Origin of the sequence: Lysinibacillus sp. NPDC056220, assembly GCF_049315265.1 — a bacterium.
In the GTDB taxonomy this organism is placed as follows: Bacteria; Bacillota; Bacilli; order Bacillales_A; family Planococcaceae; genus Lysinibacillus; species Lysinibacillus pinottii.
Genome location: NZ_JBMOXD010000012.1, coordinates 1 through 57,110 on the forward strand (window position 1 = coordinate 1; position 57,110 = coordinate 57,110).

Consider the following 57,110-nt stretch of genomic DNA (forward strand, 5'->3'; position numbering starts at 1 on the left):
CCGTAGTGGAAATCAACGGCTTTACTTTATTTCATTGTAAAAGAAAAAAGACTGTAGGCAAACTCTCAAATTTTTTGAGTTTGTCTACAGTCTGACTTGATGTGATGATACATCAAGTTTTTTCTTTGTTTTTATTAGCTTTTGTATAATTGGGGAATAATAAAGCTCAAAACAGCTGATTAAAGGTGAGATACAAATGAAAAGAGCCGTCTTTTTAGACCGTGATGGTGTGATCAATGAAGTATTAACAAAACGTGTGAAATTTGTTAATAAACCTAGGGATTTATACTTTTTACCCCAAGTTCCAGAAGCCATTCGAAAATTAAATAAACATTTTGACTATATTTTTGTTGTGACAAATCAGGGTGGCGTGGGTTTAGGTTTTATGAGCGAGAGTGGTTTGCAAAAAATACATGAACATATGGTGAAGGAGCTAAAGAAAAAAGGCGCCATTATTCATGAAGTTGTTTATTGTCCCCATAAGCCTAAGTCGGGCTGTGCCTGTAGAAAACCTAATAGTAAGCTCATTATTGATTTAGGAAAGAAATATAACATTGATTTATCGAAATCCTATATGGTTGGCGATACGGATACAGATATTATAGCGGGAAAACAAGCGGGTACAAAGGGCGTATTTTTAGGCGAGGATGACCCATTAGCAGATGCAATTTTTCCTGATTTGATGAGAGCTGCGCGATGGATCATAAAAGATGCAACAGCTTAAGCAATGAAGGTACAAGAAGTATAAAACTTTGAAAAAGGGATAATTTATGAGTGGAGGTGATGATGTTGACGAAGGATAAGCGCAATAAAAAGCACCTAGATCGTGAAGAATACGGATATGGTTTTGATATTAGTGTAGATGATTTAGGCGTTATTGGTCAAAATAATGAAGCGAAAAAGCAAAATGACAATGAAAATAAAGACAAGCCACATAATAAGGATAATCCATCCACGCTCAATAAATAATCGACCTTAAAAGATTTCGCAAAAGCCGACTGGTGAGCGGAATTTTTTTATCTTGATTTAAAAATCCTCAGAAAAATATCTAGTGCAATGTAATGATGTCATACAAAAAACACCCTGTAAAAAGGGTGTTAATTCAATAGTTCACGTAAATATTCTCGAAGTTCTTCGGTTTCGTCTTCTGTCCGATTGTAAACATGTTCTAAATAGCCAGGCTCTTCTACATCATCAGGGCCAATAATAGCAAAGCGACCAAATTGAATATCCATGACAAGTACTTTCCCAAAGAAGCGGCCAGATTGTAATATCGCTAAATCATAGCGTAGTTTTTTTCCTGCAAAGCTAACAAAGCGTGTTTTTGTATCTTCTACATCATCATATAAAAAAAAACGTTCCATCTTTTAATCTCCTTCCAGTCCTATAGTTATGGTACTATAGAAGAGAAAAGACTATCAACTTTTAAAGATTTGAATGGGGGCTTTCCTTGTGTATTTTGTAGATCGTAATAAAATCACAAAAAATTTACAGTACTTAGATGGGCTATTAGCCATTTTGGAGACAGAGAATAACTGGTCTCAAAATGATATAAAGAAATTAGCTATCGAGCGAATTGGACACAACATTATGGAGTCAATGATGGACGTAGGAAATTTAATGATTGACGGTTTCATAATGCGCGATCCAGGAAGCTACGAGGATATTATTGATATATTAATCGATGAAAAAGTCGTAGTTGCTGAAATGGAGGCACCATATAAAGCAGTTGTTGGCTTGCGTAAAATGCTTGTACGTGAGTTTATAGAAGTAGATATTGATGAAGTTATACACGTACTTACAGCCAATTTATCGGCATTAAAGCAATTTTCACCTGCAGTCCATCATTATTTAACAAATGAGCTAGGCCCAGTTTCTGCATTTTTACCAGAGGATCATCAATGAGAGCGTATAAGGCCTATTGCTTTGATTTAGACGGCACTGTTTACCGTGGAAAGGAAGGAATTCCTTCTGCGATTGCATTTATTCATCGCTTACAGCAAGCAGGAATTGAGCCTTTTTATGTCACGAATAACTCTTCTAAAACGCGAGAACAACTGCAAGATGCTTTACTGTCTATAGGGATTCGTGCACCATTAGAGCATATTTATTCAAGTGCGTCCGTCACAGCGAAGTATGTAGCACTCCATTATGCAGGAAAAAAAGTAGCTATGATGGGTTCAGATGGTATTCGTCAGGCATTACTTAGTGAAAATATTGTGCCTGTTGAAGACGAGGCAGATGTATTTGTCATGGGGATTGATCGAACGCTTGATTATATGGCACTTGCTAGAGCGGCAATTTTTGTCCAAAAAGGAGCAATTTTTATTGCCACTAATCAGGATATTAAGTTCCCAACAGAATATGGCTTCTTACCAGGGAATGGTTCTTTTGCTCGTTTAGTAGGAGAGGTTGCGGGCGTTGATCCTATTTATATAGGAAAGCCATCACCTGCTATCCTAGAAGTGATTGCGACAGAACACAATTTTTCTAAAGAAGACATGGTTATGATTGGTGATAATTATGATACGGACATTATGTGCGGTATTAATTTTGGCTGTGATACAATCCATGTGAATACAGGCGTTACGCCCACAAAGGTTGTACAAGAGAAAGAACTTCAACCTACATATGTAGTGGATGCGTTACAATAAATAAAGGATGTTATGCAGATTTATTAGCATAACATCCATTTTTTTTGTTCAAATTTATTTATATAGGTGCGTTTTAGGAACCTACCATAAAGGGTTTTCTTCAATAAACTGATAAATGGCTTTCGTTAACGCTTCTGGAGAATCAGCTTCTACTAATTCACCATTGACAATAGCATAAAAAGATTCTGAGCACTTTGTACAATAACTGAGGCAGCCATATTCCAAAACGTCAATATTCGGATCGCGTTCGAGTACTTCATAAGTTGCTTGAGAGCCATTTGCTAAATTACTAATACAAAATTCAACCATTGGATTCATCCATGTCACCTCACCAAAGTAATGCTACTCGGTTTTACGAATTTCGTCAATTATTTAAGTTGAAAGTATTAAAGTGTTTTTATATAAAAAATAAAGGGAAAACCGTTATTAATTGCTTAAAAGTCTATCGAAATGAACATCTTTTCATTTATTTTGTGAAATCTTTCACAAAATTTCATTCTGATATTGTGAAACTTCTCACAATCGGTTATACTCGTTTGTGGATACTTTGTGAACAATTATTAAAAGAGATATAAAAGGAGAATATTATGGGTAAATTAGTACTTTTAGGTGGCGGCTATGGCAATATGCGTGTCATGCTTCGTCTATTAAATAATCTGCCATTAGACAGAGAGGTAGTCATAGTAGATAGAGCCCCTTTCCATAGTTTAAAAACGGAGTTTTATGCGCTAGCAGCAGGAACTGCTACCGATAAAGAAATTCGTGTAAGCTTCCCTGAGCATGAACGTTTAACACCTGTATATGGAGAAATAACTGAAATTAATCGTGCGGAAAAAGTAGTCGTTTTAGAAGATGGACAACGTATTGAATATGATGATTTAGTCGTTGGTCTTGGTTGCGAAGATAAATATCATGGTGTACCGGGTGCAGAGGAGTACACTTATAGCATTCAAACGATGGGGCAATCACGTGCCACACTTCAAGCGCTATGTGGTTTACCTGCTGGTTCTACAGTTGGGATTGTAGGGGCTGGCTTAAGTGGTATTGAACTTGCAAGTGAGCTCCGTGAAAGTCGATCTGATTTAAAAATTAAGCTATTTGACCGAGGGCCACGTATTTTAAAGGATTTCCCAGAAAAATTAAGTAAATATGTAAAAGATTGGTTTGTTAAGCATAACGTTGATGTTATTGCCAATTCCAATATTACTAAAGTGGAACAAGGTAAAATTTTCAATCATGAGGAAGAAATTTTACTCGACAAGGTGGTATGGACTGCTGGCGTACAGCCTGTCAAAATCGTACGTGATATGGATGTTGAGAAGGATAAACATGGTCGTCCACTAGTAACACAGTATTTTAATGTACTTGACGATGAACATGTATATATTGTTGGGGATTGTGCTTCCTCAGATTTACCTCCAACGGCACAGTTAGCAGAGGAACAAGCAGAGCTAATTGTAAAAGTACTTCGTATGCGTTGGAAGGGCGAACAATTACCTGAAAAAATGCCAGAAATTAAATTAAAAGGTTTCATGGGTGCGCTTGGTAAAAAACAAGGCTTTGTCTATTTGGCAGATACAACAGTTACAGGCCGTATTGCTCGTTTAATGAAATCCGGACTATTATGGTATTATAAACGTCAAAATGATTAGTTAGTAAAAGGGATTGTTTCCATTTGAAACAATCCCTTAGCTTTGGTTATACTGTTTCATCTGGGACAAAACCTAAACCTTCAAGTACAGTAAATACCGGTTTCAGCTGTACATAACCTTCGCCTACAACTTCATTATTTATGAGGACAAGCGGATAGAAAAACTCATCCTCCTGGATACGAGTCGCATAGTCTTGATCACGTTCATTCTCAATTGGTCCTTCAATATCGATATAGCGAATATCGTATTGTTGATCTGGATATTTTCGATCGATAGCTGCTTGTAGCCACTCATATGTATCTTTGGAAGATGGAGCATTGACACAGCTAGCGCAAATTACAGCTGTTCCATAAATTTCAATCATAGGTTTAGTTGGTTGCATCGTATTTTCTCTCCTTGTGATTCAATATTGGATTTTTTCTGTTGCTAACATTATAATCATTATAAGGAAAGGAGTCGAGATAAAATGGCAGAAGCAACAATTAACGACCAAGTTCAAGAGGTATTAGATAAATTACGTCCATTCTTACTACGTGACGGTGGAGACTGTGAATTAGTAGATGTTGAGGATGGCGTTGTAAAATTACGTTTATTAGGTGCTTGTGGCAGTTGCCCAAGTTCTACTATTACATTGAAAGCTGGTATTGAACGTGCATTATTGGAGGAAGTACCAGGTATTGTGGAAGTAGAGCAAGTATTCTAAGACATTAAAAAGTTCTAGCTGAATCTCAGACTAGAACTTTTTTTAAATTATATGTGGCGCGCATGCTCTTTTTCTTCACGGATGATAGCCCATTGCTCTTTTGCCATATCTACAATTTTAGCCTCGCCACCGCTACTTTGTTTTTCAATCACTCTCGAAAAGAAACGTGTCGCATTTTCAATGTCTCCGATTCTTCTTGATAATTCCGCAATCATATACATGATGCGTACAGCAGACATTTGTGTAGAACTGTAATCTTCTGTGGAGTACGATTCCATATAATGATCACGTGCTAGTTTCATAAAGCGTTCCTCTTGCCCACTATTTTTGAGCGAACGGTAAAGCCAAGCAAGACGTAAAGCTAAACCAGCAATAGCGACATGTTTTTCTTTTTTTATTGTGCCACAGAGGAAAGCTAATTTATAAGCTTGTATGGCCTGAAAAACAGTACGCTCTCCCTTAAAATCATGATGCACCCACTTTTTTGTAATTTGTGTGTGTATTTCATCTTGAATACCTGGTGCAAAATATTTTGTAAAGTCCTCTGTAAACGAAAAGCCACAATGCTCGCAAACGAAGACATTGTAATAAAGCGCATTCACATCATCTGTGTAAATAGGGTGGAAATCGGTTTCTGTATGTTCTACTTTAATAAATTTAGAACGTACTTTTAACGTCGGAAAATCCTTTTTACAATTCAAACATTGAATTTGTTTTTCATAATACGGTGAAATATCCATATATATTACCCCCTACATAGAAGTCATTGTAACTATTATACCAATGGAGCTGTTAGAAGCATGAACAAAAAATCCTAAACATGTGAAAAATATAAGAACTATCACTAAAATTTACCTTGAAGCTGAATGTTTGTCATACATTGGTCAAAATTGATATGATAATACGTAAGAAGGAAGGTGATGGGGATGACAAGTACAAAGCAAGTTATTGAAATTACACAGGCTGCCGGCTTTCATATTAATGAAATGATGGAGCATAACGAAGAGCAAGGTTCTTTTTTACGTGTAGTAGTAAACGGTGGCGGCTGTAGTGGACTATCCTATGGCATGCATTTTGATCAAGAGAAAAAAGAGGATGACTTTGTAGATGTACAACATGGTTTAACAATTCTTGTTTCCCGTGAAGATGCGCCGATTTTGATGGGAACAAAAATTGACTATAAACAATCGCTAATGGGCGGTGGCTTCACAATTGATAATCCAAATGCCATTGCATCGTGTGGCTGCGGTACATCTTTCAAAACAGCAAAGCGTGAAGGTACACCTGAGATTTGTGAGTAATTAAACGTCATATAAATGTAGAAGAAGGATTGTAAATAACGGTTAGAATTGATGTGTACACAATCCAGATTATATGTAAACACAACCCTAAAATAGCGTATTTAGGGCTGTGAATACCAAGCCTTTTTGATTTGTTTGTTTTGATAACAACAAATTGAAGAGGCTTTTACTATGGCTTGAAAACATCAAAACCTAAAACAAAAGCCCTGTTTACATAATTAAACAACGCATTCGGATTATTTAAAATCTATAATACCAAAAAATTGCTATTTCATTTGCTGTTGGAAAGTTTGAATAAAGCATGGTATCCACTGCACCTATTACAAATTGATTTTTGGCATAAAAATGACAGGCTGAAACATTGATATCCTGTGTTTCAAGCATGAGACCACAGTAATTCCTTTCTTTTGCCCACTCAATGGCTTTATTTATTAAAGCTGTACCAATGCCATCTTTTCTGTAATCTTTTGCAACAGCAATGTCTTCAATAAGTGCATATCCATTCCAGTTAGAGCACAACTTAATCTGCCCTACACAATTGGATTCAATATAGTAAAAAAATACGGCTTTCTCCATATCGTTTATGTAGCTAAGGTCAATTTCATCATCTTCATATTTTTTAAAAAAAGGCTCAGTGCCTATTTCCTCTGTAAATGTCCAAACTTTATTTTTGTATGTCGGTATAATTTTTCCTGAGACTATAAAACCGTGGTTTGATTTATTATAATCCTTCATATTAGAAGAAGTCATTTTTATAATCATTTTACTCTCCCTTTCTGTATTCATCCATGAGGTAGGACGTGAGGACGTGAAGGGCTTTTATTTTATGAAAATCTATATCCTCTCTCTCAGCTCCTGCTGGATATTGAAATATAAGAAAAGTGGTCTTTTCCTGAAGATCAATAAAGCCTTTTCGCATTGAGTTAATCCAATTTTTTTTCGCGTTCCGTAAACTTTACCCCATTTAAAACAGCTAGCTTATAAATGGCCCTCTTTTCGTCGAGACCAAATTGTCCGTTCTCCACAATCATAAATTGTTCATTGTTTGTTGTTAGAAAAAAATAGGTTCCCACTGTACCTATTTCGTATTCATAGGTAACCTCCTTTATATCTTGCCATTTATAAATAGTTTGGTGGTGATACTGTTGAAAAACGATTTCCTCCTTTTTTATAGCGCTATAGCTTAATAAAGAATAATAACCTAAGACGATACTACCTAAGATGATTACACATGCGAGGATGTAGATTTTTGTATTCCTTTTTAAACCGAGTACTAGTAAAACTAAGAAAATCAATCCTAAGGCGATTAAAAGCATAATAAAGTTGCTAGGTGGTGTCATCAGGACGACATCCTCTCTATGAGCATAGAATGTCTGCGATATGGTTAGAGGCATAAAAAAGGCTAAAAAAGGCGTGAGTATCGCGAATATAAGGGCTACTATAAAGTACTTTGCTCGTACTGATAGTGCATGTAACATACAATCTCCTTTCGTACCTAAAATGATGAGTTTCATTAAGTGTAACATATTGACAAATGAGGATTGTAAATGTATTTTTTCACTTTATAAGGATTGGTCTTAAAATTCTGAATAAAAGCTTTTTTCCATTGAAAGCAAGCAGGTATAATAGATATATAGAGGTGAAGGTTATGAGAAAAGATCGAGGGAAAATATGGTTGGGTGTATCAGGTGTTACAGTTAATGAGCTTGGACAATGGTTAGTGGTGAAAAAGGCTTATAGTGGATTGAAAGGACGTTGGTCATTACCAGCAGGATTTGTTAACGCAGGAGAAACAGTGGATGAGGCAGTCATTCGTGAAATAAAAGAAGAAACAGGGATAGATTGCAGCGTATCAGGGTTAATTGGATTTCGTACAGGCGTCATCCGTGACGATATCAGCGATAATATGGCAATTTTTTATTGTCGTATGCTGGATGAACAGCAGCAAGTATGCATTCAGGAGAAAGAAATACTAGAAGCCAAATGGTTGTATCCTCAGGAGCTCGCACAAGATGAAGCAACCTCCGTTATGTTAAAAGAAATGGCAACTAATCAATTTCAAAAGCATCAATTAGAAGCGATAGAGGGGATTAATCCTGGGGATATTTTTGGTTATACCTCTTATCGACTGTTCTTTAAAAAATAATATGACTTCGAGAGGGGACCTATGATGGAGCTATTTTTATTTATGTTAGAGCGAGTTGGGCTGATCATTGTGTTTGCCTTTTTAATGTCGAGATGGAGACTGTTTCGAGAGAAGCTATTTCAGGAGCAAGGGACGAAGGAGAAAATATGGCTCATCATTACCTTTAGTAGCTTATGTATTATTAGTAGTTATACAGGGATTAAAATTGAAAGCGGTACGATACATCCTTTAAATCAGATGATACATAGTACGATTAACGCTGAGGAGGCTATTGCCAATACGAGATTGATCGGTGTAGCCATTGCAGGTATTTTTGGTGGGCCTCTTGTTGGTGTATGCGTGGGGATTATTGCAGGTATTCACCGCATGACACTTGGGGGCTTTACAGCAATAGCCTGTGGCATTTCGACGATTTTAGCGGGCTTTATGACTGGTGGTTTAAGCAAACGTTTCAAAATACGTCAAACTTTTTCCTACAAGAAAGCTGTCATCATTGGAATTTGTGCGGAAACGATTCAAATGATTGTGATTTTAGCTGTTGCGAAACCATTTGAGCAAGCTTTGCAGCTAGTCACGTTAATTGCCATGCCAATGATTTTGATGAATGCTTTTGGAATCTTTTTATTTTTTATGATTATAAAAACATTTATTGATGAAGAAGAACGAACAAAGGCATTGCAAACACATCAAGCTTTTTCAATTGCCCAACAAACGATTGAGCATTTCAGAAAAGGATTGAATGAGGAATCCTGTCAAACGGTGGCTGAAATTATTAAAAGAGAAATTAAAGTAGAGGCGGTCGCTATTACCGATAAAAACGGTGTATTAGCACATGTTGGTGTTGGAGAGGACCATCATTTAATTCATCGGGAAATTATGACGGCTTTGACGAAGCGAGTATTAGAGGAAGGCAAAATTTTAATGGCTACCTCGGCAACGGAAATTCAATGTCCACATGAGGATTGTCCTTTAAGCGCTGCCATTGTTTTACCTTTAATGGTACAGCATCGTACTGTTGGAAGCCTCAAGCTGTATTTCACGAAAGCAGATTCATTAACAGGGGTGCAGAAGGAGCTTGCGGAGGGCTTAAGTAGACTATTCTCTTCACAGCTTGAATATGCTGAAATTGAACAACAGCGGAAATTATTAAAGGACGCTGAAATTAAAGCGTTACAGGCACAAGTGCATCCGCATTTCTTCTTTAATAGCCTTAATACCATATCAAGCTTGATCCGTACAGATGCAGATGAGGCAAGAGCATTATTAATCAAACTTAGTACTTTTTTTAGAAGCAATTTGCAAGGCGCACGGCAAATGCTCATTCCATTGAAAAATGAAATTGATCATGTTGAGGCATATTTATCTATTGAGCAAACAAGGTTTCCTAATCGTTACGAAGTTGAGTTTTTTATGGATGAATCACTTTTCGATGTACAGATTCCGCCATTTACATTACAGCCTCTTGTTGAAAATGCTATTTATCATGCATTTAAAAATCGTAAGGAAGGAAAGATTTTTGTCCAAGTACAACGAGTAAACGATAAGCTAGTCCTGTTAACAGAAGATAACGGCTGTGGCATGAGAAAAGAGCAGGTAAAGCAGCTTGGTAAACGGATTATGCAATCGGAGCAAGGGACTGGAACGGCTTTATGGAATATTTATCAGCGTATTCATGAAATTTATGGCACAGAGGCTGATTTTCATATAACGAGTACATTGGATGTAGGAACAAAAATAATGATTCAGCTGCCGTTAAAGGCGACTAGATGGGAGTAGAATAGAGTGAATGTATATATTGTGGATGATGAACCGTTGGCACGTGCTGAATTGCGCTATTTATTAGAGCAAACAGCGTTAGTAAATATTTGTGGTGAATCTGAAAGTCTAGATGAATTCTACCATACGACACAGTATGAACAAGTAGATTGTTTATTTTTGGATATTGAGTTAGGCATGAATAATGGGCTCGATTTGGCTAAGCAATTACTGTTGCATGAACAAAAACCAGAAATTATTTTTGCTACTGCCTTTGATGAATACGCATTACAGGCATTCGAGGTCAATGCTTTTGATTATATTTTGAAACCTTTCGAAGCACAGAGAGTACAAGCTGCAGTAGAAAAGTTAGTAGCTAAAAGAAGAGCCGCACAGGTGAAAACAATAGAAGAAATAAAAGTTTCACAGCTGGACAAGCTTGATAAATTAACGGTTTATGTCAACGATCGAATTTTATTAATGAAAATACAGGATATTTTATATTGTACATCGGAGGACAGTAAAACGGTGGTTGTGACAGAGCAAGGGAGGTTTTTTGCTTCGGAGTCATTGGCAGCATTAGAAAAGAAGTTGACATTAAAAGGATTTGTGCGTGTCCATCGTGCGTTTATCGTGAATTTAGAGCATATTGTGGAACTAGAGCCTTGGAGTAGCTCTAAATATAATTTAATATTGTACAACAGACATTCCATTCCAGTCAGTAGGCTCTATATGAAGGATGTACGAAAAATTTTTGACCTATCGAGATAATTGCATTTCAACAGAAGAATACTACGTTTCAACTTTTAATTCTGACATTTCAGTTAATTTTGTGAATATAGTGGACATTCCTTTGCTATGATGTGGAAAAAGTATAAGGGGTGTTGATATGAATGCGATTACAATTGTGATAGGTTCTATTTGTGTTTTGGTGATTAGCTATCGTTTGTATGGCATATTTTTTACAAAAAAGGTACTCAAAATAAAAGATGATACGCCCACGCCCGCCCACGCTTTGGAAGATGGTAAAGACTATGTTCCGACGAATAAATGGGTAACCTTTGGTCATCACTTTGCAGCAATCGCTGCTGCGGGCCCATTGGTAGGGCCGATTTTAGCTGCTCAATTTGGTTACTTACCTGGCCTTCTATGGTTATTGATAGGGGCGGTCATTGGGGGAGCTGTACATGATGCAGTGGTATTATTTGCTTCTATGCGCCATGGTGGGAAGTCTTTATCAGAAGTGATGAAGGAAGAGCTCGGCCCGATAGCTGGCTTCTGTACAGGCCTTGCGATGCTGTTTATTATTACAATTACAATGGCAGGTCTATCTATGGTGGTTTTAGGAGCTTTAGAACGAAATCCATGGGGGACGTTTGCCGTAGGGATCACCATTCCAATTGCTATGCTTGTAGGTATTGCTTATCGTAAAACAGGCAATTTACTTGCCACGTCAGCAGTTGGGTTTATTTTATTAATGATAGGTGTATTTATTGGACCGCTTATTCAAGGAACTGCATTTGGTGATTTTTTAACATTTGATCGTGATACATTAGCAATTATTTTACCTATCTATGCATTTTTTGCGGCGGCATTGCCTGTGTGGCTATTATTGGCTCCACGTGATTATTTAAGTAGTTTTATGAAAATAGGGGTGTTCATCGCTTTAATTATTGGCGTATTTTTCGTTAACCCAGCTATTCAGTTCCCACCATTTACAGAGTTTATTCATGGTGGAGGTCCGGTAATTGCTGGTCCTGTGTGGCCATTTGTATCCATTACGATTGCCTGTGGAGCTATTTCTGGCTTCCATGCCTTTGTAGGCTCAGGAACGACACCTAAAATGATTGACCGTTGGGAAGATATTCGAATTGTTGGCTTTGGAGCAATGTTAGTTGAGTCGTTAGTAGGTGTGATGGCATTGATTGCAGCTACGGCTCTTCATCCGGCAGACTATTTTGCTATTAACTCAGCGCCAGCAGTTTTTGCTACATTAGGAATGGAGCCTGTTCATTTACAAGCATTATCTCAAAGTATTGGAATGGACTTAGAGGGACGAACAGGAGGAGCCGTGACATTAGCTGTCGGAATGACGGATATTTTTACAGGTATTCCTTGGTTTGCGGAGTTATCCTCCTATTTCTATCAATTTGTCATTATGTTTGAGGCTGTGTTTATTCTAACAGCGATAGATGCAGGAACACGAGTGGCACGCTATTTAATTCAAGACTTTGGGGGCAATGTTTATAAGCCATTGAAGCGAACTAATTGGATACCGGGCACAATTTTTGCTAGTGCACTGGCTTGCTTTATGTGGGGTTACTTATTGTATTCAGGGGATATTAGCTCCATTTGGGTATTATTCGGTGTTTCTAATCAGCTCATGGCAGCAATTGGTTTAGTATGTGGAGTGACGATGGTACTGAAGGTGGCAGATAAACGAATCTATGCACTAACTTGTTTTATCCCATTAACTTATTTATATATCACTGTGAATGTTGCAGGCTATTGGATGATTAAAAATGTTTATTGGAATCCAGCAGCAGCCGGCTTCAATATGTTAAACGGCATCTTATCCGTTATTATGCTGATGCTTGGGCTACTCATCGTTATTTCAGCCTTTAAGAAATGGGCACAGCTGTGGAAATCTCAAAAGTTTGTATTAACTCAATCAACTTCATAATGTAAGAGAAGAAACTATTGTAGATAAGAAATTGTCTTCAATAGTTTTTGTGGTATTTGCTAGGATAAAATATCCCTGATTAATCACAATCGATGAAAATGATTTCCTAAATATGTCGAACAAGCGAAAACAAGGATATGTTCATTGAAAGCGTTGTCGTAATCATGTAAACTAATGAGAGGAAAACGGAGGTTATACATACATGGATGGTCCAGTTTCATTAGTACAGTTAATCATTTCTATTTTGTTATTTTTCGTCATGTTCTTTGGTATCGGATTCTTATTAAACATGCTGTTACGTATGACGTGGTTAATGGCGATTGTATATCCAATTGTTGTGATCTTTATCGTGGATGAAGTAAGCTTCTTAGATTATATTTTCAAGCCAGGTTCTGCATTTCCAGCGTTAATCGATAAATTACAAGCTCTTCAGTTTGTAGATATTGCTATTTTATCAGGCGGCTTGGCAGGCTCAATCGTTGCAGGTATTGTGATGATTTATTTACGAAAAAGTGGATATCGCATGTTCTAATTTGCTCAGTATTCTTCTTTCTATTGAATGAAAGAAGAGTACTTTTTTTATTCGATAAAAACACATCCTTCATTATTAAAAGGATGTGCTTAGCTATCATATGAAAAATTCGTAGGTTATGATGGCGATAAAAATACCTGTGAGAGCCCCAAAAAATACTTCGCTTCGTTTGTGTCCTAATAACGTTTTTAATTCCTCCATTTTCTCTTGCCCATCCATCTGAGGCCATTTTTTTAAATCATGAAGTAGTGTTTGGAAATCCTTACGCAATTGATTTAAAATCGCAGCATGTTGCCCAGCTTGGTAACGTACACCGCTGGCATCGTACATAACAATGATGGAAAACATAGCGGCTACCGCAAAAATTGGGGATGCTAAACCTGTCTCATAGGCAATAGAGGTTGCCAGTCCAGTAACAGAAGCGGAGTGAGAGCTAGGCATTCCACCTGTAGAAGTAAAGAGGCTCCATTTCACCTGTCTGGTCATTAGAAAATGAATGGGAATCTTGACAAACTGAGCAAAGATAACTGAAAAGAGGGCAATCAGTAATGGGGTGTTTTGGAGTAAACTCATATTCATCACAACCTTCGCAAATAATTGCTTTTATTATAACATTCATTATTTTCTAAAAGAAGATATAGGCAAATATTACGCGCTTTTCAGAAACTTCGTTATAATAGGAGATGGAATGGAGGAATTTACATGAATATTTTAAAAGAAGCAAAGACATTTGAAACGATTTCGACTGAATTATTAGTGGTGGGTGTCACAAAACACCGTGAACAAATGCAGAATTGGACAAGCTTTTCATCTTTTTATGGTGAATCTCTTGATATGTGGGTTAGCGCGGGAGATGTGTCAACTGATCTTAAGAAGTTAACGAAGTTACCATTTGTGAAGGAGCATGCCAATCTAAAACGTATTTTATTTGTAGGGCTGGATGAGCGTAAAAACTTAACAGAAGGGGGTGTTCGAGCAGCCTTTGGTTTAGTTGGGAAAGAGTTAAGGGCTTTAAAAGTGAAAGAGTATTCGATCTGGCTTGAGTCATTTACAACGGAAACAATCTCAGTGACAGATGTAGCTTTCTTAGCAGGTGAGGGAATTGGTCTAGGCTATTATTCTATTCCTCATTACAAAACAACTTCAAACGAAGTGGATAAACGTATTGAAGCTGTTCATCTTGTGACAACAGCAGGGGATTTAGATGAAGTTGTAGCAGGCTTCGAGGTCGGCGTCATTTATGCGGATGCAGTAAATGAGGCACGTAGTCTCATTAATTTACCACCGAATTTACTAACAGCAACTGATTTAGCAAACTATGCGGAATCTCTGGCAAGCGAATATAACTTTGAAGTAGAGATTTTAGGTAAAGCGCAATTAGAAGAACTTGGAATGGGCGGTATTTTAAGTGTCAACCAAGGCTCTTATGAGGAACCTCGATTAATCACATTAAAATATAAAGCGACTGATGATTTTGAAAATCCAATTGGTCTCGTTGGTAAAGGTGTAACATATGATACAGGTGGCTATTCCTTAAAACCAAAGGACTCAATGGTTGGGATGAAAGGCGATATGGGCGGTGCAGCAGCAGTGCTCGGTGCTATGAAAATTATCGGTGAATTACGTCCAAATAAAAATGTAGTAGCCGTTATCGGATCTACTGATAATATGGTATCTGACACAGCATTTAAACCAGATGACGTAATTACAACGTATAGTGGAAAAACAGTTGAAGTATTAAATACAGATGCAGAAGGACGTTTAGTTCTGGCAGATGCAACTACATATGCAAAGCAGCAGGGGGCTGCATCACTTATTGATGTAGCTACTTTAACAGGAGGCGTTATTACTGCGCTAGGTATGGATAAAACAGGTGCTCTTTCTAATGATGATGAATTTTTTGCAGCATTTATGGAAGCAGCAGGGGAAACGGATGAATTTGTTTGGCGCATGCCTTTAACAGAGAGTGATAAAAAGAGAATTCGTAAATCTGATGTGGCAGATTTAAACAATTCACCTGGCCGTGATGGTCATATGATTTTTGGTGGGGGCTTTGTCGGCGAGTTTGTTGGTGAAACACCTTGGATTCACCTTGATATTGCTGGAACATCGGATGCAGTAGCTGCACACGATCTAGGTCCTAAAGGTGGGACAGGTGTAATGGTACGTACACTCGCTAATTTTGTGCAACGTTTAGGAGAAGAAAAATAAGAGAGCATTTGAAACAGCGGGGTTGTCTTCCCGCTGTTTCTTTGCATTTTAAGTACTTATCCCGATACAATAGGCATTATACATATGATAGATGTATCTTCCTTCATACGATAGAGTAAAAAGGGAGGTAGCATATGCGTAATTTCGGAGGTTACCCAGGAGGAGGATTTGGAGGTTTTATTTGGCCATTCGGTGCACCGTTTTTTGGTGGCTTTTTAGGAAGTTTCCTTGGCTCTCAATTTAATCAATATCCTTACAATCCATATTATCCAAACTATCGGCCGTATCCACCTGGTCCATTTTACCGACCAGGACCACGGTATCGTAGACCTTGGTAAGAACATAAAATGAAAAAACCAGTTGCCTATTCAAAAATCGGCAACTGGTTTTTTTGTTATGTGGAGGAAGTATCAAATTTTGTGTTGACAGAATATACTAAATTATTTATTATTCTTATTATATTACTAAGAATTAAATAAGTAGCTGACTAGCAAACTAGAGGCTTTTATTGTCCATAGGCATTTTTGTGCCTAGGGATAATATTGGCCTTTTTTCTTTATCTTGTTTATAGAAAATTTTTCCTCTATAGGAAGAATCAAAAGCTTTGTTCAAATGTCCACCCAATGGGGACATCGCCTCTTGCAGATGTCAAGGGGTGTGGTGATAACTACTCGTTAACTAAAAAACTGGACCCTATGACGCGGGCACAACGAATAGAAGGAGTGAAATGGAATGGGGAAAGTATATATCGTTGGTGCTGGTCCTGGAGATGTTGATCTCATTACGGTCAAGGGATTACGTTGTATTGAATGTGCAGATGTCATTTTATACGACAGACTCATTAATAAAGAGCTATTAAACTATGCTAAACAAGATGCTCAATTGATATTTTGCGGAAAACTGCCACAACAACATGCCATGATTCAGGAACATATTAACCAAACACTTGTCAGTTATGCACAGCAAGGATTAATCGTTACCAGATTAAAGGGAGGTGACCCATTTGTCTTCGGAAGAGGGGCAGAGGAGGCTGAAGTGCTAGTCAAGCATCATATCCCATTTGAAATTGTACCAGGGATTACTTCAGGTATAGCAGCCCCTGCTTATGCAGGAATTCCTGTGACACATCGGGACCTAGGCTCAAGTTTTGCCATGGTTACTGGACATATGCAGGAAGGAAAAGATGATGCAATACGTTGGGAAAGTCTTGCGAAAGGGATCGATACGATTGCTATTTATATGGGGGTAGGTAATCTGCCGTACATCCGACAGCAACTTCTCCAATATGGGCGTGGAGAAGAAACGCCTGTAGCTGTTATTCATTGGGGAACTTTTACTGCTAAGCAAAAAACGGTTACGGGTACTTTAGCGACAATTGAAGAAATCGTTCAAACAGAAAATATTCAGAACCCGAGTATCATTTTAGTTGGGGAGGTTGTGAGATTAAGAGAAACTATTCAATGGTTCGAGCATAACGGTCCACAACCAATTCAAGTTACGGGATAAGGATGTGACTTTATGCAGGCTATTTTATATATTGCCCATGGTAGTCGTGTTAAGGCAGGCGTAGATCAAGCTGTAGCTTTTTTACAAGGGGTTCAACAAGAGGTTCAGGTTTCTATTCAGGAAATATGCTTTTTGGAGCTTGCAACACCCACCATTGGAGAGGGGATTGCAAACTGTGTTAGACAAGGGGCAACTAGGATTGCTATTGTACCCATTCTACTGCTAGCTGCACAGCATGCAAAGGAGGATATTCCAATAGAAATTGCAAAAGCTCAAAAGCTCTTTCCACATATCCTATTTTCCTATGGTGAGCCATTAGGCATTCATGAACGAATCATCGACTCGTTACAGGCTAGAATTCTTGAAAAGCAGCAGCCTAAGCATGAAGCCAGTGTTTTACTAATAGGACGTGGCAGTAGTGATCCGGCCGTAAAGAGAGATTTAGCTGAAATTGCAGCAAGGTTGCGAATGAAATACAACTATCAAACAGTAGATACTTGCTTCTTATATGGAATGGGTCCGAGTTTTGATGACTGGCTCCAGCAAGAAAAAGAGAGGCAGCATCAAGTTTTTATTGTGCCGTATCTCTTATTTACAGGTATTTTACGGCAAAGCATTGCAAAACGATTACAAGGGTTATCAAACAACAACATGGTGTTATGTGAAAGCTTGGGTTATGACGTCAATGTAAAAAAAGTGTTAGTGGAACGTATTAATGAATTACTACATTTCAAAGAGGAAGGTGTTTCGTAATGGTAGATAAAAGGCTTGAAAATGTAAATCTAGCATTAGATAATGTCCGCCAAATGCTAAATACTGTGAACCATGGTTCGATTACATTGATTGTTCAAAACTCTTATGTGGTTCAAATCGAAAAAAAAGAAAAAATAAGACTCCGATAATTTTTTTAGAGGATGAAATGATGACGATTCGCGAGGTGGCAAAGATTGAAACTGCAAGTTATAAACAGTCCATTTAATGAAGAGCAGGTAAAATTATTAAACGAACTTTTACCTCAATTAACACTGGAGCAAAAAATTTGGTTAAACGGTTATTTAAGTGCAGCACAAGCTACTCAGGAGCCCATAGTTGTAACTGCTCCAGCTACAACTCAATCGATTACGAAAACGATGACGATTTTATATGGGTCGCAAACTGGTAATAGTCAAGGGCTAGCTGAAAAATATGCATCTCTATTAGAGGCTCAAAACGTAGACGTTACTGTCTCATCATTAGGGAAATTTAAAGCAAGTAACTTAAAGAAAATCACAAATCTATTACTTATTGTGAGTACACATGGTGAGGGTGATCCGCCAGATCAGGCGATTCAATTCTATGAATTTTTGCATAGTAAACGAGCACCAAAATTAGAGCATCTTCAATATTCGGTACTGGCATTAGGGGATAGTTCCTATGAATTTTTCTGCAAAACAGGTAAAGACTTTGATGAGCAATTTGCTAAACTAGGTGCAACAAGAATGGTTCCTCGTACAGATTGTGATGTGGATTATGATGACGCGGCTGCACAATGGTTCTCAGCGGTTCAACAAGAATTTCTCAAACAAGCTACTGCAATATCGGTAACTTCAACAGAGAGCGATGAAATCCTAGGAGCTACTACATATTCAAGAAAAAATCCATTTTACGCTGAAGTGTTAGAAAATATTAATCTAAATGGTCGTGGATCCAACAAAGAAACACGACATTTAGAATTATCCATTGAAGGTGCTAATTTTCAATTTGAGCCGGGGGACAGCATTGGTATTCAACCAGAGAATAGTGAATCATTAGTCGATGCATTACTGGTAGCTCTGCAATTTGATCCAGCTACTGAGGTGACTGTTTTTGATGAAATCTTGTCCTTAAAAAATGCTTTACAAAAAAGATTGGAAATTACAGTGTTATCTAAGCCTGTTCTTGAAAAAATTAAGGCTTACACAGAACATAATGAGTTTTCAAGGTTATTGGAAGAACCTAATGCGTGGAAGGATTATGCCAAAGGAAGGGATTTACTTGATGTTGTAGAAGATTTTGCTCCTTTCACATGGAGTGCGCAGCAATTCGTGGACATTTTGCGAAAAATTCCATCACGACTGTATTCTATTGCAAGTAGCCAATTGGCGAATAATGATGAGGTACATTTAACGATTAGCAAGGTAAGCTATGAGACGAACGGTCGACAACGTCTGGGAGTTTGTTCAGGTAGTGTGGCGGACCTTCAAATTGGCGATACATTACCAATCTATGTTCATAAAAATCCAAATTTCAGATTACCAGAGCAGAAGGAAACACCAATAATTATGATTGGTGCTGGCACAGGTATAGCCCCATATCGAGCTTTTCTAGAGGAACGAGAAGAGTTAGGGGTTGTGGGTAAAGCTTGGCTCATTTTTGGGGATCAGCATTTTGTTACAGACTTCCTCTATCAAACAGATTGGCAACGCTGGCTAGCTTCTGGTACTTTAAGCCAAATGCATATAGCCTTCTCACGTGATACCGATAAAAAAATCTATGTTCAACACAAAATAGAAGAGAATGCGGCAAATTTTTATGAATGGCTTGAACAAGGTGCTGTCATTTATGTATGTGGCGATGAGAAATCAATGGCAGCTGATGTGGATGCAACTATTCACCGTATTATAGAACAGCAGGGGCAAAAATCGTCTGAGCAAGCAAAAACCTTTGTACAAGAACTAAAGCAACAAAAACGATACCAGCGGGATGTTTATTAACTGTATTCAGGAAAAAAACTTCCTTGTAGGAAGATGACTATTTGCTAGCAAGCGGAGCCTCTGGAGAGGTTAAAGGAGCGATAAAGAATGACAGAGAAAATTGTTTTGCCTCCACAATCAGGGAAACCAAGTGATGTAGAGCGCATTAAGACTGAAAGTAACTATCTTCGTGGGACACTTGAACGGACTATGAATGATCCATTAAGTTCTGGTATTCCTGAGGATGACAATCGTTTAATGAAATTCCATGGTAGTTACCTACAGGATGACCGAGACCTTCGCAATGAACGACAACGACAAAAACTAGAGCCTGCCTATCAATTCATGGTACGTGTACGAACACCTGGAGGAGCGGCTACTCCAGCTCAATGGCTGGTCATGGATGAAATGGCTAGAAAGTATGGCAATGGCTCCTTAAAACTAACGACACGTCAAGCGTTTCAGGTACACGGCATTTTAAAATGGAATGTCAAAAAATATATGCAAGAAATTAATGAAGTGTTATTGGATTCTCTTGCTGCCTGCGGGGATGTAAACCGTAATGTCATGTGTAATGTAAATCCAAATCAGTCAGCATTACATGAAGAAGTTTATAACTGGTCTGCTAAACTAAGTGAGCATTTACTACCTCGTACACGTGCATACCATGAATTATGGTTAGACGGAGAAAAGGTCATAGACAGTCAGGATGATGAAATTGAACCGATTTATGGAGCACAATATTTGCCACGTAAATTTAAAATTGCCATTGCGATTCCGCCAAGTAATGATGTCGATGTGTTTTCACAAGATATCGGGCTTATCGCGATCGTAGAAGATGAAAAGCTTATTGGCTTTAATGTAGCTGTTGGTGGAGGAATGGGGATGACGCATGGAGATCATGCTACCTATCCACAGCTTGCGCGAGAAATTGGCTTTATTACACCTGATAAACTATTGGAAACAGCAGAAAAGATTATAACAATTCAGCGGGATTATGGGAATCGCTCTGTCCGTAAAAATGCACGTTTCAAATATACGATTGATGCGAGAGGACTAGAATGGTTTAACGAAGAACTAACTAGACGTTTGGGTTGGAGCATTCAAGAGGCACGTCCTTATACGTTTGAGCGTACAGGAGATGAGTTCGGTTGGATTAAAGGGGCTGAGGGTAAATGGCATTATACGCTATTTATTCAAAATGGTCGCATTAAAGATTTCCAAGATTATAAGCTGTTAACAGGGTTACGTGAAATAGCTAAGGTGCATACAGGTGATTTTCGTTTAACACCTAACCAGAATTTAATGATTAGTAATGTAACACCACAGAAAAAGAAAAAGATTGCTGCTATTATCGAGCAATATAAGCTGACAGATGGTGCACATTATTCCGCACTGCGTCGTAATTCTATTGCCTGTGTCTCCTTACCAACCTGTGGTTTAGCCATGGCAGAGGCGGAGCGTTATTTGCCATCTCTTATTACTAAAATAGAAACAATCATTGATGAAACAGGGTTAAATGATACAGAAATTGTTATCCGGATGTCAGGCTGTCCAAATGGTTGCTCCCGCGCAGCGATGGCTGAAATAGGCTTTATCGGTAAAGGTCCTGGAAAATATAATTTGTATCTTGGGGCAAGTTTTACTGGTAATCGATTGAATAAAATCTATCGTGAAAATATAGGGGAGGAAGAGATACTAGCGGAGCTCCGACCAATTCTTGTACATTATGCGAAGGAACGTTTAGTCGGTGAGCATTTTGGTGATTTTGTCATTCGTGCTGGGTATGTGACGGCTGTTTATGATGGTAGAGAATTTCACGTCTAATATAAATGCCATGTAGCAAAGAAATTTGCTACATGGTTTTTTAAATGGAGTAATCTTCGGGGATAAAGACCTTTAATTGCTTCGGCCTAACAAATATATGATCACCCACTTCAAGCTGAAGGTGAAGGAACTGTTCTTTTGATAATTCTGCCTCTAAAAATTCATCTAAATCCTCACGGCGTAGCTCAATTTGGACAATAGGTCCCAACAGATGGATATGATTGATTTTGACGGGTACCGTACCTGGAATATTTACCTTTTCTATTTGTATATCATGGGGGCGAACATAGCCAATCACATTATCCTTGCTATGTGATTGTACATCAGGCACATCCAGTGCGACTTCTCCGTGCATCAGCTTACCGTTATGTAAGCGTCCTTTAAAAAGATTGACGTTCCCTAAAAAATCATAGACAAATGGACTTTTAGGATGCGTATATACTTCATCTGGACTTCCGATTTGCTCAATTTTGCCATTGTTCATGACAACTATGCGATCTGCTACATCCAATGCTTCCTCTTGATCATGCGTAACAAAAATACTTGTAATATGAAATTCATCGTGTAACTTTCGTAGCCAGCGACGCAACTCCTTGCGAACCTTTGCATCGAGTGCTCCAAATGGCTCATCGAGTAGAAGAACTTTTGGCTCTACTGCAAGTGCTCTCGCTAGTGCCACACGCTGTCTCTGACCACCTGAAAGCTGTGTGGGATAGCGGTCAGAGAAATTTTCAAGTTTAACTAATTGTAGCAATTCCATCACTTTGTCTCGTATTTCTTGCTTAGTAGGTCTAGTTTTTCGAGGGCGAACCTTTAGGCCATAAGCGACATTTTCAAAGACGGTCATATGACGAAATAGAGCATAATGCTGAAACACAAAGCCTACATTACGTTCCTTTGGATGTCGATCCGTCATGGAATGTCCATCAAAAAAAATATCACCCGTATCGGTGGTTTCCAGCCCTGCAATAACACGTAATAGAGAGGTTTTTCCTGATCCAGAGGGGCCGAGCAATGCAACAAGCTCCCCTGACTGAATATGAATAGAAATATCCTCTAATGCTTGAAAAGATCCGTATATTTTCGAGACATTTTGAATTTGAATACTCATGTTAATTATCTCCTTTTAACTAGATTTGGACTTCCATGCAATGATGTCTTTTAAAATTAATGTAAAGATAGCTATGACACTCATTAAGGATGCAACAGCAAAGGCGGCTGAAAATTGATATTCATTATAGAGAATTTCAATATGAAGGGGCATTGTATTCGTCATGCCTCGTATATGGCCAGATACAACTGAAACTGCACCAAATTCTCCTATAGCTCGTGCATTACACAATATGAGACCATAAAATAAACCCCATTTAATATTGGGTAAGGTGACGTACCAAAAGGTCTTAAAGCCACTCGCACCAAGAGAAATCGACGCCTCCTCCTCAGACGTTCCCTGTGCTTGCATTAGAGGTATTAGCTCACGGGCAACAAAGGGCAGTGTGACAAATATCGTCGCAAGGACAATGCCTGGTAGGGCAAAAACAATTTTAATATCTTTGGCGAATAACCAATCACCAAATAATCCCTGCGATCCAAATAGTAAAATAAATACCAAACCTGCGATAACAGGGGAGACCGCAAAAGGTAAATCAACAATGGTTAGTAAAAGATTTTTCCCCTTAAAATTAAATTTTGTAAGGGTCCATGCAGCCATTACGCCAAAGATTGCATTTAGGGGTACAGCAATCGCTACAACTGTTAAAGTGAGCTTAATAGCAGCTAATGCATCTGGATGTGTGATAGCTGCCAAGTAAACATCCACACCTTTTTGAAAGGCTGTAATAAAAATTGAAGCTAATGGCAGGACGATAAAAAAAGCTAAAAAGACTAGTGCAATACATGTAAGTGTATAGCGAATAACACGAGGCTCCTGTAGGGCGACAGACTTAGGTACCTTATTTTTTTCTGGACTAGCCTGTTGAATAAATGCTGATTGTTCCATAAAGCTCCTCCTAATGTACAAACCGACGATTGGCTAGCCATTGTATGACGTTAATGGTTAATAATAAAATAAATGAAGTAACAAGCATGACTACCGCAATTGCAGTGGCACCAGCATAATCGTATTGCTCAAGTTTAGTCATAATAATTAAAGGGGTAATTTCGGTTTTCATAGGCATATTTCCCGCAATGAAAACAACTGAGCCATACTCACCAAGAGCACGAGCAAAGGCTAATGAAAAGCCCGTTAATATGGCTGGTAATAACTCTGGCAAAATGACTTTACGAAAGGTTTGTAAACGATTTGCTCCAAGGCTGGCAGAAGCCTCCTCAACTTCAGCACTAATATTTTGCAATACTGGCTGTACTGTTCGTACAACGAAAGGAAGCCCAATAAAAGTTAAGGCAATAATAATACCAAGGGGCGTAAAGGCAATTTTAAAATCAAAAAACTGGCCAATCCAACCATTGGGGGCGTAGAGAGATGTTAAAGCAATCCCTGCTACAGCAGTAGGTAAAGCAAAAGGCAAATCTACTAATCCATCCATCATTCTTTTAAAAGGGAACTGGTAGCGAACCAGAACCCATGCGATAATTGTGCCGAAAAGTACATTTAATAGACCTGCAATGAGGGCTGTGCTAAAGCTAACTTTATAGGAAGCAACAGCACGAGGATCAGTGATAATATCAAGAAACACTGTCCAGCTTAAGGACATTGTATGGAAAAAGATCATAGAAAGTGGTAATAACACTAGTAAACTAACATATAACATCGTATATCCAAGAGATAGGTGAAATCCTGGAATAATGCGACGTGATTTCTTCGTCAGGGTTAAACTACTCATCAGAACACTCCTTATTGTGGCAAGTAAATTTCATCAAAGGTACCGCCGTCTTTAAAGTGAGTTGCTTGTGCTTTGGTCCAGCCACCAAAATCATCGATTGAAACAAGTTCAAGCTGTGGGAATTGGTCTTTATATTTAGCTAGAACAGCCTCGTTGCGAGGGCGGTAATAATTTTTGGCAGCAATTTCTTGACCCGTATCGCTATATAAATGCTGTAAGTAAGCCTCCGCTACTTCCCGTGTTCCTTTTTTATCGACGATTTTGTCAACAATCGCCACTGGTGGCTCCGCTAAAATACTTAATGATGGAGTAATTATTTCGAATTCGTCCTTCCCTAATTCATGAAGTGATAAGTAAGCTTCATTTTCCCATGCAATTAAGACATCCCCAATTTTGTGTTCCACAAAAGTTGTGGTAGCACCTCGGGCACCAGAATCCAGTACTTCAACATTGCTGTATAGTGATTTCATAAATTCTTTGATTTTTGTTTCATCATTGTTATATAACTTTCCAGCATAGCCCCAAGCAGCTAGGTAGTTCCACCTTGCACCACCAGATGTTTTTGGGTTAGGGGTAATGACGGATACATCTTTTTTGATGAGATCATCCCAATCTTGTATATCTTTCGGGTTGCCCTTGCGTACTAAAAAGACAATAGTGGATGTATAGGGAGTAGAGTTATGGTCAAATTCGGTTTGCCAATCTTTATTCAGCAGCTCACGAGTTTGGGCAATTTCATCAATATCATAGGCGAGAGCAAGGGTGACAACGTCTGCTTCAAGACCATCAATCACTGCTCTACCTTGTTTTCCTGAGCCTCCATGAGATTGTTTAATCGTGACATCTTGCCCTGTTTCATCCTTCCACTTTTTTATAAAATCTTGATTGAACTCATCGTAAAGCTCGCGTGTTGGGTCATAGGATACATTTAATAGCTCAACGGACTTATTACCTTCCTGGCCACTTGTATCTTCATTTGAGTTAGCACTACTACATCCTGTTACAGATAAAGTTAATACAGCAAGCAGTGCCAAAGATTGAAAGACATTCTTTCTTTTCTTCATTCTATGTCGCTCCCTTTCTGGCTGAAGAATGCAAAAAGCCATCCCCCATAACGATAATTCGTCATAGGTAGATGGCCTTCAGATCCTCTGATCAGCATTTTAGTAGTTGTGTCAAAGCTTTAGATAATACATTAAACACATATTTCCTATTAGTCAACAAGGAATTATAAAATGTTGAAAATCATGGTGATTACCTAGCTGTCATTTATCTTATGCAACTAAGAGTGTCAAAAATGGGTTTATTGCATAAGATATTTGAAAAAACCTAGTTGACTGCTTGGTGTACTTTAGTATATATTTGGTAATAAGAAAAACGATTAAAGAACGAGGTAGCAATTACTAGTGAAAAATCGTTGAATAATGAGCTGGCTAGTCAAACTAGAGGCGTTTTAACAAAGGCATGTTTTTTGGGTGTCTTTAGTTAGAACGCCTTTTTTTGCTATGAGGGGGATTCTATGTTAACACATGCAAATTGGCAAGAACCAAACATTAATTTTCAAGTTGATGAAATGTATAGGGGAGCATTAGAGGTTTTACGATGGAGCTATCAAGAGTATGGGAATGAAATAGTTTATGCCTGTAGCTTTGGGATTGAGGGCATAGTCTTAATTGATCTCATTTCGAAGGTAAAGCCAAATGCAACCATTGTCTTTTTAGATACAGATGTCCATTTTAAAGAGACCTATGAAACGATCCGGCGAGTAAAAGAAAAATATCCACAATTAAACATTGTGATGAAAAAGTCTGCACTCACACTTGAACAACAAGCAGCTCAATATGGTGAAGAACTTTGGAAGTCAGATCCAAATCAATGCTGTGCTATACGCAAGATTAAGCCGCTACATGAAGCCCTTTCAGGCACAAAGGCTTGGATATCTGGTTTACGACGTGAACAATCGCCAACACGTCAACAAACAAATTTTCTTAATCGTGATGATAAATTTAAGTCGATTAAAGTTTGCCCACTTATCCATTGGACTTGGAAGGATGTTTGGCGCTATGTCTCGAAAAACAATCTGCCATACAATCCGTTGCATGATCAAGGCTATCCAAGTATCGGTTGTGAGCATTGTACAAAGCCGGCATTTACGATGGATGATTTACGTTCAGGTAGATGGCAAGGCTCTGGGAAGACAGAATGTGGGTTACATGAATAAAGGAGTTATGCCATGCTTGAATATTTTGCCATAGCTATTAGTTTATTTTTTGCCATGAATATAGGTGCAAGTGGGGCAGCAGCTTCAATGGGAGTTGCTTATGGGGCAGGTGCTATTAAAAAGGCTTGGCAAGCATTATTATTATGCGCCATAGGCGTTTATAGCGGAGCGGTGTTGGGCGGAGGAGAAGTAGTCAAAACGATTAGCTCAGGTATTATGCCTCAGGAGTACATTACGGTTAAAATTGTTATCATTATTTTAATTTCTGCAACAAGCAGTTTATTTTTTGCCAACCTTTTAGGCATCCCATTATCTACCAGTGAGGTTACCGTCGGCGCAGTTGTTGGTGTGGGAATAGCTTATAAAGTGTTATTCGTCCAATCTTTGCTGGTCATTATGTCCTTTTGGGTTATTGTCCCACTTATAGCTTTTGTAATGGCCCTTATATTGGGGAAGTTGTTATATAAATTACAACTTAGGGGGCTATTAAAAGATCATCCGATTTTAACGATTCTACTTGTATTAGCAGGATTTTTTGAAGCCTTTTCGGCAGGTATGAATAACGTGGCGAATGCAGTTGGGCCGCTGGTAGGTGCTGGCATGCTGGATGTTACTATCGGCATTATGCTTGGGGGTGCATTTGTAGCTGCAGGAGCTATCCTACTTGGTAAACGAGTTCTTGAAACAAACGGTAAAAAAATTATGCGTTTTCAAAAGGCAGAGGGTATTTTAATTTCAAGTACTGGGGCGCTACTCGTAGGCATAAGCTCTATTTTTGGACTTCCAGTACCACTAACGCAAGTAACATCTTCCTCTATTATCGGCATGGGAATGGCGAAAAACGGAAAACAAATTTTTCATAAGCATATTGTGAAAAAGATTATTCGTATATGGGTTGTATCCCCCATCTTTTCATTAGCCATTTCTTATTTTTTAGTACAGTTGTTTTTAGAAAAAGATCTATATGCTGTTATTATAAATGGCAGCATTATCGTTGGAACGCTTGGAGTTATTAGTTTAATGCGTACCATTCGAGAAGAAGAGCAATCCATATATGATGCAGGTGAGGGAATTTAATTTTACTAGTGTTACTACATCATTGATGTTGATCTTACTATTAAACTTAGTATTTAACTAGAATTAGGAGGAGATAATATGAGTTTACAACCACATGGAGGGTTTCTTGTGCAAGCTTTTCATCCCGATAAGGAAATAACATCTATTCATAAGGAGATTGAGCTGGATGCCATTTCTTTGAGTGATTTAGAGTTAATTGCCATAGGAGGCTACAGTCCCATCCAAGGGTTTTTAACACAAGCAGATTATGAATCTGTGGTGGAAAAAAGTCGATTAGTATCAGGTATAGTATGGAGTATTCCAATTACCCTCCCAGTGACGGAAGAGAAAGCAGCAACCTTACAACCTGGTGAAGAGGTAAAACTAGTCTATCAAGGTGAAACTTTTGGTGTTATTCAGGTGGCTGATATTTTTGAGCCGAATAAGCGAAAAGAGGCTTTACTTGTTTATGGCACTGAGGATTTAGCACATCCTGGAGTTCACAAGCTACATGAACGTCCTGCCATATATGTTGGTGGAAAAATTACGTTAATTAAACGTCTAGCACAAAAGTTTCCTACGTATTCATTTGATCCAGTGGAAACCCGACAACTATTTGCTTCAAAGGGTTGGCAAACCATTGTGGGCTTTCAAACGCGTAACCCAGTGCATCGGGCCCATGAATATATCCAAAAGGCAGCACTTGAAACGATAGATGGTTTATTTTTAAACCCTCTTGTTGGTGAAACAAAATCGGATGATGTATCTGCGGCTATCCGTATGGAGAGCTATGAGATTTTATTGAAAAATTACTATCCTGAAAATCGTGTGCAATTAGGTGTATTTCCAGCTGCTATGCGTTACGCAGGACCAAGGGAGGCCATTTTCCATGCGCTTGTAAGGAAAAATTATGGCTGTACACATTTTATCGTGGGTAGAGATCATGCAGGTGTTGGGGATTACTATGGCACGTACGATGCCCAAAAAATCTTTGAACAGTTTACGGAAGATGAATTAGGGATTATTCCATTGAAGTTTGAGCATAGTTTTTATTGTCAGCAGTGTGAAGGGATGGCTACTACAAAAACTTGTCCCCATGATAGCTCTGCCCATATTATTTTATCAGGTACAAAAGTACGAGAGATGCTTCGCAATGGAGAAGTACCACCAAGTACATTTAGCCGTAAAGAGGTAGTAGACGTACTAATAAAAGGCATGCAGAAGGAGGTAGTCAAATGAGTTCAAATATTGTTTGGCATGAAGCCTCTGTTACAAAAGATGAGCGTCGCTCTCAAAATAAACATCAAAGCTTTATTTTATGGTTTACGGGTTTGTCTGCTTCAGGAAAATCATCTATAGCCAATGCATTTGCCCGTCAATTATATGAAAGGGGTAATCAAGCTTTTGTGTTGGATGGCGATAATGTCCGTCATGGCTTAAATAAGGATTTAGGTTTTGATGAGTCAGGGCGTAAAGAAAACATCCGTCGTATAGGGGAAGTTTCGAAGCTTTTTATAGAAAGCGGTCAAATTGTGCTAACGGCATTTATTTCACCTTATCGAGAAGATCGTCAAGTAGTTCGTGAGCTTGTTGAAGATGGTGAATTTATAGAAGTCTTTGTAAAGTGTTCAGTAGAAACATGTGAAAAAAGGGATCCAAAGGGACTATATAAAAAAGCTAGAAAAGCAGAGATTGCAAATTTTACTGGTATTAGCGCTCCTTATGAGGAACCCGAAAACCCAGAAATTATTTTAGATTCAGAACATCATACTGTAGAAGAATGTGTGGAACAGTTGACTAGTATTTTAACTGCCAAAGGCTATATTTAACTAACCAATAAAAAAATCTGCTCGTTCATAATGATTGAGCAGATTTTTTATATGTTTTATCGAACATCTTGTTCTTTTTTCATTCTGTCAATTTCAGGGCCTAATTCATCACGTACTGTACCTTTCCAAGGCTTTACACCAGCAATATAAGAGGATCGAGTCATAATATGTCCTCCAACAGGGCCAGTGATGAAGAGGAATAGTATACCTAATAATATACGTGGATTAAAATGATCTTCAATTAGCCAAAAGTGAAAGAATACACCAATTAGTACGCACATAACACCAAGTGTAGCACTTTTTGAGGCAGCATGTGCTCGCGTATATAAATCAGGTAGGCGGATAAGCCCAATGGCTGTGACGACAATAAAAAGTACTCCAACAGAAATGAAAAAAATAACTAAACTATTAGCGAGAATTGTCACGTTTAATGATATCTCCTTTCTCTATGAATTTAGAGAAAGCAACTGTCCCAATAAATGATAAAATAGCTAGTAATAAAATAATCTCAAGGAAGAAGCTTGTTTCCACTAGTATTGAAAATAATCCAATCAAGGAAATAAGAGAGACACCCAGTGAATCCAAAGCGACAACACGGTCAGATGCAGAAGGTCCTTTAATCATTCGATAAATGACCGCAATCATCGATAAGCAAATCACTACAATGACTGCAATAATAAATGTTGTCATGATTTACTCACCTCCAAAATCGCTTTCTCAAATGAATCTCGAATGGAAGCAACAGCCTCATCCACATCGTTTATATCAATAGCATGTACATATAATGTTTTAGCATCATCGGATACATGTACGACTACAGTCCCGGGCGTTAAAGTAATAAGGCTGGATAGTAAAGTGATTTCCCAGTCTTCCGTTAATACAGTAGGGTAAGCAAAAAAGGCAGGCTGCATGTCCAATTTAGGCTTTAATACTACCTTCAGGACTTGCACATTCGCTAATACTAACTCTTTAAAGAACAGCGAAGTCAATTTTAAAATGGCCCATAGTCGGTAGACATAAAGACGAGACTTAAAAAATCTTCGCATTATTATGAGCAGAATGATACCCATTAAGAACCCAATTATAAAGCCGGTTGCTGTGTAATTAGAGGATAGGAACATCCATACGAAGGCAAGTACAAAGTTTAAAATCATTTGAAATGCCATAGCGTTAATCCCCCTTCATCACAGCATCTATATAGATAGATGGATCATTTAAAAGTTTTGCTGCATCGTCCATAAATGGCGTCATCCATTCGGAACCCACACCATATACGACAGAAATAAGTACTAATAGGGCTGAAGGCATAAACAGCATCTTGTAGATAGATTTGTCAACGGTACCCTTTGTTTCTTTCTCCTCGCCCCAAAAGGCATAGATGAAGATACGGATGACTGATAATAGTACGAGCAGTGAGGACGCTAATATGAAAATACTACTCCACATATTTCCCGCTTCAAAACCACCTTGAACAATCAAAAGTTTGCCCACAAATCCGCTAAGTGGTGGAATTCCGGCTAAGCCAAATGCTGCAATTAAATAACACCAACCAAGCACCGGGTATTTCTTCATCAGGCCACCCATCTTACGCAAATCAGATGTACCTGTAATGTAGATGATAATACCGATTAACATAAAGAGTGCAGCCTTTATGAGCATATCGTGTACTAAATAAAACATCGCTCCCTTTAAAGAAGCTTCATTCATTTGTGAGACACCAAATAAAATAACTCCTACAGCAATGACAATATTGTAGATAATAATAAGTTTGACATCAAAGTAGGCGAGTGCCCCAATGCATCCAGCTACAATTGTAGCAATGGCAAGTACCATCAATAAATCATGAGTATATGATAAATCGTGTACAAAGAATAGTGTATAGGTACGTGTAATTGCATAGACACCTACCTTTGTGAGCAATGCACCGAATAGTGTTAATACAGGTATAGGCGCTGCTGCATACGAAGTAGGAAGCCAAAAATACAATGGGAAAATGGCTGCTTTTAATCCGAAAACCATTAAAAAGAGTACAGCTATAACCGTAATGATACCTGGCTGATTGATTTCAGCTATTTTAACGGCAATATCAGCCATGTTCAATGTTCCTACAACCGAGTATAAAAAGGCTACGGTAATGACAAATAAGGCCGACGAAATAACATTAATTAAAATATATTTGATCGATCCTTTCAGTTGCCCTTTCTCGCCACCTAGCACGATCAGTAAATATGAAGCCATTAATAATACTTCGAAGAAAACGAATAAGTTAAAAATATCACCTGTAGTAAAAGCCCCATTAACCCCAGTTAAAATAAACATGATACCAGGGTAATAAAAGAATCTTTCCCGTTCCTTCGTAATAGAACCAAAGCCATACCAAACAACAAAAAAAGCAATTAACAATGTTGTTGTAACGAGCAATGCGGATACCATATCAGAAACCATGGTAATGCCATAAGGGACAGGCCAATCTCCAAAGGTAACCTTTTGGATACCATCATGTTTCACTTTCAATAGAAGTGAAATGGCAGTAATCAAGGATATCCCGATTCCAAGTAATGAAAATGTTCGTTGATACATTAAATTTTTTTGCCCAAACATTAAAATCATACCGAAGAAAAACGGAATGATGATAGGCAGCAGTAGGAAGTTATTCATCCTCATCACTTCCTCTCATTAAGCTAATATCATCAGTTTGTAGCTCCTGATAGGAACGATATGCTAGCACAAGGAAAAACGCTGTGACGCCAAAGCTAATAACAATAGCGGTTAAAATAAGTGCCTGGGGTAATGGATCTGCAAAGGGTTTAGCTCCTTCGTTTAACACGGGTGGAGCCTCACCACCAAGACCACCCATCGTTAATATCAGTAGGTGAGCACCGTGACTTAAAAGTCCCGTACCAATAATAATTCGTAATAAACTTTTTGATAAAATTAAATAGACAGCTGCCATAAAGAGGAAGCCAATGACAAAGGCCATAATTATTTCCATTATTCATCCTCTCCAATCGTTTGAATAATGGTCATCGTAACACCCACAACAACCAGATAGACACCGCTATCAAAAAGCATAGCCGTGTGTAAAGACTGTTTGCCTAGAAGCGGTAAATCGAAATAATTAAAGAAATGCGTAAAAAAAGGTTCGCCAACAAACATAGGAAATGCCGCAGTGGCAAGGGCTAATAATAAACCAATAGCCGTTAAATACGTGTAATTAATAGGTAAAATATGTCGTACAGTACGAATATCAAAGGCTAACACTAATAGCACGATGGCACTGGAGGTTAAAAGTCCTCCAACAAAGCCACCACCAGGCGTGTAATGACCTGCTAAAAAAATATGAATGGAGAAGAAGAAAATAATGAAAAATACAATTTTAGCCGTAAATTGTATTATCACATCATTTGTTTTCATGTGTTTTCTCCTTTCTATTCATGCGCAATTTAATCATAGCCAAAATGGCCATTCCAGCAATACCGAGCACTGTAATTTCAAACAATGTATCAAAGCCACGATAGTCTACTAAAATTACATTAACAATATTTCCTCCGCCCGCTAAGGAGTAAACGGTTTCCTCATAGTATTTAGAAATAGAAGGAATAAGTTTTTGTGAATGAGCAGATAATGCGACAAGTGTTACCATGGCACCTATTGTAATAGATACAACAGCTCGATTTAATTGAAATCTCATACGTTCTTCTCGTTTACCAAGTTTTGGCAGATGGTAGAATGCCATTAAAAAGAGAGCAACAGATATAGTCTCTATAACAAGCTGTGTTAAGGCTAAATCTGGCGCATTAAAAATAACAAAAAATAATGCTACCGTATAACCAACAGAGCCAAGACCTATAATGGCTGTTAAACGCGATTTGGCTAGTATAGTGATAGCTGTTCCAATTAATAAAACCACGACTAAAATAATTTCATAGGGCCTAATTGGAGCTGTCTCTTGGAATGAAAAACTAAAGGCATTTTTCACAAAAAGCGAACCAATGACGATAATAGCAATACCACTAAACATATAAAGTAGATAATGACGCATTGACCCCGTCATGTAGAGTCGAGAAAGGCGATTCAAGCCAACATCTAACCCCTGCATAATTTTGTCATAAGCATTATTCAAGGTGAAAGCCTTTGGGAATCGTTGATACATCCCTTGCCATTTCGGTAGTGATACAAATAGCAGTACTCCTATGATAATAATTCCTATCGTCATTAGAAGCTCTGGATTGATTCCATGCCAGGCAGATACATGAATGTCAATATCTTGTGGTACCTCGTATAAAAATGGCTGAATCGCTAGTACAGCAGGTTTGACAAATGTATCACCAATAAAATTCGGGATAAAGAATATAAGCACAACTAATCCTGCTAAAAGCATTGGAGAAACTAGCATCCCAATAGGTGCTTCATGTGGTTTATGCGGTAATTGTTCTGGTTTGTAGTTGCCATTAAATGTTCGGAAAACAAAATAAAAGCTATAAATAAATGTGAAAATACTAGCAACCCAAGCCACGATTGGGAAGAGCACTCCCCATGTATCGAAGCCAAAAAACTCAAACTTTTGAAGCGCGAGCATGGCTGTTAAAAACATTTCTTTACTTAAGAAGCCATTAAACGGTGGAAGACCAGCCATCGATAAGCTTCCTATTGCCGCAACTGTAAAACTGATAGGCATAATACTCATTAACCCACCCAATTTACGAATATCACGTGTCCCTGTTTCATGATCGATAATCCCAGCAATCATGAATAGGCTACCTTTAAATGTAGCGTGATTGATCAGATGGAAGATGGCAGCAAATGCCGCAAATTTAATTGTATCTACGGATTCGTTGGCATGAAACGCCACTGCGCTTGCCCCAAGTAGTGACATAATAAGTCCAAGTTGACTGACGGTCGAGAAGGCAAGAATCCCTTTCAAGTCCGTTTGTTTGACTGCAAAGAATGAACCCCAGAATAAAGTTAAAATACCTATACCTGTTACAAGCCATACCCAGAGCTCAGAAGCCGCAAAAATTGGGGTAAAGCGTGCTACTAAATAAATACCTGCTTTGACCATTGTGGCAGAGTGAAGGTATGCACTTACTGGTGTAGGTGCTTCCATTGCATCTGGTAGCCAAATGTAAAATGGGAATTGAGCCGATTTTGTAAATGCTCCTAGAAGGAGTAACACAAGCGACCAAGTAAATAAAGGGTGATCAACTAGATTTGGAGCCATAACCATTAGCTCTCGAATGGAATAAGTTCCACCCATTAAGTAGAGAAGAACGAATCCACCTAACATCATTAAGCCACCGCCAACTGTTATCATCATTGACTTCAGTGCTCCAAGGCGTGACGCATCACGGTTATACCAATAACCAATGAGTAGGAATGAGGAAATGGACGTTAATTCCCAAAAGAAATAAAGTGTAATTAAATGATCTGACTGTACTACTCCAAGCATTGCAGACATAAATAACAGTAAGTAAACATAAAAATTATGTAATTTTTCTTTATGTTTATCTAAGTAAAAAATGGAGTAGAGGACAACTAATGATCCGATCCCAGTAATTAGTAGCGAGAATAATAAGCTAAGGCCATCCAAATAGGAGACGAAGGAAATATCAAGCGATGGAATCCAAGGAAGTTTAGCTGTAAACACTCCACCTTTAGCTACTTGTGCAATATAAGATGCATAAATCACCACGAGCGTAGCTGGAACAGCGAGAACAAACCAGCCAGTATGAATATTCTTTATGCTTTTATATAAAAATGGTACGAATATTGCAGCAAGCATGGGAATGAAAATATAAAGTACTTGTAACAAAAAAACCCTCCTTTATGCAGGTAAGTATATCAATTATAACGTACTTTAATCGGGAATGCATACGTACTATTGGGATTTAGCTTGCGGTAGTAGGAGAATTTTCGTTATATTATAAATAGGAAGTTATCAATAAAAATAGAGGAAAAAATTTTTTATGAAGAATCCGTATATCTATGGTTATTTACCATTAATTACAATTTTATTGTTTAGTTTGACATTTGGTATGTATGCAGTTGGAGAATCTTTACAAATTTTTCGAGCAATCGGTGTATATTCAGGTATGCGAGAATTTTTGTCTGATGTTGAATTACGTGTATTTTTACTCATTGTGTTTGCTATTGTTTTTTTTATGCTATTTTCAGCACTCAAACTAGTAGGAGAAACAATCCATGAGTTAGGAATGCTCTTTTTTTCAAAAGACAACGATGGAGCAACTGTTAGTCAAGCACGAGGCGGCTATATTATTTTGTTTATTGGTGCCATGTGTTCAGCATTTGCCATCCAATTTATTTATGTGTTAATAGGAATTTTTGTTCTAACTGTTTTTACATATTTCATTTATCTTATTTACAAAATGAGTCATTTTATGTCAATGGGCGGCACAATCGGTCTATTAATCTTTGAGCTTTTTATGTGGACTATTCTATTAACATTCATCGTTTATGTTGTATTGAAACTATATAATGGAATATTAGCAAGTCTGCCATTTGCTCAATAAATGCATACTGTAGGCAAAAGCCCTCGAGAATCTCAATCTCGAGGGCTTTTGCTATTTCTTAAATGACGGTTTGCATGGGGGTTCTGTTATTTTGCCTGGCACGTCCAAGTAACCCGTTCCTTTTTGTCATACAACCAAACTACTAATTTTACTCAAGTAAAACATTAAATAATTGATGATGAATTTTGTATTCTTCTAATTTTTGCATGGATTGAGGCTTATCATAGCCAATCCATACGGCCGCTGTATAGGTATCATTAAGTCCGGCAAGCCAATAGTCTCGATAGTCATTCGTTGTCCCTGTTTTGGCCCCAACGTAGCTGCTATTACTGTAGACTCCCTGTCCCGTACCGTTCGTCACAACATCGGCAAGTAGCTCACGCATGTATTTTACTGTTTTAGGAGACCAAATTTGATCACGCTGTGTATCCCAACTATAGAGTTCTGTTCCATCTAAAGCTGTCACTTTACGAATGCTATGTGCTAGAACATAAGATCCATCAATAAAGCTTGTATAGGCATCTGCTAGCTCTAAAGCTGTTACACCGTAAGTAAGCCCGCCCAAGGAAGCTGCATAATTATGGTCCTTTTCTACAATGGAGCGAAAATGAAAGCGATCTAAATATTGAAATGCTGTATCAATGCCAACTGTCTGGAAGAGTCGCAGTGCCGATGTATTGTAGCTATGTCGAAATGCAGTGCGCAGCGACACATCCCCATACTTGTAGCCCCCGTAGTTTTGAGGGCAAAATGATCCGACACAATAACTGCCACCATTTACAATCGAATCAGGTGTATGTGTTGTTGTTTCAAAGAAAGGAGCATAGACGGCCAGTGGCTTAAACGCGGAACCTGGTTGCCGTGTTCCTTGAAATGCACGATGATAATCAAACTTTTCATAGCTTTTTCCTGCATATAAGCTAACGATTTCTCTTGATTGGTTTTGAATAACAGCACCTGCTGCTTGCAATGAACCGGCACCTAAGGTAGCTGTCATTTGTTGTTCATCATGCCGCTGTTTTTGTGGATCCAACGCAGTGTTAATAATCAGTCCATTTTGAAATAATGAATCAAGTCGATTGTCTAATTGTGTCTTAATTTTTTTCTTCTCTTCCTCATTATCTGTATGGTTAAGTCGATCCGCATAGCCTTCTTTTTCTGCAACTAACCATTTTAATTCTTGAAGAACGTAAGTACTGTACATAGGATAGCTTTGAATTTTATCCTTAATATGCAATGTAATCGGTTTTGCCTTATAAGTTGTCGCTTCTTCCTTTGTAATGCTACCTTTCACGGCAAGTGTATCTAATAAGCGTTCTTGACGTGCTTTAGTTTGTTCAAAGTTTTTTAAAGGGTTATAAAGTGAAGGGTTATTGGGAATCGCTGCAATAAAAGCAATTTCAGCTATAGATAATTGCTGAAGTGGTCTTTGAAAATAATAGGTTGCTGCTCCACCAATACCGTAAACTTGATTGCTAAAATAGGACTCGTTAAGATACATGGTTAATATTGCTTCTTTATCGAATTCTTTTTCTAATTCATAAGCATAAAAAAGTTCGGTTAATTTTCGTTCATATGTTTTTTCATCAGATAAATAACGCATTCGAACAAGCTGCTGTGTAATCGTACTGCCACCCTGTGAGCTAGTACTTGTACTTGAATTGGCGACTACTGCACGCATAATAGCACTTAAATCAAAGCCAATGTGTTCATAAAAGTCGGCATCCTCACTTGCAATGAATATTTCCTGGGCAATTTGTGGAATTTCTTGCAATGTTAATGGCTGCCGCCATTCGACATATTCTTCACTAAATGTTTGCCCATTTTGATCCTTAAGTGTTATAGGGAGCTGGGGTTGTACTTCAGGTAAATGAATCGCCTGTGAAATTTGTTCTTCATGTGCTTGTGCTGTATTGATTTCTGTTCGTATGTTTGTGCTAATCCACCATAGAACAGGTAGGGAAAGAAGTATAATAAAAAACCCAAAAGCCTTTTTCATGTGTGCCTCCACTCTTTCTATGAATCCTTCAACAGAATAACATATTTTGGATTGATTCCAAATACTCGGTCAGACCTATTTCCATTGTTTTTAGAAAGGAAGTTAAAAGTGCATAAATCGTCAATACTTTGTTGAAGAAAACCAATTGGAATTATGTTAGACTAAAATGAGGTCAAGAAGGATGAATTGTCATCTTTTTCATTGAAACTGAAAATTATCATTAAAGGAGAGACTTCCATGTTTCCACAATTAACAACAGACGTACAAGCAGGCGAAGTGCTTGTAGAAATGAACACAACATTAGGTGCAGTTAAAATTAAGCTGTTCCCAGAGTTTGCACCAAAAACTGTTGAAAACTTTTTGGGTCATGCTAAATCAGGTTATTATAACGGCATCATTTTCCACCGAGTTATTCAAGACTTTATGATTCAAGGTGGTGACCCAACAGGAACAGGTATGGGCGGAGAGTCAATTTGGGGTGATTCTTTTGAAGATGAATTCTCAGATAAATTGTTTAACCTACGTGGTGCGCTATCAATGGCTAACGCTGGTCCAAACACAAATGGTTCTCAATTCTTTATCGTACAAATGAAACATCTTCCAAGCGATATGCTTCGTCAATTACAAGGAGCAGGCTTCCCAGAGGAAATTATCGAAGCTTATGCACAAAATGGTGGTACTCCTTGGTTAGACCATAAACATACTGTATTCGGTCATGTTGTAGAAGGAATGGATATTGTAGATAAAATTGCGGATGTAGAAAAAGATCCTCGTGATAAGCCATTAGAAGATGTGAAAATTGAGTCAATTACAGTCTTTGAATAATAATTATAAGGACGTGTAGAGCATGGAAAACTTAATGTATCAATTTTTATATTTCCCTGAAGATAAATCAGGATATATTCCAGCAGCATTTGAATTTTTAATCATGCTTATTTTATGTGTAATCGTGTTTACGCTTTTCCGAAAAATTTCTAAAAAGCAGGAAATGAAATCAAAGGAAATTGAAGCGCGTATATTAGCAGAAAAGAAAAGCACAAACAACCAACAAAATGTCTAATGAAAAAGAATCTGCCTCCAATGGAGACAGATTCTTTATTTTAAATTTTTCTTTTTGAACGACGAACCATGTTTTGTATTGTTTTGAAGGCATGGAAGCAAACGAGTACAATGGATAGGCCAATTCCACTTAAGGCGGTAATGAAGGCAACCCATTCGAACGGTGTATAGCTCCAAACACTATCTAAATCATTACTGTCCTTCCATTCTTCAATGACTAAATTCATTCCGTAAATACCGGAAATAACCGTAAATACGGTTAAAATAAATAGTAAATTATTGCTTCGATTATCGGATTGATCTTCTTGTGTTCGATATAGGCTGTTCAATGTCGCTTTTGTTCCTACATAATGTTCATTAATACGGAAATGCTTTCGTAGCATTTGAGCTATTTCTCTACCTTCAGTCCGAACAACGACCTCTTCAAAATAATAACGTGCAGAAAACTCTGTGATAAGTTCGATTAATTCATTAACAATTTGTTTATCTTTCCCCCATTTAATTTCACTGTATTCATAGGAAAGCTTTAGAAGCATCATTTTATAAAAATAATGAATGAATAAATTGTAATAGTGAGTCCCCATAAACTCCTGAATGCTATGTGAACAATGTTCAAAAGGCCTATTTGTAAGTGTCATTTGTGACTGTGCTGAAGAGATAATAAAACTATTAGGTGCCCACCGTGTATGGGCGTGTTCCTGCACATAGTTTGAAATATATTGAGAGTTAGTACTCGAAATAAAGGGCTTGCCATCAGGTGTTCTTCCATCTACTTGCCCTAATCGAAAAAGATGCTCAGGTAATAGTTCTGCTTTTTCATCACAAATTAAATAGGCTGAGGAAAACATTCGCTCATCTTCAAAAAAAGGTAACCCTTCATAGGTATGGTCTTGGTGATGCTGAAGGAACGGTTTTAAGAAGGGGATAAAATAGTTGAATAATAGCTCACTTGTTGAATCACAATGACCGAATGAGAAATGATGACTAGCGCCTTTTTCCTCTCGCAGTTTTGCCTCCAGCACCCTAAAGTAATGAATAAAATTTAAAATATCACTAATATCATATTGGCTGTCTATGCTTGTTCGAACGGTGACGATGCCATTGCCGAAAGGGCATAGTGTCACATCGATGCTCATAAGCTCGTAGTTAATACAATTTTCATGATGGTGTAAGGCTCCTTGTGTATAGAATGCTTTTGAGAAGCGAAGAAAGTCTGGGCTATCCATTTTATTTGGAAATAATTTATCCTCAAGAAAGGGATAGAAAAATTGGGCAAGCTCCTCATGTATAATTGTTATGTCTCCATAAAAGGCATGTTCAAGATTAGCGTTGTTCAATTCAAAAAAAGAAAATCCTTCTTCTAAAAGGGTATGACCAATCTTTTGCCGATCTTTTATTTGGTAGGCGAAGGGAAATAAGAATGTCATATATGCACGTTCAATTGTTAAAGGAACTAAGTCCATTTGAAAACACCCCTTTTTCCATCTGTTTGTTAAGAGACTTTTCCACATCGTAAGAATTTTAAACATATAAAAAGAAGGAATCCTAAATAATCAGAATTCCTTCTCTTATTTTTATTGTTCAAAGGCTTTTTTAAAGCGCTCTACGCCGTCTCGTACTGTTTCAAATGAACAAGCTACATTCATACGTAGGAAGCCTCGACCCTCTTCTCCGTATTTTGTACCTGGCTCTAATGCCAGTTGACCAATTTCTAATAGTCGTTTCATAATGTCTTTTTCTTCAAGCTTAAGCTCTCGATAATCAATCCATATTAAATAAGTGGATTGTGGTTTAATGATACGAATGCCTGGAATCTGCTCTAACTCGGCTTTGACATAATCCATATTTGCTGAAATATACGGCAGCAATTCATCTAGCCAAGGGGTGCCTTCCGTATACGCAGCTTGCAATGCTACAGAGGCAAAAGTATTTAAAGAGCCTTGTCCACTTGCCATATTCACGGCTTCTAGCTGTAGACGTTTTTTCTTATCTGGCACAATCATATAGGAAACTTGAATACCTGCTAAATTAAATGTTTTAGTAGGAGCCATACACGTTACGATCCGATTGATTTCATCGCCTGCTATTTTGGCAATAGGAATATGCTTTTCTCCATTGATCATTAAATCAGCATGAATTTCATCTGAAATAATAAGAACATCGTATTGAGCACAGAGTCTTACAATTTCCTTTAAAGTAGCTTCATCCCATACATAACCTCCAGGGTTGTGAGGGTTGCATAATATGTAGGCTTTCACATTTTGAGCTAGTGCCTGTTCAAAAGCTTCAAAATCTACGATAAATTTACCATCATTTTTTTCAACTAGCGGACAGCTTACCACTTCGCGTCCATTGCTTTTTGGAATGTTAAAAAATGGTGGGTAAACGGGTGTTGATATAAGGACTTTATCTCCTGGATTAGTAAAGGCTACAATGCTATTTGCTAAGGCGGCAACAACACCATTACAGAATACGATAGAATCCTTGTCAATTTGCCAATCATGACGAGTATTTTGCCAGTCCACTATTGACTGTATTGCTTCCTCGCTCATAAAGCTATAACCAAAAACAGTACGTTCAGCATGTTCCTGCAATGCTTTTGAAACGGCTGTCGGAGCAGCAAAATCCATATCAGCTACCCACATTGGCAATATCTCGGACGCATCGTTTAGTCCATAAACCATTTTCATTGCGTCCCATTTTACGGAGTTTGTAAAACGGCGTTTGATAGTTTGATCAAAAATAGACAAGCAAATCACTCTTTTCTTTTTTATTTACTATGGTATCATACGATTATGATCAAAGGATAAATAGGTGAGTATTTTGGAAAATGTAAAAATGAATCAAGCAGCTGTGCATCTGCTAGAGGAGTGGGATCCATTCCACTTAGGTCCAGACCATTATGATACGGAAACAGCAGATGTTGTAGCGGCATTGCAAGGAATCGATGATCCGTCGACACTTGCAAAAGTTATTCAAGAAACATATGAGCATTCGTTTGAGCAATGGATTCCTTTTGAGGAATGTGTAGCCATTTCTTACAAACTGATTGCTATTAAATTTGAAGCAAAATGTATTATTTAAAATATTTTGCATATTTCCTATAAAAAAGGGGTTGTCATGTGACAACCTCTTTTTTCATCCTAATGTTGGAGGTTCTTTATTCTTATTTAAATAATGGTAAGATGCCCTGAATGAAAATAATTAATATAGCAATAGGGGACACGTAGCGAATTAACATGTACCAAATTGTAAATATCCAACTAGATGCGGCTAGCTCTTTACGTGAAATATCTTTTGTATAATAATAACCTGCAAAAATTGATATGAGCAGAGCACCAATAGGCATTCCGATGCTGTTGGTCATAAAATCAACAAAATCAAAAATAGAACGGTCTAAAATCTTCACATCTGATAGTATACCAAATGACAATGCACTAGGAATACCAACAATAAAGATAATGATGCCACCAATCCATGCAATTTTTTTCCGTTTTTCTGGCTTATCTCCGATTGCTATTGCTACGACAATTTCTAACATGGAGATGGAAGATGTAACTGTGGCAAATAGTAATAAAATAAAGAAGATGGTTAAGAAAAGAGCACCGAGAGGCAGTTGCTCGAAAACAGCCGGCAAAATAATGAATACGAGGCCAGGTCCTTGATCGGGTGTATAGCCAAGTGCGAATACTGCTGGGAAAATAACAAGACCAGCAAGTAAAGAGATGATGATGTTCATAGATGCAACATTAATGGCTGAGTTACCAATTTTTTCTGTTTTCGATAGATAGGAAGCATAGGTAATCATAACCGCAATACCAACACTTAATGAGAAAAATGCTTGTCCTAATGCCATTAAAAATGTTTCGGCATTCAGGTAAGACCAATCTGGCACAAACATAAATTTAACGCCTTCCATTGCTCCATCCAATGTTAAAGAGCGTATGACTAATATAATGAAGAAAATAAACAAGAGCGGCATCATCCATGTGCTGGCTTTTTCAATGCCACCCTTAATACCAGCTGACACAATGACTACTGTCAATAACATAAATAGCCCTTGCACAAGAACTGCTTCAAATGGACTCGCAATTATATTGCCAAATAAATCTGCAAAATTGATGTCAGAACCTGCATTCGTTAGCTTAAAAGTAAAGGCACGACCCAAATAGCTTAAAATCCACCCACCTACAACACTATAGAAAGATAAGATAAGGCCCGCAATGACCATACCGCCCCATCCAATTAAATACCATGGCTTTCCTGGCGCCTGTTCTTTAAAGGATGTGACAGCATCCTTTTGTCCACGACGACCAATCATAAACTCTGCAATGAGTACTGGTAAGCCGATAAAGAATGTACATAAAACGAATAATAAAATAAAGACACTACCACCATTAGTACCAGCCATATATGGGAATTTCCAAATGGCTCCTAGTCCTATAGCACTTCCAGCAGCAGCTAAAATAAACCCAATTTTAGTTGTAAATTGATCTCTTGATGACACAAAAATAAAGCCTCCTTATACTAAAGTTTTATTTTACCGCATTATTTTCATAACACAAGCAAATATCTGAATATTGACTAGGGTGTTTCTACACTAGTAGCCATTGAGATGGAATTTTAGTTGGATACTTCCTTTATTGGTAAAAAATCTTATTGATATGTAACAATTAGGATATTTCTGTCGTTCCATAAACAAAAGGAGGGATCGCTTTGGTAGAGGCCGATTTAATAGCAAGAGCACAGCAAGGAGACAAAGATGCCTATATCGACCTAATTCGAATTCATCAACAGACAGTTGAAAGGTTTGCCTTTCAGTGTGGCGTACATAGCAATGATTTAGCTGATGTTTCACAGGAGGTATTTGTTAAACTGTATCGCTTTTTACATCAATTTAAACAGGATCGGTTTACGACATGGCTCTATAAAATTACATTGAATGCTACACGGGATTATTATCGGAAGGAACAGAGAGAACTGGCGAAAGGGGACAAGCTTAATGCGCATCGTCAAACTATTTTTCTCTCTGCTGAAGACGATGTTCTATTATTTGAAGAAGATAGAACTTTACATAATGCTATTCAATCCCTAGATGAAAAATATCGGTACCCTATCGTACTGTATTATTTTCACGAGTTAAAATACGAAGAAATCGCAGAGGTTTTAAATATTTCATTATCAACGGTCAAAGTACGGCTATTACGTGCGAAAGAAAAGTTGAAGGCAGCATTAATGCAAGAAGGGAGTGTTGAAAATGGATGATAAACAATTTAATCAACGTATAGCACTACTGAAAAAATCCTATGAGCGAATGGAGTCAAAACTAGATCCACAACATGTACTTCAGCAAATTGAAAATGAAGATGCCATTAGGGATTCTCAAGAAACCATAAATACGATTCTAAAGTCTTCAGCAAAATGGCAAAAGCCTGCTGTTTGGATTGCTAGCATCGCCAGCGTTTTATTAGTTGGACTATTAATATCATCGTTTATGCTCCACCCATCAACTCTCGTGCATTCAAATGAAGAAAAGATAGAAAGCAGCTATGAAGAATGGTTCTCTAGCTTACAAAAGAAGTATCAAGAGAAACGTGAAAAAACACGTGTTGAGCTTGACATACCTGAGGAAGACTTTAAGAAACTCTCGTTTGTTGAATCTGCTGATTATAAATACAATGATAAAGCTAAAAATAAAAAAATAGTACTAAATAAAATGGCTTATGATCCTAAATATTTAACACAGTTAGAGCAAGAGATACTAGACAGTTTGCAAACACCTCGAGAGCTGATAGAGCGGATTGAAACGTACGAAAATCCGATGTCATTTGCCGAGTCTAGATATTTCTTTAGCATATATTACCCAACAAAAGATGTTTTGCAATATTATACAAATGAACTTTCCCAATATAATAAAGTACTGTCACAAAAAAAGAAAGATTATCCTAAAGAACTAAATCAATTAATTGCAACGGCCAAAAAACAATATTTCGAGTTGTCTTATGATGGACAAAACTATAGTTTTAGAACGAATCCGATTTTTATGAAAGATGCACCAGTATCCATTGACCGTCTTCATCCTGATATATTAGGTTATTTTAAATATTTGGCTACAGGCTCTTTATTCAATGGTGAGGATTTACGTTTTTCTGCAGAAGAATCTGCTCGTATTTTAAAATTATACGAAAGAACATTAGTTAATGATTTATCAAATTCATACCTCGATTTCCAATTGCGAAATTTAAACAAAGAGTTTGAAAATACGTGGCTTGTACTTTTGAAAGGTGATGACAAAACTAGATACTCACCAGAACATATAGAGCTATTAAATGATACGGCTAATGGGAAGTATGGGGAATCGATGCGTTTGACCGCACAATTCATCCTCGAAGAATTTAAGAGAGAAGGAACATCCAAAACCATAGACAAACTAACAAGACAGGATATTAGGATGGAGCTTTCATATTTGAGTAATGAAGTCTATATAGAAATATATGATGGTTCAACAGGTTTACAAATTGATAACCGTTGGATTATCCAAACGGAAGGTTTATACAACGCGTATGTGTCAAGTAAAGATGATACCATCCTAGATTCATTAAACCCAATGAATGTTGTGAGCCTATTCTTATATGCACAAGGAAAAGGCGATCAAGAAACAGTAAAACAGTTAGTGTCTCAAGCTGTAGATGTGGATAAATTGGTTCAATTTGATGGTATGCAACATTTTACAGTTCTATATGCAACAGATACATCCCAAACAACCATTAAAGTAGGTGTTAAACCAGAATCCATTCAAATGATTGGCCAGCGCTTAACCTTCCAATTAGGTACAGTTCCTATAGAAAAAGGAGAAAAACGTTTCATCATTACAGCTATTCCCGAATAAGGAGATTTTTTGCCCCGTTTTTACACGTATGTTATAATTTAAGCGATATATACGTAGCAAACCAAAAGAAAGTGGGCAAAGGTTATGGTAAAAAAATATGAATTAGGAGACGTGTTGACCGGAAAAGTTACAGGTATTCAACCATACGGTGCATTTGTTGCATTAGATGACAATACGCAAGGCCTTGTGCATATTTCGGAAATAACATACGGCTTTGTGAAGGACGTTAGTGAATTTTTAGCTGTTGGGCAAGAAGTAGCGGTCAAGATACTTGAAATCGATGAAGAGGCCGAAAAAATTAGTTTATCGATGAGAGCGCTACAGGAACGCCCAGTAACCGTAAGAAAAAAAGAATCACCACCACGAAAATCATTGCAGGACCGTGTAGATGAATCGGATGCGAATGGTTTTAATTCCTTAAAAGATAAATTACAGGACTGGATTGAGCAATCTGGACAATAAAAAAGCGAGGATACTTTCAGCGTGAAGGTATTCCTCGTTTTTTATTATTGCTTTTTTATTTTTCGGATTCGATATTGAAGGTTTTGTCTACTCATCCCAAGTGCATTCGCTGCTTTTGTAATATTGCCCTCATATAAATTTAAGACATTTTGCACATAATATGATTCGGCTTCGCGCAAATAAGCATCTAATGGCATGACATCGTGATTTTGATGGAACATAAAGAATTCTGGTTCACGGTTATTGGTATCTTGCTGCTGTACCTTGAAGCGGAAATGAAGCGGCAATAGATCGGAGGTAACCGTAGATTCTATCGTCATAAATGAAACAATTTCATCCAATAATAACTCGAGTTCCTTTAAATTTCCAGGCCAATCATATTGTAAGAATAATTCCTGTACATCTGGTGCTAGCTCTGTAACTTGTGAAGCAAATCGTTCTCGATGTCGGCTAAAATAATCATCCACAAATGGGAGAATATCTTCTTTTCGATCAGTTAAATTGGGAATCGTAATAGCCATCGTTGCAAAGAAATAATAAAGTGATTTGGACAGTTTTTTTTCAGCAATTAATGTAATCGGATCGCTACCTACACTGCCAATTAACATATACTTGGACTGCGGTAGAGATTGGAGTATATCTAATAGCTGTTCTTGAATGTCTAAGCTCAAAAAATCAATGCGCTCAAAGAAAAAGGTATAGTCTTTATCTTCTTCTAAAAGCTGATTTAATTTATCAAGCACCGATTGAGCTGAACGACGACTAACGAGTGTCATAAAGGCTTCAGGATCTGGTGAAGCTGCGTGGTGGATGCCTTCAGCTACTAAATCCTTGCCTGTCCCGGATTCCCCAATTAATAATACCGGTAATTTTACAGCCGCTGCTTTTTTAGCATTTTCGATGACTTGCTTCATTGCTTCAGATTTAGCTTTTATCATGTCAAACGTCAAAGGCTCATCATAACGACGAAGGGGTTGATAAACAAGCTTTTCCAATGATGTAATATCACGTGCAAATTCTATTGCACCAATTAGTTTTCCTTCTACAATAAGTGGAAAAGTATCATTAATGGTTGTAATTTCATGGCCATTTTTATTCCAATAGGTTTGTTTAACATTAATTTCTTTCTTTCCGGTTTGCAATACACGCATTAATGTACTTTCGTGCTGACGGAAGGAAAACATTTCAATAATCGAACGATCCGCAAGTTCATCAAAATGGAATCCTTCAATTTCTTTCATTTTTGTATTATAAATAATCGTCTTGCCGGATAGGTCTACTGCATGAATACCAACGGATACATTTGTTGCAATAAACTCATAAAAAGGTAGTAAAGGTTCAGAATTTTTCATAAAAATGTGCACCTCAAAAATTTTTTACTTGAAATATGCAACGAAATTTTGCATTATAATAAGTGTAAGAATATTTTATACGCAAAGATATTTTGCGTCAATGTTTTTTGCATACCCAAATACATCTCACAAGGGAGGATTAAGTATGATTCCATACAAACACGAACCATTCACAGATTTTTCACAAGAGGCAAACTACAATGCTTATGTAGAGGCTTTAAATAAAGTTGAAGGTTACTTAGGGCAAGACTACCCACTTATTATCGGTGGTGAGCGTATTACAACGGAAGATAAAATTGTTTCGTACAATCCTGCAAAGAAAACAGAAGTTATCGGCCGTGTGTCAAAAGCAAGCAAAGATTTAGCTGAAAAAGCGATGCAAGCAGCAGATGAAACATTCAAAACTTGGAAAAAGGTAGATCCGGCTATTCGTGCAGACGTTCTTTTCAAAGCAGCAGCTATTATTCGTCGTCGTAAACATGAATTCTCAGCATTATTAACAAAAGAAGCTGGGAAACCATGGGCTGAGGCAGATGCAGATACAGCAGAAGCAATCGACTTCTTAGAATACTATGGTCGCCAAATGCTACGTATTAAAAACGGTCAACCAGTAGAAAGCCGTCCAGGTGAATACAACCGCTATGACTATATTCCACTAGGAATCGGTATCGTCATCTCACCTTGGAACTTCCCATTTGCGATTATGGCTGGTACAACAGTGGCTGCTTTAGTAACAGGTAACACAGTATTACTAAAACCAGCTTCTACAACACCAGTAGTGGCATATAAATTTATCGAAGTATTAGAAGAAGCAGGTCTTCCAGCAGGAGCTGTTAACTTTGTACCAGGTTCTGGTGCAGAAGTGGGCGACTACTTAGTGGATCACCCAAAAACTCGTTTCATCAGCTTCACAGGTTCACGTGATGTTGGTTTACGTATTAACCAACGAGCATCTGTCCTAAATGATGGTCAAATTTGGATCAAACGCGTTATCGCTGAAATGGGCGGTAAAGATACAATCGTTGTCGATAAAGAAGCAGATCTTGAATTAGCTGCACAATCGATCGTGAAATCAGCATTTGGTTTCTCAGGTCAAAAATGTTCAGCATGTTCTCGTGCTGTTATCGTAGAAGATGTGTATGACCAAGTAGTGAACCGTGTAGAAGAGTTAACAAACGCACTAACAGTTGGAGATCCAACAGATTTCAGCAACTTCATGGCAACGGTTATTGACCAAGCAGCATTCAATAAAATTACGGAATACATCGAAATCGGTAAAGGCGAAGGTCGTCTAGTAGCTGGTGGTACAGCAGATGATTCAGTAGGCTACTTCGTACAACCAACTGTATTTGCGGACGTAGAGCCTTCTGCACGCATTATGAAAGAAGAAATCTTCGGACCAGTAGTAGCGATTGCAAAAGCAAAGGATTTCGATCATGCGATTGAAATTGCGAACGATACAGAATACGGTTTAACAGGTGCTGTCATTACGACAAACCGCATGAACTTAGAAAAAGCACGTGAAGAATTCCATGTTGGAAACCTTTACTTCAACCGTGGCTGTACAGGTGCGATTGTTGGCTACCAACCATTTGGTGGCTTCAACATGTCAGGTACAGACTCAAAAGCTGGTGGCCCAGACTACCTACAACTTCACATGCAAGCAAAAACAACTTCTGAAATGCTTTAATTTTACATGGACGTTAGGGCTATTTAATAAGTAGTAATTGAAGCATTGTGACAGAATTTGTGAAACTTCTCCAGGTAATATTGCCTCTCGCTATACCATAGACACTTATGAGGTAGTTACTTGGGGGGAGTTTGCAAATTTAGCGTTTTAATTGTTACTAAATTAATTAGTTACTTACCGAAATACATAGTCCTTTCTTCCATAGATTTTTTATCATCATTTAGTAAGGAGAGAATAGAATATGACAAAAACTCAACAAGTTATTGAACAAACACAAAATTATGGTGCAGCAAACTATCATCCACTGCCGATCGTAATTTCAGAGGCTGAGGGTGCTTGGGTTAAAGATCCAGAAGGCAACAAATATTTAGATATGTTATCAGCTTATTCAGCTGTAAACCAAGGACACCGTCACCCAAAAATTATCGCTGCTTTAAAAGAGCAAGCTGATAAAGTAACATTAACTTCACGTGCATTCTACAGCGAAAACCTTGGTGAATGGTATGAGCTAGTAGGAAAGTTAACAAATAAAGAAATGGTATTACCAATGAATACAGGTGCTGAAGCAGTAGAGACTGCTTTTAAAGCAGCTCGTCGTTGGGCATATGATGTAAAAGGCGTAGAAGAAGGCAAGGCAGAAGTTATTGCATGTAATGGTAACTTCCATGGTCGTACAATGCTTGCTGTATCTCTTTCTTCTGATGAGGAATATCGTCGTGGATTCGGTCCAATGTTACCAAACGTTAAATTAGTAGACTACGGTAATCTTGAAGCATTAAAAGCGGCTATTACACCAAACACAGCAGCATTCTTAATTGAACCAATTCAAGGTGAAGCTGGTATTGTCATTCCAACAGAGGGCTTCCTAAAAGCAGCTCGCGAACTTTGCCGTGAAAACAACGTATTATTCATTGCTGACGAAATCCAAGCAGGTTTAGCACGTACTGGTAAAATGTTTGCTTGTGATTGGGAAGAAGTAGAACCAGATATGTACATCTTAGGTAAAGCACTAGGCGGCGGTGTATTCCCAATTTCTTGTGTAGCTGCAAACCGTAACATTTTAGGTGTATTTAATCCAGGTTCACACGGATCAACTTTCGGTGGAAATCCTTTAGCTTGTGCAGTTTCAATTGCATCTATTAAAGTATTATTAGATGAAAAATTAGCTGAACGTTCACATGATCTTGGTGAATACTTCAAAGGTAAGTTAAAAGAAATTAACAACCCAGTTATTAAAGAAGTACGTGGTCGTGGTTTATTCATTGGTATAGAATTAACAGAGGCAGCTCGTCCATACTGTGAAAAACTAAAAGAATTAGGTTTATTATGTAAAGAAACACATGATACAGTTATTCGTTTTGCTCCACCACTTGTTATTTCACAAGAGGATTTAGATTGGTCAATCGAACAAATTGAAAAAGTATTTAAACTTTAACAAAATGTTCACATTTTAATTCGGAAGTATGTTACAATGATGCCGATATACTATCATTAAATAAAACAAAGAGGCGATTTAATAATGTCTGAAAACTTAAATCTTTTCACATCAACACAAGATGTCATTCAAGATGCTCTAAACAAACTTGGCTATGATGAAGCAATGTATGAATTACTAAAAGAACCGCTTCGCATGCTCCAAGTACGTATCCCGGTGAAAATGGATGATGGTACAACAAAAGTATTCACAGGTTACCGTGCACAACATAACGATGCTGTAGGACCAACTAAAGGTGGAGTTCGTTTCCACCCACAAGTGTCTGAGGAGGAAGTTAAAGCGCTTTCAATGTGGATGACATTGAAGTGTGGTATTGTCGATCTACCATATGGCGGTGGTAAAGGCGGTGTCATCTGTGACCCTCGTCAAATGTCTATGGGCGAAATCGAGCGTTTAAGCCGCGGTTACGTTCGTGCTGTAAGTCAAATCGTAGGACCAACAAAAGACATTCCTGCACCAGACGTATTTACAAATGCACAAATTATGGCATGGATGATGGATGAGTATAGCCGTATGGATGAATTTAACTCACCAGGCTTTATCACAGGTAAGCCATTAGTTCTTGGTGGTTCACAAGGTCGTGACCGTGCGACTGCACAAGGTGTTACAATTGTAATCGAAGAAGCAGCGAAAAAACGTGGTATTGATATTAAAGGTGCGCGAGTTGTTATTCAAGGATTTGGTAACGCAGGTAGCTTCCTTGCGAAATTTATGCATGATTTAGGTGCAAAGGTAATCGGTATTTCAGATGCTTATGGTGCACTTCATGATCCAGAAGGTTTAGATATCGACTACTTATTAGATCGTCGTGATAGCTTTGGTACTGTAACAACTTTATTTGAAAACACGATTTCAAATAAAGAATTATTAGAACTTGATTGTGATATTTTAGTGCCTGCTGCGATTGAGAACCAAATTACTGCTGACAATGCACACAATATTAAAGCTGATATCGTAGTAGAAGCAGCAAATGGACCAACAACTGCTGAAGCAACTAAAATCCTGACAGAACGTGGCATTTTACTTGTGCCAGACGTATTAGCATCTGCTGGTGGTGTTACAGTTTCTTACTTCGAATGGGTACAAAATAACCAAGGTTATTATTGGACAGAAGAAGAGGTTGAAGAACGTCTATACAAAAAAATGGTAGAAGCATTTGATAATGTTTATACAACAGCTACAACACGTAACATTAACATGCGCTTAGCTGCTTATATGGTAGGTGTTCGCCGCACTGCAGAAGCTTCACGCTTCCGTGGATGGGTTTAAAATAAGTTCAATCTAAAACGAGTTTCTCCTATTGTAATGGGAGGACTCGTTTTTTTATATTTACATGAATGGGAAGCTAAGAGGCATTCAATTAAACAGATGTACTAAATTCTTTAATAAATTAAAGAGACCGTCCAAACCGAAACTAATTAACAGAGTTGTGCTATACTGCACCAAACGTTATCTTTGCTTTCTTTAATATAAATATGAGAAAATCCAACTAGAAAGGGGCGAATTAAATGGATTCATTTACATTTTTTAACCCAGTGAAACTGCATTTTGGTGAAGATGCGCTGGAAAAGTTACCAAAGGAATTAGAGCAGTATGGAAAAAAAGTATTGGTTGTATATGGTGGTGGTAGCATCAAGACAAATGGTGTTTACGACGCTGTTATCGAGAAATTACAACAAGCAGATAAAACAATTTTTGAATTAAGTGGGGTAGAACCTAATCCTCGTGTGGAAACAGCTAGACGTGGTATTGAAATTTGTAAAACAGAAGGAATCGACTTAGTTCTTGCGGTTGGTGGTGGTTCTGTAATTGATTGTTCCAAATTAATTGTTGCTGGTGCAAAATATGATGGAGACGCATGGGATATCGTTAAACGTAAGGTTTTGGTGGAACAAGCTCTACCATTAGGAACCGTGTTAACATTGGCTGCTACAGGCTCTGAAATGAACTCTGGATCGGTTATTACTAACGCTGCTACTGAAGAAAAATTAGGCTGGGGTAGCCCTGCGGCATTCCCGAAATTTTCAATATTAAATCCTGCGTATACGGTGAGTGTACCTAAAAATCATACGGTTTATGGAATCGTTGATATGATGTCACATATATTCGAACAGTACTTCCATAATACAACGAATACACCAATCACTGATGAAATGTGTGAGGGGGTATTACGGACGGTTATTAAGACAGCACCTAAATTATTAGAGGATCTAGAGAATACACAGTTACGTGAAACGATTCTATTAGCAGGAACAATTGGATTAAATGGATTCTTATCAATCGGTTCTCGTGGAGACTGGGCATCTCATAATATCGAGCATGCTGTATCGGCGGTTTATGATATTCCGCATGCGGGTGGTTTAGCTATTCTTCAGCCGCATTGGATGCGTTTAAGTGTACCAGTGAATCCTGAACGCTTTGCGGGTATAGCAACACGAGTATTCGGAGTGGATGCAACAGATAAAACGGTAGAAGAGGTTGCTTATGAAGGGATTGATCGCTTGTCAGCATTTTGGTCATCGTTAGGGGCACCGAATCGTTTAGCTGATTATAATATCGATGATTCGAAATTCCAACAGATTGTAGAGCATGCTATGCATAATGGTCCTTTTGGAAACTTCCATCAGTTACAAGAAAAAGATGTACGAACAATTTTACAAAATTCTCTTTAAGATAATGATTGAGTGTGAGGCTGTGTAGTTAGCCTCACACTTTTTTGTTAAAAGTTAAGAAAAATTAGTCAGCTGAATAGTTTGTATAGGACTTTAAGAAAGTCTCTACACCATTTTTTTGATAACGGCGAACCCATTCAGTCACACCGATATCTTTCGCAATTTCAAGCATGGTTTCATATCCATTTAAATATCGTTGAACTGCTTGAATACGTTGTTCAACACTTACTTTTCCCATAAAAAAACCCGTAAAAGTTAGATTGATGTCTAACTTTTACGGGGCTGTTTAAAACAAGGCAATTGGCTTGTTAGCTTTTAGTTTTAATGGTCAGGTCTTTCACCAAGATGTATCCAGCTAGCTTTTCCGTCATCTTCATCAAATAAAATGGCGACCTTTGATACACCCTTCTGACTTAATATAACTTCTGTTAAATGATCTCGAACATCGTCTAAAAATGCTAAGGATAGTTTAGGGTCAGCTTCTGCCACTAATTCAACATGTAAAAACTCCCCTTCTTTAATAACTTCAAGGCGTACAATATCTTTAATATTTGGATCATCCATTACAAGGTGGGCGATATGATTTAACATTTCTTCATCTGTCTCACCGATTACACCACGAGCATTGTCCAAGAATACTTTACCAACAACATAAAACATCATGGCCCCAATAATCATCGAAACAAGACCTTCTATTCTAGTCCAACCTGTAAAATGAGCGATTACAATAGCAATGAAGGCCAAAATATTTCCGCTTGTAGCGACTAAATCTTCCATAAAAACTAATTTAGTCGCAGGTTTTGCACGATTTAAATAATTGAAAGCTTTTGGAATAGTTGTAATACCTGCTTTTTCCTGCCCAGCTTCATGTAATACTTCTACAGCGGCTTTTGCAAGTACTGTTCCTTCTAAAACAATACCTATGAATAATACTCCAAGAGCAATGAGTACCCCGCTCGATTCTCCAGTAGGATGGATAAAATGATGCCATCCTTCCTTGATTGTTTCATAGGAAAGAATTGCTACGATAATAACTGCAAATAAGCATACTAAATTGACAATACGACCGAAGCCACTAGGGAATTTTTTTGTAGGTGCTTTTTTAGATAGAGCGGAACCAATATACACGAACAATTGGTTTGCTGCATCTCCAAGTGAATGCATCATTTCTGCGAACATAGCTACATTACCTGTTAAGAAAAAGGCAATGCCTTTAATAATACCTAAAAAGGCATTGACACAAGCCGCCATCAGGGAAGGTTTGTTGCCATCCTTTAGTAGTTTAAATAATTCTCCCATAAAAAATCCTCCAACTAGTTTAAAATTTCCATTTCGATTTTTTCAATATATGATAATGTTCGTAATGAACGGTAAAACGACAGTAAATTATCAGAGACAATTAAGGACAAACGTAAATCCAACTCATGTAAAACAGTATCATTTTTTAAAGGTACATCTTTAATACGGATATTTTCGATGATGATATTGTTGTTTTTAAGGAATAGCAGAAAGGATTCCGTATGTTTATCATCATCTATTTGAACTTTTAATAAAATCTCTCTCATGCGAATACGTTTTGGTCCAATTTTCATTAGGAAAGGGGAGAGAATTTCAATTCCGAATACAATAATAATCACAGCTAACGTGGCATCCATATAAAAACCAGCGCCTACAGCGATTCCAATGCCGGCAGCTCCCCATATCATGGCTGCAGTTGTTAAACCAGAAATGCTATCATTACCACGTCTTAAAATTACGCCTGCTCCTAGAAATCCAATACCACTGACAATTTGAGCAGCTAAGCGAAGGGGATCCATTGTAATATTAATATCTTCTCTAGAAGGGGTGGAGTAAGCTGTTTCAATGGAAATAATGGTTAGCAAACAGCTGAATGTTGCTATGACTAAACTGGTCTTTAATCCAACTGGTTTCTTCTTTAATTCCCTTTCAATTCCGATTACTAAACTTAATGTGGCTGCTAAAACTAATTTTATGCCAACTTCATATGTAATCATATTTTCCAATAATGTTCCCATACACAACCCTCCATAGATATTTCGCATTGCTAAGAGATATGCAAGCAGTCATTATTATATGTGCATTACTTTTTTGTATTGTACAACATGGAAGGGAGGAAATATATGTGTTTTATTTTATAGAAATCTAAAATTCATCTATACATCCATATCGTAATTGGTATCACAATGATTAAAGGTCGATTATTTATGTAAAACATGCATCTGAGGAAGTTGAGAGCGTTGCATTTTCTCATATGCTCTTTTCTAATTTAATTATGGCACCATTGTTTTTAGAGGAATGAACAATGGAGTTATTGATATGAAGCGAGCGAAATAGGTGTTTCTTTAGGTTGTAGGAATTATTTTAGGCTGTTTTTTTACATATTGTCAAAAAACAATCGGAATAGAGCGTACTAATGGTACTAGTCCTAGACATGGTGCATAAAATCAAGACGTGCCAGCCAAGATTAAAATAGATTCATGACAATTAGCTATGGGAATATTTAAATAGAAATGATAATGGAAGATGAAACAAGTAGCGTGCTTGCTACAAGAATTGATGATGGATATGCCGAGGTTCCTATATAAATTACATTTCCAAAAACTATATTTTATTCACATAAAATGGTATAATGAATGGGTAACTAGATAGAGGTTTCATGGGCGGTAAGCATACATTCTTCACCCGTTTTTCAGGTATCTGGAGGGGAAGGAGGTGTTGCTAATGACAACTTACGAGGCAATGTCCTTAATGATCAGTTTTAGCGGATTGATCGTTTCGGTAATCGTTCTGTCATTTACTTTTTCTCAGAAAAAAAAGTAAACCGCCCCTGCCCTCCAAGCATGTGAGTGGTTTACTCCTTCATTATGCAAATCGCCTTTGAAGCGATTCGTCGGTTACATGACCATTTGGTGGTGACACACCAAGTGGTCCTTTTTTTATATCCATCTTCATGAAAAATTATAACATGCATTCTTAAATTACTCAAATTAATTGGAAATGAGTACAATTCTAAATTTCAAAGGACACAAGGAATAAGAGAAAAACTTTAAGTGATATAAAAAGTATGTTTTGTTTTCCCTATTTAGATATGTCGAAACTCAGATTAAAGATAACCATTGATTTTTTAGTTGTAATCTGGGGATGCGCTCGTCACGTGTGCACTTGTTACATCTTATTGTATAATAGGATGGGATATACGTAGAGATGATCGTTTGTTACTAATATAATAGTTGTCTATGTTGGAAGTATGATCAATTTATTTATCTATAAAATCTAAAAGACGCACAGAAGGACCGTATAATGGATGGGTT

61 protein-coding genes are annotated in these 57,110 nt (G+C 37.7%); 35 read left to right on the forward strand and 26 right to left on the reverse strand.

What is annotated here, in order from left to right; translation table 11 throughout:
* Window positions 1–196 precede the first annotated feature (196 nt).
* Entirely contained in the window at window positions 197–724 is a 528-nt protein-coding gene (locus ACOZBY_RS20790; protein WP_012292342.1) for a D-glycero-alpha-D-manno-heptose-1,7-bisphosphate 7-phosphatase, read from the forward strand.
* A 62-nt stretch (window positions 725–786) separates the two neighbouring features.
* Window positions 787–969 carry a hypothetical protein gene (locus ACOZBY_RS20795; protein ID WP_031418564.1) on the forward strand — a complete coding sequence of 61 codons (183 nt, stop codon included), beginning with the start codon at window positions 787–789 and terminating at the stop codon, window positions 967–969.
* Between the two features lie 128 nt (window positions 970–1,097).
* Here the strand turns inward: ACOZBY_RS20795 and ACOZBY_RS20800 are convergent, their stop codons facing one another.
* The gene (locus ACOZBY_RS20800; RefSeq protein WP_008178058.1) at window positions 1,098–1,364 is read right to left on the reverse strand and encodes a DUF3055 domain-containing protein; all 267 of its coding nucleotides are present in this window, start codon (window positions 1,362–1,364) and stop codon (window positions 1,098–1,100) included.
* 88 nt (window positions 1,365–1,452) lie between these two features.
* On the opposite strand from ACOZBY_RS20800, the gene ACOZBY_RS20805 reads away from it, so the two are divergent.
* Both ACOZBY_RS20805 and ACOZBY_RS20810 read left to right on the forward strand, forming a co-directional pair.
* Window positions 1,453–1,905 carry a DUF86 domain-containing protein gene (locus tag ACOZBY_RS20805; protein WP_031418562.1) on the forward strand — a complete coding sequence of 151 codons (453 nt, stop codon included), beginning with the start codon at window positions 1,453–1,455 and terminating at the stop codon, window positions 1,903–1,905.
* Complete coding sequence (locus ACOZBY_RS20810; RefSeq protein WP_031418561.1) at window positions 1,902–2,654, forward strand: TIGR01457 family HAD-type hydrolase; 753 nt, start codon at window positions 1,902–1,904, stop codon at window positions 2,652–2,654. Before ACOZBY_RS20805 ends, ACOZBY_RS20810 begins: the two co-directional genes overlap by 4 nt.
* A gap of 81 nt (window positions 2,655–2,735) precedes the next feature.
* On the opposite strand, the gene ACOZBY_RS20815 is transcribed toward ACOZBY_RS20810, so the two are convergent.
* The gene (locus ACOZBY_RS20815) at window positions 2,736–2,972 is read right to left on the reverse strand and encodes a YuzB family protein (protein WP_008178065.1); all 237 of its coding nucleotides are present in this window, start codon (window positions 2,970–2,972) and stop codon (window positions 2,736–2,738) included.
* Window positions 2,973–3,241: 269 nt separating this feature from the next.
* Between ACOZBY_RS20815 and ACOZBY_RS20820 the strand changes: the two genes are divergently transcribed.
* A complete protein-coding gene (locus tag ACOZBY_RS20820) occupies window positions 3,242–4,306 on the forward strand; it encodes an NAD(P)/FAD-dependent oxidoreductase (RefSeq protein WP_036166460.1) in 1,065 nt (354 codons plus the stop codon).
* A gap of 46 nt (window positions 4,307–4,352) precedes the next feature.
* Here ACOZBY_RS20820 and ACOZBY_RS20825 read toward each other — a convergent pair whose 3' ends face one another.
* Window positions 4,353–4,688, reverse strand: coding sequence for a YuzD family protein (locus tag ACOZBY_RS20825; RefSeq protein WP_200990622.1), 336 nt, complete (start codon window positions 4,686–4,688; stop codon window positions 4,353–4,355).
* 84 nt (window positions 4,689–4,772) lie between these two features.
* Between ACOZBY_RS20825 and ACOZBY_RS20830 the strand changes: the two genes are divergently transcribed.
* On the forward strand, window positions 4,773–5,009 hold the full coding sequence (locus ACOZBY_RS20830) for a NifU family protein (protein ID WP_004228295.1): 237 nt from the start codon (window positions 4,773–4,775) through the stop codon (window positions 5,007–5,009).
* A gap of 47 nt (window positions 5,010–5,056) precedes the next feature.
* Here the strand turns inward: ACOZBY_RS20830 and ACOZBY_RS20835 are convergent, their stop codons facing one another.
* Complete coding sequence (locus tag ACOZBY_RS20835; protein WP_012292350.1) at window positions 5,057–5,749, reverse strand: DUF2225 domain-containing protein; 693 nt, start codon at window positions 5,747–5,749, stop codon at window positions 5,057–5,059.
* A gap of 186 nt (window positions 5,750–5,935) precedes the next feature.
* Here ACOZBY_RS20835 and ACOZBY_RS20840 point away from each other — a divergent pair, with 186 nt between their 5' ends.
* Window positions 5,936–6,310 carry a HesB/IscA family protein gene (locus ACOZBY_RS20840; protein ID WP_025116662.1) on the forward strand — a complete coding sequence of 125 codons (375 nt, stop codon included), beginning with the start codon at window positions 5,936–5,938 and terminating at the stop codon, window positions 6,308–6,310.
* A gap of 240 nt (window positions 6,311–6,550) precedes the next feature.
* On the opposite strand, the gene ACOZBY_RS20845 is transcribed toward ACOZBY_RS20840, so the two are convergent.
* A complete protein-coding gene (locus ACOZBY_RS20845; RefSeq protein WP_099806392.1) occupies window positions 6,551–7,072 on the reverse strand; it encodes a GNAT family N-acetyltransferase in 522 nt (173 codons plus the stop codon).
* 161 nt (window positions 7,073–7,233) lie between these two features.
* A complete protein-coding gene (locus ACOZBY_RS20850; RefSeq protein WP_416277928.1) occupies window positions 7,234–7,650 on the reverse strand; it encodes a hypothetical protein in 417 nt (138 codons plus the stop codon).
* A 308-nt stretch (window positions 7,651–7,958) separates the two neighbouring features.
* Between ACOZBY_RS20850 and ACOZBY_RS20855 the strand changes: the two genes are divergently transcribed.
* The 5 genes from ACOZBY_RS20855 (at window position 7,959) to ACOZBY_RS20875 (ending at window position 13,426) form a co-directional block, all read left to right on the forward strand.
* Window positions 7,959–8,456: an NUDIX hydrolase gene (locus ACOZBY_RS20855; RefSeq protein ID WP_031418553.1), complete on the forward strand. Its 498-nt coding sequence runs from the start codon at window positions 7,959–7,961 to the stop codon at window positions 8,454–8,456.
* Window positions 8,457–8,480: 24 nt separating this feature from the next.
* Window positions 8,481–10,232: a sensor histidine kinase gene (locus ACOZBY_RS20860; protein ID WP_036160556.1), complete on the forward strand. Its 1,752-nt coding sequence runs from the start codon at window positions 8,481–8,483 to the stop codon at window positions 10,230–10,232.
* Between the two features lie 6 nt (window positions 10,233–10,238).
* Window positions 10,239–10,982 (forward strand): LytR/AlgR family response regulator transcription factor, encoded by a 744-nt coding sequence (locus tag ACOZBY_RS20865; protein ID WP_012292357.1) that lies wholly within the window; start codon window positions 10,239–10,241, stop codon window positions 10,980–10,982.
* Between the two features lie 118 nt (window positions 10,983–11,100).
* Window positions 11,101–12,894, forward strand: a complete 1,794-nt coding sequence (locus ACOZBY_RS20870; protein WP_031418550.1) for a carbon starvation CstA family protein — start codon at window positions 11,101–11,103, stop codon at window positions 12,892–12,894.
* A 202-nt stretch (window positions 12,895–13,096) separates the two neighbouring features.
* Window positions 13,097–13,426, forward strand: coding sequence for a YuiB family protein (locus tag ACOZBY_RS20875; RefSeq protein WP_012292359.1), 330 nt, complete (start codon window positions 13,097–13,099; stop codon window positions 13,424–13,426).
* A 96-nt stretch (window positions 13,427–13,522) separates the two neighbouring features.
* On the opposite strand, the gene ACOZBY_RS20880 is transcribed toward ACOZBY_RS20875, so the two are convergent.
* The gene (locus ACOZBY_RS20880) at window positions 13,523–14,005 is read right to left on the reverse strand and encodes a divergent PAP2 family protein (RefSeq protein WP_036160560.1); all 483 of its coding nucleotides are present in this window, start codon (window positions 14,003–14,005) and stop codon (window positions 13,523–13,525) included.
* A 123-nt stretch (window positions 14,006–14,128) separates the two neighbouring features.
* On the opposite strand from ACOZBY_RS20880, the gene ACOZBY_RS20885 reads away from it, so the two are divergent.
* The 7 genes from ACOZBY_RS20885 to cysI all read left to right on the forward strand — a co-directional run bounded on the left by ACOZBY_RS20885 (window position 14,129) and on the right by cysI (window position 21,681).
* Entirely contained in the window at window positions 14,129–15,637 is a 1,509-nt protein-coding gene (locus ACOZBY_RS20885) for a leucyl aminopeptidase (RefSeq protein ID WP_422762653.1), read from the forward strand.
* 134 nt (window positions 15,638–15,771) lie between these two features.
* Window positions 15,772–15,975, forward strand: coding sequence for a hypothetical protein (locus tag ACOZBY_RS20890; protein WP_012292362.1), 204 nt, complete (start codon window positions 15,772–15,774; stop codon window positions 15,973–15,975).
* A 394-nt stretch (window positions 15,976–16,369) separates the two neighbouring features.
* Window positions 16,370–17,143 (forward strand): uroporphyrinogen-III C-methyltransferase, encoded by a 774-nt coding sequence (gene cobA, locus ACOZBY_RS20895; protein WP_012292363.1) that lies wholly within the window; start codon window positions 16,370–16,372, stop codon window positions 17,141–17,143.
* A 12-nt stretch (window positions 17,144–17,155) separates the two neighbouring features.
* Window positions 17,156–17,896 (forward strand): sirohydrochlorin chelatase, encoded by a 741-nt coding sequence (locus tag ACOZBY_RS20900; RefSeq protein WP_012292364.1) that lies wholly within the window; start codon window positions 17,156–17,158, stop codon window positions 17,894–17,896.
* Window positions 17,896–18,045, forward strand: a complete 150-nt coding sequence (locus ACOZBY_RS20905; protein WP_012292365.1) for a YezD family protein — start codon at window positions 17,896–17,898, stop codon at window positions 18,043–18,045. The genes ACOZBY_RS20900 and ACOZBY_RS20905 overlap by 1 nt, the downstream gene beginning before the upstream one ends.
* Window positions 18,046–18,090: 45 nt before the next feature.
* Window positions 18,091–19,875 (forward strand): assimilatory sulfite reductase (NADPH) flavoprotein subunit, encoded by a 1,785-nt coding sequence (locus ACOZBY_RS20910; RefSeq protein WP_197150255.1) that lies wholly within the window; start codon window positions 18,091–18,093, stop codon window positions 19,873–19,875.
* An 87-nt stretch (window positions 19,876–19,962) separates the two neighbouring features.
* Entirely contained in the window at window positions 19,963–21,681 is a 1,719-nt protein-coding gene (gene cysI, locus ACOZBY_RS20915; RefSeq protein ID WP_012292367.1) for an assimilatory sulfite reductase (NADPH) hemoprotein subunit, read from the forward strand.
* 40 nt (window positions 21,682–21,721) lie between these two features.
* Here the strand turns inward: cysI and ACOZBY_RS20920 are convergent, their stop codons facing one another.
* From ACOZBY_RS20920 to ACOZBY_RS20935, 4 genes are read right to left on the reverse strand one after another with little or no spacing between them, the layout of a single operon-like run.
* The gene (locus ACOZBY_RS20920) at window positions 21,722–22,792 is read right to left on the reverse strand and encodes a sulfate/molybdate ABC transporter ATP-binding protein (protein ID WP_036160565.1); all 1,071 of its coding nucleotides are present in this window, start codon (window positions 22,790–22,792) and stop codon (window positions 21,722–21,724) included.
* Window positions 22,793–22,807: 15 nt separating this feature from the next.
* Window positions 22,808–23,680, reverse strand: coding sequence for a sulfate ABC transporter permease subunit CysW (gene cysW, locus ACOZBY_RS20925; protein WP_012292369.1), 873 nt, complete (start codon window positions 23,678–23,680; stop codon window positions 22,808–22,810).
* Window positions 23,681–23,690: 10 nt separating this feature from the next.
* Window positions 23,691–24,524 (reverse strand): sulfate ABC transporter permease subunit CysT, encoded by an 834-nt coding sequence (cysT, locus tag ACOZBY_RS20930; RefSeq protein WP_012292370.1) that lies wholly within the window; start codon window positions 24,522–24,524, stop codon window positions 23,691–23,693.
* Window positions 24,525–24,535: 11 nt separating this feature from the next.
* Complete coding sequence (locus ACOZBY_RS20935) at window positions 24,536–25,588, reverse strand: sulfate ABC transporter substrate-binding protein (RefSeq protein WP_422762654.1); 1,053 nt, start codon at window positions 25,586–25,588, stop codon at window positions 24,536–24,538.
* A gap of 455 nt (window positions 25,589–26,043) precedes the next feature.
* Here ACOZBY_RS20935 and ACOZBY_RS20940 point away from each other — a divergent pair, with 455 nt between their 5' ends.
* From ACOZBY_RS20940 to cysC, 4 genes are all read left to right on the forward strand, one after another.
* Window positions 26,044–26,745 carry a phosphoadenylyl-sulfate reductase gene (locus ACOZBY_RS20940; RefSeq protein WP_012292372.1) on the forward strand — a complete coding sequence of 234 codons (702 nt, stop codon included), beginning with the start codon at window positions 26,044–26,046 and terminating at the stop codon, window positions 26,743–26,745.
* 12 nt (window positions 26,746–26,757) lie between these two features.
* Entirely contained in the window at window positions 26,758–27,822 is a 1,065-nt protein-coding gene (locus ACOZBY_RS20945; protein WP_031418542.1) for an inorganic phosphate transporter, read from the forward strand.
* A gap of 78 nt (window positions 27,823–27,900) precedes the next feature.
* A complete protein-coding gene (gene sat / locus ACOZBY_RS20950) occupies window positions 27,901–29,040 on the forward strand; it encodes a sulfate adenylyltransferase (RefSeq protein ID WP_031418541.1) in 1,140 nt (379 codons plus the stop codon).
* Complete coding sequence (cysC, locus tag ACOZBY_RS20955; RefSeq protein WP_012292375.1) at window positions 29,037–29,630, forward strand: adenylyl-sulfate kinase; 594 nt, start codon at window positions 29,037–29,039, stop codon at window positions 29,628–29,630. Before sat ends, cysC begins: the two co-directional genes overlap by 4 nt.
* 56 nt (window positions 29,631–29,686) lie before the next feature.
* Here cysC and mnhG read toward each other — a convergent pair whose 3' ends face one another.
* Genes mnhG through ACOZBY_RS20990 form a run of 7 tightly spaced genes read right to left on the reverse strand, consistent with a single transcriptional unit; the run spans window position 29,687 to window position 35,442 of the window.
* A complete protein-coding gene (mnhG, locus tag ACOZBY_RS20960) occupies window positions 29,687–30,055 on the reverse strand; it encodes a monovalent cation/H(+) antiporter subunit G (RefSeq protein ID WP_012292376.1) in 369 nt (122 codons plus the stop codon).
* Complete coding sequence (locus ACOZBY_RS20965) at window positions 30,039–30,320, reverse strand: Na(+)/H(+) antiporter subunit F1 (RefSeq protein ID WP_012292377.1); 282 nt, start codon at window positions 30,318–30,320, stop codon at window positions 30,039–30,041. The genes mnhG and ACOZBY_RS20965 overlap by 17 nt, the downstream gene beginning before the upstream one ends.
* Window positions 30,317–30,796: a Na+/H+ antiporter subunit E gene (locus ACOZBY_RS20970; RefSeq protein WP_012292378.1), complete on the reverse strand. Its 480-nt coding sequence runs from the start codon at window positions 30,794–30,796 to the stop codon at window positions 30,317–30,319. The genes ACOZBY_RS20965 and ACOZBY_RS20970 overlap by 4 nt, the downstream gene beginning before the upstream one ends.
* Window positions 30,797–30,800: 4 nt before the next feature.
* A complete protein-coding gene (locus tag ACOZBY_RS20975) occupies window positions 30,801–32,288 on the reverse strand; it encodes a Na+/H+ antiporter subunit D (RefSeq protein ID WP_012292379.1) in 1,488 nt (495 codons plus the stop codon).
* Window positions 32,281–32,622, reverse strand: coding sequence for a Na(+)/H(+) antiporter subunit C (locus ACOZBY_RS20980; protein ID WP_012292380.1), 342 nt, complete (start codon window positions 32,620–32,622; stop codon window positions 32,281–32,283). The genes ACOZBY_RS20975 and ACOZBY_RS20980 overlap by 8 nt, the downstream gene beginning before the upstream one ends.
* Entirely contained in the window at window positions 32,622–33,044 is a 423-nt protein-coding gene (locus tag ACOZBY_RS20985; protein ID WP_012292381.1) for a Na(+)/H(+) antiporter subunit B, read from the reverse strand. The genes ACOZBY_RS20980 and ACOZBY_RS20985 overlap by 1 nt, the downstream gene beginning before the upstream one ends.
* Entirely contained in the window at window positions 33,031–35,442 is a 2,412-nt protein-coding gene (locus tag ACOZBY_RS20990) for a Na+/H+ antiporter subunit A (RefSeq protein ID WP_012292382.1), read from the reverse strand. The genes ACOZBY_RS20985 and ACOZBY_RS20990 overlap by 14 nt, the downstream gene beginning before the upstream one ends.
* Before the next feature lie 154 nt (window positions 35,443–35,596).
* On the opposite strand from ACOZBY_RS20990, the gene ACOZBY_RS20995 reads away from it, so the two are divergent.
* Window positions 35,597–36,160 (forward strand): DUF5366 family protein, encoded by a 564-nt coding sequence (locus tag ACOZBY_RS20995; protein ID WP_012292383.1) that lies wholly within the window; start codon window positions 35,597–35,599, stop codon window positions 36,158–36,160.
* A gap of 148 nt (window positions 36,161–36,308) precedes the next feature.
* Here ACOZBY_RS20995 and ACOZBY_RS21000 read toward each other — a convergent pair whose 3' ends face one another.
* Window positions 36,309–38,159 (reverse strand): transglycosylase domain-containing protein, encoded by a 1,851-nt coding sequence (locus ACOZBY_RS21000; protein ID WP_031418539.1) that lies wholly within the window; start codon window positions 38,157–38,159, stop codon window positions 36,309–36,311.
* Window positions 38,160–38,396: 237 nt separating this feature from the next.
* Here ACOZBY_RS21000 and ACOZBY_RS21005 point away from each other — a divergent pair, with 237 nt between their 5' ends.
* Both ACOZBY_RS21005 and ACOZBY_RS21010 read left to right on the forward strand, forming a co-directional pair.
* Window positions 38,397–38,984 carry a peptidylprolyl isomerase gene (locus tag ACOZBY_RS21005; protein ID WP_012292385.1) on the forward strand — a complete coding sequence of 196 codons (588 nt, stop codon included), beginning with the start codon at window positions 38,397–38,399 and terminating at the stop codon, window positions 38,982–38,984.
* 22 nt (window positions 38,985–39,006) lie between these two features.
* On the forward strand, window positions 39,007–39,219 hold the full coding sequence (locus ACOZBY_RS21010) for a hypothetical protein (protein ID WP_012292386.1): 213 nt from the start codon (window positions 39,007–39,009) through the stop codon (window positions 39,217–39,219).
* A gap of 40 nt (window positions 39,220–39,259) precedes the next feature.
* Here the strand turns inward: ACOZBY_RS21010 and ACOZBY_RS21015 are convergent, their stop codons facing one another.
* Both ACOZBY_RS21015 and ACOZBY_RS21020 read right to left on the reverse strand, forming a co-directional pair.
* On the reverse strand, window positions 39,260–40,681 hold the full coding sequence (locus ACOZBY_RS21015; RefSeq protein WP_012292387.1) for a hypothetical protein: 1,422 nt from the start codon (window positions 40,679–40,681) through the stop codon (window positions 39,260–39,262).
* 111 nt (window positions 40,682–40,792) lie between these two features.
* Window positions 40,793–41,968, reverse strand: coding sequence for a MalY/PatB family protein (locus ACOZBY_RS21020; RefSeq protein WP_031418536.1), 1,176 nt, complete (start codon window positions 41,966–41,968; stop codon window positions 40,793–40,795).
* Between the two features lie 73 nt (window positions 41,969–42,041).
* Here ACOZBY_RS21020 and ACOZBY_RS21025 point away from each other — a divergent pair, with 73 nt between their 5' ends.
* The gene (locus ACOZBY_RS21025; RefSeq protein WP_031418535.1) at window positions 42,042–42,302 is read left to right on the forward strand and encodes a DUF1871 family protein; all 261 of its coding nucleotides are present in this window, start codon (window positions 42,042–42,044) and stop codon (window positions 42,300–42,302) included.
* An 82-nt stretch (window positions 42,303–42,384) separates the two neighbouring features.
* On the opposite strand, the gene ACOZBY_RS21030 is transcribed toward ACOZBY_RS21025, so the two are convergent.
* Complete coding sequence (locus tag ACOZBY_RS21030) at window positions 42,385–43,725, reverse strand: sodium-dependent transporter (RefSeq protein ID WP_012292391.1); 1,341 nt, start codon at window positions 43,723–43,725, stop codon at window positions 42,385–42,387.
* Between the two features lie 209 nt (window positions 43,726–43,934).
* Here ACOZBY_RS21030 and ACOZBY_RS21035 point away from each other — a divergent pair, with 209 nt between their 5' ends.
* The 3 genes from ACOZBY_RS21035 (at window position 43,935) to yugI (ending at window position 46,569) form a co-directional block, all read left to right on the forward strand.
* A complete protein-coding gene (locus ACOZBY_RS21035) occupies window positions 43,935–44,483 on the forward strand; it encodes an RNA polymerase sigma factor (RefSeq protein ID WP_012292392.1) in 549 nt (182 codons plus the stop codon).
* On the forward strand, window positions 44,476–46,107 hold the full coding sequence (locus ACOZBY_RS21040) for a hypothetical protein (protein ID WP_012292393.1): 1,632 nt from the start codon (window positions 44,476–44,478) through the stop codon (window positions 46,105–46,107). The genes ACOZBY_RS21035 and ACOZBY_RS21040 overlap by 8 nt, the downstream gene beginning before the upstream one ends.
* 84 nt (window positions 46,108–46,191) lie before the next feature.
* The gene (yugI, locus tag ACOZBY_RS21045; protein WP_012292394.1) at window positions 46,192–46,569 is read left to right on the forward strand and encodes a S1 domain-containing post-transcriptional regulator GSP13; all 378 of its coding nucleotides are present in this window, start codon (window positions 46,192–46,194) and stop codon (window positions 46,567–46,569) included.
* A gap of 44 nt (window positions 46,570–46,613) precedes the next feature.
* Here yugI and ACOZBY_RS21050 read toward each other — a convergent pair whose 3' ends face one another.
* Complete coding sequence (locus ACOZBY_RS21050; RefSeq protein ID WP_012292395.1) at window positions 46,614–47,921, reverse strand: sigma-54-dependent Fis family transcriptional regulator; 1,308 nt, start codon at window positions 47,919–47,921, stop codon at window positions 46,614–46,616.
* Window positions 47,922–48,066: 145 nt separating this feature from the next.
* On the opposite strand from ACOZBY_RS21050, the gene pruA reads away from it, so the two are divergent.
* The 4 genes from pruA (at window position 48,067) to ACOZBY_RS21070 (ending at window position 53,778) form a co-directional block, all read left to right on the forward strand.
* On the forward strand, window positions 48,067–49,611 hold the full coding sequence (pruA, locus tag ACOZBY_RS21055) for an L-glutamate gamma-semialdehyde dehydrogenase (protein WP_012292396.1): 1,545 nt from the start codon (window positions 48,067–48,069) through the stop codon (window positions 49,609–49,611).
* 241 nt (window positions 49,612–49,852) lie between these two features.
* A complete protein-coding gene (locus ACOZBY_RS21060; RefSeq protein ID WP_422762655.1) occupies window positions 49,853–51,046 on the forward strand; it encodes an ornithine--oxo-acid transaminase in 1,194 nt (397 codons plus the stop codon).
* A gap of 84 nt (window positions 51,047–51,130) precedes the next feature.
* Window positions 51,131–52,375: a Glu/Leu/Phe/Val family dehydrogenase gene (locus tag ACOZBY_RS21065; protein WP_012292398.1), complete on the forward strand. Its 1,245-nt coding sequence runs from the start codon at window positions 51,131–51,133 to the stop codon at window positions 52,373–52,375.
* 239 nt (window positions 52,376–52,614) lie between these two features.
* Entirely contained in the window at window positions 52,615–53,778 is a 1,164-nt protein-coding gene (locus ACOZBY_RS21070) for an iron-containing alcohol dehydrogenase (RefSeq protein ID WP_422762656.1), read from the forward strand.
* Window positions 53,779–53,842: 64 nt separating this feature from the next.
* On the opposite strand, the gene ACOZBY_RS21075 is transcribed toward ACOZBY_RS21070, so the two are convergent.
* The 3 genes from ACOZBY_RS21075 to ACOZBY_RS21085 form a co-directional block, all read right to left on the reverse strand.
* Window positions 53,843–54,016 carry a helix-turn-helix domain-containing protein gene (locus ACOZBY_RS21075; protein ID WP_012292400.1) on the reverse strand — a complete coding sequence of 58 codons (174 nt, stop codon included), beginning with the start codon at window positions 54,014–54,016 and terminating at the stop codon, window positions 53,843–53,845.
* An 83-nt stretch (window positions 54,017–54,099) separates the two neighbouring features.
* Entirely contained in the window at window positions 54,100–55,077 is a 978-nt protein-coding gene (locus ACOZBY_RS21080; protein WP_012292401.1) for a cation diffusion facilitator family transporter, read from the reverse strand.
* Between the two features lie 14 nt (window positions 55,078–55,091).
* Window positions 55,092–55,814 carry an MgtC/SapB family protein gene (locus ACOZBY_RS21085; protein WP_012292402.1) on the reverse strand — a complete coding sequence of 241 codons (723 nt, stop codon included), beginning with the start codon at window positions 55,812–55,814 and terminating at the stop codon, window positions 55,092–55,094.
* 706 nt (window positions 55,815–56,520) lie between these two features.
* On the opposite strand from ACOZBY_RS21085, the gene ACOZBY_RS21090 reads away from it, so the two are divergent.
* Window positions 56,521–56,619: a putative holin-like toxin gene (locus tag ACOZBY_RS21090; RefSeq protein ID WP_220273102.1), complete on the forward strand. Its 99-nt coding sequence runs from the start codon at window positions 56,521–56,523 to the stop codon at window positions 56,617–56,619.
* Window positions 56,620–57,110 lie beyond the last annotated feature (491 nt).

Bases quoted from the DNA above. Each gene is read 5' to 3' on its own strand.
- ACOZBY_RS20790 (WP_012292342.1), top strand. From the start codon at position 197: ATGAAAAGAGCCGTCTTTTTAGACCGTGATGGTGTGATCAATGAAGTA.
- ACOZBY_RS20795 (WP_031418564.1), top strand. From the start codon at position 787: ATGTTGACGAAGGATAAGCGCAATAAAAAGCACCTAGATCGTGAAGAA.
- ACOZBY_RS20800 (WP_008178058.1), bottom strand. From the start codon at position 1,364: ATGGAACGTTTTTTTTTATATGATGATGTAGAAGATACAAAAACACGC.
- ACOZBY_RS20810 (WP_031418561.1), top strand. From the start codon at position 1,902: ATGAGAGCGTATAAGGCCTATTGCTTTGATTTAGACGGCACTGTTTAC.
- ACOZBY_RS20815 (WP_008178065.1), bottom strand. From the start codon at position 2,972: ATGAATCCAATGGTTGAATTTTGTATTAGTAATTTAGCAAATGGCTCT.
- ACOZBY_RS20820 (WP_036166460.1), top strand. From the start codon at position 3,242: ATGGGTAAATTAGTACTTTTAGGTGGCGGCTATGGCAATATGCGTGTC.
- ACOZBY_RS20825 (WP_200990622.1), bottom strand. From the start codon at position 4,688: ATGCAACCAACTAAACCTATGATTGAAATTTATGGAACAGCTGTAATT.
- ACOZBY_RS20830 (WP_004228295.1), top strand. From the start codon at position 4,773: ATGGCAGAAGCAACAATTAACGACCAAGTTCAAGAGGTATTAGATAAA.
- ACOZBY_RS20835 (WP_012292350.1), bottom strand. From the start codon at position 5,749: ATGGATATTTCACCGTATTATGAAAAACAAATTCAATGTTTGAATTGT.
- ACOZBY_RS20840 (WP_025116662.1), top strand. From the start codon at position 5,936: ATGACAAGTACAAAGCAAGTTATTGAAATTACACAGGCTGCCGGCTTT.
- ACOZBY_RS20845 (WP_099806392.1), bottom strand. From the start codon at position 7,072: ATGATTATAAAAATGACTTCTTCTAATATGAAGGATTATAATAAATCA.
- ACOZBY_RS20850 (WP_416277928.1), bottom strand. From the start codon at position 7,650: ATGACACCACCTAGCAACTTTATTATGCTTTTAATCGCCTTAGGATTG.
- ACOZBY_RS20855 (WP_031418553.1), top strand. From the start codon at position 7,959: ATGAGAAAAGATCGAGGGAAAATATGGTTGGGTGTATCAGGTGTTACA.
- ACOZBY_RS20860 (WP_036160556.1), top strand. From the start codon at position 8,481: ATGGAGCTATTTTTATTTATGTTAGAGCGAGTTGGGCTGATCATTGTG.
- ACOZBY_RS20870 (WP_031418550.1), top strand. From the start codon at position 11,101: ATGAATGCGATTACAATTGTGATAGGTTCTATTTGTGTTTTGGTGATT.
- ACOZBY_RS20875 (WP_012292359.1), top strand. From the start codon at position 13,097: ATGGATGGTCCAGTTTCATTAGTACAGTTAATCATTTCTATTTTGTTA.
- ACOZBY_RS20880 (WP_036160560.1), bottom strand. From the start codon at position 14,005: ATGAATATGAGTTTACTCCAAAACACCCCATTACTGATTGCCCTCTTT.
- ACOZBY_RS20885 (WP_422762653.1), top strand. From the start codon at position 14,129: ATGAATATTTTAAAAGAAGCAAAGACATTTGAAACGATTTCGACTGAA.
- ACOZBY_RS20890 (WP_012292362.1), top strand. From the start codon at position 15,772: ATGCGTAATTTCGGAGGTTACCCAGGAGGAGGATTTGGAGGTTTTATT.
- cobA (WP_012292363.1), top strand. From the start codon at position 16,370: ATGGGGAAAGTATATATCGTTGGTGCTGGTCCTGGAGATGTTGATCTC.
- ACOZBY_RS20900 (WP_012292364.1), top strand. From the start codon at position 17,156: ATGCAGGCTATTTTATATATTGCCCATGGTAGTCGTGTTAAGGCAGGC.
- ACOZBY_RS20905 (WP_012292365.1), top strand. From the start codon at position 17,896: ATGGTAGATAAAAGGCTTGAAAATGTAAATCTAGCATTAGATAATGTC.
- cysI (WP_012292367.1), top strand. From the start codon at position 19,963: ATGACAGAGAAAATTGTTTTGCCTCCACAATCAGGGAAACCAAGTGAT.
- ACOZBY_RS20920 (WP_036160565.1), bottom strand. From the start codon at position 22,792: ATGAGTATTCAAATTCAAAATGTCTCGAAAATATACGGATCTTTTCAA.
- cysW (WP_012292369.1), bottom strand. From the start codon at position 23,680: ATGGAACAATCAGCATTTATTCAACAGGCTAGTCCAGAAAAAAATAAG.
- cysT (WP_012292370.1), bottom strand. From the start codon at position 24,524: ATGAGTAGTTTAACCCTGACGAAGAAATCACGTCGCATTATTCCAGGA.
- ACOZBY_RS20935 (WP_422762654.1), bottom strand. From the start codon at position 25,588: ATGAAGAAAAGAAAGAATGTCTTTCAATCTTTGGCACTGCTTGCTGTA.
- ACOZBY_RS20940 (WP_012292372.1), top strand. From the start codon at position 26,044: ATGTTAACACATGCAAATTGGCAAGAACCAAACATTAATTTTCAAGTT.
- ACOZBY_RS20945 (WP_031418542.1), top strand. From the start codon at position 26,758: ATGCTTGAATATTTTGCCATAGCTATTAGTTTATTTTTTGCCATGAAT.
- sat (WP_031418541.1), top strand. From the start codon at position 27,901: ATGAGTTTACAACCACATGGAGGGTTTCTTGTGCAAGCTTTTCATCCC.
- cysC (WP_012292375.1), top strand. From the start codon at position 29,037: ATGAGTTCAAATATTGTTTGGCATGAAGCCTCTGTTACAAAAGATGAG.
- ACOZBY_RS20965 (WP_012292377.1), bottom strand. From the start codon at position 30,320: ATGACAACATTTATTATTGCAGTCATTGTAGTGATTTGCTTATCGATG.
- ACOZBY_RS20970 (WP_012292378.1), bottom strand. From the start codon at position 30,796: ATGGCATTTCAAATGATTTTAAACTTTGTACTTGCCTTCGTATGGATG.
- ACOZBY_RS20975 (WP_012292379.1), bottom strand. From the start codon at position 32,288: ATGAATAACTTCCTACTGCTGCCTATCATCATTCCGTTTTTCTTCGGT.
- ACOZBY_RS20980 (WP_012292380.1), bottom strand. From the start codon at position 32,622: ATGGAAATAATTATGGCCTTTGTCATTGGCTTCCTCTTTATGGCAGCT.
- ACOZBY_RS20985 (WP_012292381.1), bottom strand. From the start codon at position 33,044: ATGAAAACAAATGATGTGATAATACAATTTACGGCTAAAATTGTATTT.
- ACOZBY_RS20995 (WP_012292383.1), top strand. From the start codon at position 35,597: ATGAAGAATCCGTATATCTATGGTTATTTACCATTAATTACAATTTTA.
- ACOZBY_RS21000 (WP_031418539.1), bottom strand. From the start codon at position 38,159: ATGAAAAAGGCTTTTGGGTTTTTTATTATACTTCTTTCCCTACCTGTT.
- ACOZBY_RS21005 (WP_012292385.1), top strand. From the start codon at position 38,397: ATGTTTCCACAATTAACAACAGACGTACAAGCAGGCGAAGTGCTTGTA.
- ACOZBY_RS21010 (WP_012292386.1), top strand. From the start codon at position 39,007: ATGGAAAACTTAATGTATCAATTTTTATATTTCCCTGAAGATAAATCA.
- ACOZBY_RS21015 (WP_012292387.1), bottom strand. From the start codon at position 40,681: ATGGACTTAGTTCCTTTAACAATTGAACGTGCATATATGACATTCTTA.
- ACOZBY_RS21040 (WP_012292393.1), top strand. From the start codon at position 44,476: ATGGATGATAAACAATTTAATCAACGTATAGCACTACTGAAAAAATCC.
- yugI (WP_012292394.1), top strand. From the start codon at position 46,192: ATGGTAAAAAAATATGAATTAGGAGACGTGTTGACCGGAAAAGTTACA.
- ACOZBY_RS21050 (WP_012292395.1), bottom strand. From the start codon at position 47,921: ATGAAAAATTCTGAACCTTTACTACCTTTTTATGAGTTTATTGCAACA.
- pruA (WP_012292396.1), top strand. From the start codon at position 48,067: ATGATTCCATACAAACACGAACCATTCACAGATTTTTCACAAGAGGCA.
- ACOZBY_RS21060 (WP_422762655.1), top strand. From the start codon at position 49,853: ATGACAAAAACTCAACAAGTTATTGAACAAACACAAAATTATGGTGCA.
- ACOZBY_RS21065 (WP_012292398.1), top strand. From the start codon at position 51,131: ATGTCTGAAAACTTAAATCTTTTCACATCAACACAAGATGTCATTCAA.
- ACOZBY_RS21070 (WP_422762656.1), top strand. From the start codon at position 52,615: ATGGATTCATTTACATTTTTTAACCCAGTGAAACTGCATTTTGGTGAA.
- ACOZBY_RS21075 (WP_012292400.1), bottom strand. From the start codon at position 54,016: ATGGGAAAAGTAAGTGTTGAACAACGTATTCAAGCAGTTCAACGATAT.
- ACOZBY_RS21080 (WP_012292401.1), bottom strand. From the start codon at position 55,077: ATGGGAGAATTATTTAAACTACTAAAGGATGGCAACAAACCTTCCCTG.
- ACOZBY_RS21085 (WP_012292402.1), bottom strand. From the start codon at position 55,814: ATGGGAACATTATTGGAAAATATGATTACATATGAAGTTGGCATAAAA.
- ACOZBY_RS21090 (WP_220273102.1), top strand. From the start codon at position 56,521: ATGACAACTTACGAGGCAATGTCCTTAATGATCAGTTTTAGCGGATTG.